Origin of the sequence: Acidovorax sp. CF316, from assembly GCF_000276605.1 — a bacterium.
In the GTDB taxonomy this organism is placed as follows: Bacteria; Pseudomonadota; Gammaproteobacteria; order Burkholderiales; family Burkholderiaceae_C; genus Acidovorax.
Genome location: NZ_AKJX01000261.1, coordinates 1 through 55,895 on the forward strand (window position 1 = coordinate 1; position 55,895 = coordinate 55,895).

Below are 55,895 nucleotides of genomic sequence, written 5' to 3' on the forward strand. Positions count from 1 at the left end.
GGCTGGCCGCCGTTGCGGCGGCGGAAACTTCAGCCGGGCGGTGCTGTACCACCAGCGTGGTACCCAGGGCCACCACACAGGCCCCCAGGGAAGCGATGGCGACCCACATCCATTTCATGGGCGAAGGGGTGGAAGGCACGGTGCGCACATCGGACGGCTGCAGGGGAATAGGGCAGTTCATGGTGTTTCTTTTCTTTCCGCGCGCATGTGCGCCATTCATTGTTTCGATCTTGTGTCGGGGCCGTCACTCAGTGCACAACGCGGCCCATGGACAGACGGTATACAAGCCACGATGCCCGCCTTTGTCTGCTTTGTAAGGGTCGGTAAGAAGTGCTGCAGTAGCGCCGCAAGGTGCACAGCCCCAGGGCACACATTTGCCATTGCTTACAGCGCCAAGCGACACAGGCCCTAGTCAAGGCACAGGCGCCACCTCCGTACCGTCCTGGGGCACGGGATGCGCCGGGGCGCGACGCCTGCGCACCTGCAGCCCCGCCTCGTCCAGGGCCCGCGCGCAACTGGCGGCGAACAGCAGCACCGCCGACGAGAAATAGATCCACATCAGCAGCACCACCAGCGAGCCGGCCGCCCCATACGCGGAAACGACCGCCGCCGTGGAGAGGTACCACGCCAGCAGCTGCTTGCCGATGGTGAACAGGGTGGCGCCCACCACCGCGCCGGCGATGAGGCAGCGCAGCGGCGGCTTGCGCCCGGTGCCGATGCGCATCAGCCCGACGAACAGCGCCACGGCAAAGCCGAAGGCCACCACCTCGTTGACGACCTGCAGGATGGGACCGAGCGGCGCGATGGACAGCCGGGCCCCGGCCCAGCCGGCGAACAGGTTGATCAGCGTGGACATCGTGAGCGACACCAGCAGCAAAAAGCCGATGGCCAGCACATAGGCCAGCCCGCGCAGCCGCAGCGAGGCCATGTGCCACCAGGCGGTGCGCGCGGGGTCGGGCTCCGCGCCCTGCCACAGCCGTGCCAGCGCCGATTGCAGCTCCACGAACACCCCGGTGGCGCCCGAGAGCAGCACGACGAAGCCGATCAGCGAGGCCAGGCGCCCCTCGGACGGCTCCTGGGCGCTGGCCAGGGCCTGGCGCATGACGTCGGCCACGCGCTCGCCCATCACCGACTGCACCTGGTTCAGCAGGCTGCTCTCCAGGTAGCTGCGGTCCAGCCACCAGCCGAGCACGCCCACCAGCAGGAGCAGCAGCGGCGCCAGGCTGAGCATGCCGTAGAAGGACATGGCCGCGCTCATGCGCAGGCCGTCGGCGTCGAGCCACAGCTGCACCGCCCGCCACAGCGGCATCACGGGCTGTACCAGGGGTTGGAGGCGCTCGGTGGCGCGCTGGATGCGGTCGGAGACGGTCATGCACGGAGCATAGGAGGCGGGGTGGCGGATTTCCACCGGCCGGGCACGGAAGCCACTGTAGGCGCTGTCCCACAGGCGGCTGGGCCCATCTGCCACTTGTGGCAGGCTCTTGCCATCTTCTCCAGGAGCCCCCGCCCATGCATGCCCCCAGCCTGACCCGATTGCGCAGCGTCCTGCAGGACCACATCGACCGCGGCATTCTGCCCGGCGCGGTGGCGCTGGTGCACCACCGCGGCCAGACCGTGCTGCACGACGCCCTGGGCGCCCAGGCGCCCGCCGCGGGGGCGCCGGCCATGGCGCCGGATTCGATCTTCCGCATCTACTCCATGACCAAGCCCGTGGTGTCGCTGGCCACGCTGATGCTCATGGAAGAAGGGCGCCTGCCCCTGTCCCACCCAGTGGCGCGCTACCTGCCCACCTTTGCCGGCCAGGGCGTGTTCGACCCGGCGACGGGGGGTACCACCGCCGTGCAGCGCGAGGCCACGGTGCACGACCTGCTGCGCCACACGGCGGGGCTGAGCTACGCCTGGGACACCGGCCCGGTGGCCCAGGCCTACCAAGCGGCACGCATCGGCTCGCGCCGCGACGGCAATGCGGCGCTGGCCAAGGCCATCGGGCCCCTGCCCCTGCTGCACCAGCCCGGCAGCTGCTGGGAATACAGCCGCGCCACCGACGTGCTGGGCGCGCTGCTGGAGGTGGTGGAGGGCGAGACCCTGGGCGCCATCCTGCAGCGCCGGGTCTTCGGCCCGCTGCAGATGCACGACACCGGCTTTCACGTGCCGGCGGAGCAGTTGCACCGCCTGGCCCAGCCCTTCGCGCGCGACCCGGCCACCGGCGCCGAGGTGGCGCTCAACGACGTAGCGCGCCCGGCCGCGTTCGAGTCGGGCGGCGGCGGGCTGGTGTCCACGGCCGGCGACTATGCGCGCTTTGCGCGCCTGCTGCTGGCCGGCGGCACGCTCGACGGCGTGCGCCTGGCCAGCCGCGCCACCGTGGGCTTCATGGCGGCCGACCACCTGGGCGACCGCATCCCGGCGGCCGGGGACATCCTGCCCGAGGGCTATGGCTTTGGCCTGGGCGTGGCGGTGCGCCGCAGCGCGGGCCTCGCGCCCCATGCCGCATCGGTGGGCCAGTACGGCTGGAGCGGCATGGGCGGCACCTTCTTCCTGGTGGACCCGGCGGAAGACCTGGTGGCCATCTTGCTCACCCAGGCGCCCGGCCAGCTGCGCTACCTGTGCGAGCTGTACCCGGCGCTGGTCTACGCGGCGCTGTAGCAACCACAGGGCCCTGCTTTAAACTCGCCCCCAAGGGGCAAGAAAAGAATATGCAGATTCGCTGTGCACTGGTCGGCATGCCCGGCTCGGGCAAATCCACCGTCGGCAGGCAGCTGGCGCACCGCACGGGTGTGCCGTTCATCGACCTGGACCATCGGCTCGAGGAAACGCTGGGCACCAGCATCCGCCAGTTCTTCGAGGAACATGGCGAGGCGCGCTTTCGCGACCTGGAGGCCCAGGAACTCGCCAAGGCCGCTGCCCAGCCGGGGGGCATGGTGCTGTCGACCGGTGGCGGCGCCGTGCTGCGCCGCGAGAACCGCGATGTGCTGCGCGCCATGGGCCCGGTGCTCTACCTGCGCGCCTCGCCCGAAGAGATCTACAAGCGCGTCAAGCACGACCGCACCCGCCCCCTGCTGCAGGGCGGCAACCCCATGGACAAGCTGCGCGCACTCTACGCCCAGCGCGACGGCCTGTACCGGGAAACCGCCCACTACGTGATCGAGACCGGCCGCCCCACGGTGCACATGCTGGTCAACATGATCATGATGCAGCTCGAAATGGCCGCGGGCGCCGACATGGGCGCAGAGCAGACACCGCAGCCATAGGCAAACCGCCTCAGCGCAGGGGTGAAGAATCACTCCAGTGGAAGTGCACGCGCGGCTGGATGTCCGCGATCTCGGTGCGCAGCAGCGCGGCCAGCCGCGCCGCCTCGCGCTGCGTGAGCCGCGCCACGGTGGTCGACAGGCTGATGGCCGCAAAGGCCCGCCCGCCCGCGTCCACCACCGCATGGCCCACGGCGGCGGTATTGGTGTTCAGGCAGCCGCCGCTGCGTGCGTAGCCCAAGCCTTGGGTCTGGGTGAGCAGCGTGCGCAGCGTGGCCTCGTCCAGCCCGCCGTAGCGGCCCAGCGTGGCCGCATTGGCCGCCAGCGCGGCCTCGATGAGCTCCTCGCCCTGCGCCGCCATCAGCGCCAGGCCCGCCGCGCCCACGCCCAGCGGGCGGCGCCCGCCCACGGTCACCGACAGCGGCGGGTCGAGCCTCTGCACGTTGGTATGGGTATAGCAGACGGCCTCGTGGCCGCTGAGCACGAACAGGTAGGCCGCATAGCCCGTGGCATCGGCCAGGCGCTGCAGGTTGGCGCTGAACAGCGGCGCCACATCGTGCCGACCGCGCGCAGCCAGGCCGTGCTCGAACGGGCGGCGGCCCAGCACATAGCCGCGCCCCTCGGGCAGCGCGGCCACCAGGCGCGCGGCCATCATGTCCTGCAGCAGCCGGTGCACGCTGGGATGCGGGATGCCGGACTGGCGCGCGATGTCCGACAGCGACAGCCCGCGCGCGTCGTAGCGCGAGAGCTGGTCGAGGATGCGCAGCACGCGGTCGAGCACCAGGGTGGCCATGTTTGTCCATGCAGTGGAAAGAACGATTGTAGGAAACGGCGGGCCGGCCAAGAATGGCGGCATTCCTATAACCATCCTCGGAGACACCCGGACATGACCGCTTTCGACCGCACCCCTACCACCCGCCGCGCCCTGCTGTGCACCGCTGCCGCCGGCATGCTCGGCCTGGCCGCCGGCCCGGCGGCCGCGCAGGAGGCCGCCTTCCCGGCCAAGCCGATCCGCTTTGTCGTGCCTTATGCCCCCGGCGGCACCACCGACCTGGTGGCGCGCACCGTGGGCGCCCACATGGCGCAGACCCTGGGCCAGCCGGTCATCATCGACAACCGCGCAGGCGCGGGCGGCAACATCGGCATGGACGCGGTGGCCAAGGCCGCGCCCGACGGCTACACCGTGGGCATGGGCGCGATCTCCACGAATGCGCTGAACCCGCACATCTACAAGAAGATGCCCTTCGACCCGCGCAAGGACTTCACGGCCGTGGGACTCTTGGGCAATTCCACCATCGTGCTCGAGGCCGGCCCCGCCCTGCCCGTGAAGACCGTGGCCGAACTGCTGGCCCATGCGAAGAAGAACCCCGGTGTTCCCTACGCCACGGCCGGTGCCGGGACCTCCATGCACCTGACCGGCGTGCTGTTCGCCCAGACCAGCAAGACCGACCTGGTGCACGTGCCCTACAAGGGCAGCGCGCCGCTGATCACCGACCTGATCGGCGGCCAGGTGCCGATCGCCTTCGACAACCTGCCCGCCTCGCTGCCCCACATCCAGGCCGGCAAGCTGCGCGCCCTGGCCGTGGCGGGCGCCCAGCGCTCGCCCGCGCTGCCCGACGTGCCCACCCTGGCCGAAGCCGGCCTGCCCGACGCGGTGGTCGAGCCCTGGTTCGGCGTCTATGGCCCCGCGGGCCTGCCCCCCGCCGTGGCACAGCGCCTGAACAAGGCATTGGCCGATGCGCTGGCCGACCCCGCCGTCAAGGACAAGCTGCTGGCCGCGGGCTTCACCCCGCGCAGCGCCAGCGTGGCCGATTTCGATGCCTTGACCAAGCGCGAGTACGAGCGCCTGGGCAAGGTCGCCCACAGTGCGCGGATGAGCGCCGACTGATCCTTTTCTCCCCTTCTTCTTCCCTCCCTGCGTGACCATGACCACCACCCTCGACGCCACCCACGATCCCCAGCTGCGCAGCTGGGTCGCCTCCGCCAATCTGGCGGGCTGCGATTTCCCGATCCAGAACCTGCCCTTCGGCCGCTTTCGCACCGCGGGCAGCGGTGGACCGCTGCGCATCGGCGTGGCCATCGGTGACCAGATCCTGGACCTGCAGGCTGCGGGCCTGGTCGCGCACAACGACATGAACGCACTGATGGCCGCCACGCCGGCCAAGCGCCAGGCCCTGCGCCAGCAGTTGTCCGAAGGCCTGCGCGAAGGCGCCAGCCAGCAGGCCGCCTGGTCCCAGGCGCTGTCGCCCCAGGGCGAGGCCGAGATGGCCGTGCCCTGCCAGATCGGCGACTACACCGACTTCTACACCAGCGTGCACCACGCCACTACAGTGGGCAAGCAGTTCCGCCCCGACAACCCGCTCTTGCCCAACTACAAGTGGGTGCCCATCGGCTACCACGGCCGCGCCTCGTCCATCGGCATCAGCGGCCAACGCATCAAGCGCCCGCAGGGCCAGACCAAGGCGCCCGATGCCGCCGTGCCCACGCTCGGCCCTTGCAAGCGCCTGGACTACGAACTGGAGCTGGGCTGGTTCATCGGCCAGGGCAATGCCCAGGGCGAGCCCATCGCCATCGGCCAGGCCGAGCAGCACCTGTTCGGCGTGGCGCTGTTCAACGACTGGAGCGCGCGCGACATCCAGGGCTGGGAATACCAGCCGCTGGGCCCCTTCCTGTCGAAGAACTTCGCCAGCACCCTGTCCCCCTGGGTGGTGACCATGGAGGCGCTGGCACCGTTTCGCGCCCCGTTCGAGCGCGACGCGGCGGACCCGCAGCCCCTGCCCTACCTCGACTCGCCGGGCAACCGCGCCCAGGGTGCCTTCACCATTGCGCTGGAGGTGCTGCTGCAGACCGCGCGCATGCGCGAAGCCGGCGAACCCGCCGTGCGCCTGGCGCTGACCAACACCCAGCGCGCCGCCTACTGGACGCCCGCGCAGCTGGTGGCGCACCACACGGTGAACGGCTGCAACCTGCAGCCCGGCGACCTGATGGGGTCGGGCACGCTCTCGGGCCCCGAGGCCAGCGAAGCCGGCTCGCTGCTGGAGTTGGCAGGTGGCGGCAAGCAGCCCGTCACGCTGCCCAATGGCGAGCAACGCAGCTTCCTCGAAGACGGCGACACGCTGGTCCTCAAGGGCTGGTGCGAGCGCGAAGGCGCCGTGCGCATCGGCCTGGGCGAAGTGAGCGGAACCATCGTCGCCTGACGCACCACAGGCAGCCCCTCGAAGAGGGGCTGTTTCTAGAGGTTCGGCGCCAGCAGCCGCGCCAGCACGGCCTCGTCCATGCCGCGGCGCTGGGCCATGTCGTGCAGCTGGTCCTCGCCGATCTTGCCGACGCTGAAGTACGTGCTCTCAGGGTGGCCCAGGTAAAAGCCGCTCACGCTGGCGGCCGGCATCATGGCCAGGCTCTCGGTCAGGGTCATCCCGACCTCCTCGCACTGCAGCACGCGGAACAGCTCGCTCTTGGCGCTGTGGTCGGGGCAGGCGGGGTAGCCGGGCGCCGGACGGATGCCGGCGTACTTCTCGCCGATCATCTCGTCGTTGGTCAGCTGCTCGCCTGCGGCATAGCCCCACAGGTCGGTGCGCACGCGCTGGTGCAGGCACTCGGCAAAGGCCTCGGCCAGGCGGTCGGCCAGGCTCTTGAACATGATGGCCGAGTAGTCGTCGAGCGCGTCGATGAAGGCCTTTTCCTTCTTCTCGATACCGAGGCCCGCCGTCACGGCGAACAGGCCGGCGTAGTCGGCGATGCCGCTGTCCTTGGGTGCGACGAAGTCGGCCAGGCAGCGGCTGGGGCGGGTCACGCCGTCGATGACGTGCTTTTCGGTCTGCTGGCGCATGCCGTACCAGGTCATGGCGACCTCGGTGCGGGTTTCGTCGGTGTAGAACTCGATGTCGTCGTCGTTCACGCTGTTGGCCGGGTACAGGCCCATCACGCCGCTGGCGGTGAGCCAGCGGCCCTCGATGATCTTTTTCAGCATGGCCTGCGCATCGGCGAACACGCGCGTGGCTTCCACGCCCACCACCTCGTCGGTCAGGATCGCGGGGTACGGGCCGGCCAAGTCCCAGGTCTGGAAGAACGGGCCCCAGTCGATGTAGCGCGCCAGCTCGGCCAGGTCGAAGTTCTTGAACACCCGGCGGCCCAGCGCGCGCGGCACGGTGGGTTGGAAAGCCGCCCAGTCCACCGGCGTCTTGTTGGCGCGGACCTTGGCCAGCGACCACAGCGGGGTCTGCTTCTTGTTGGCGTGCTGGGTGCGCACCTTATCGTAGTCGGCGTTGAGCTCCTGCACATAGCTGTGCACGCCGTCGCCCAGCAGGCTCTGGGCCACGCTCACGCTGCGCGAGGCATCGGGCACGTAGACGACAGGGCCTTCGTAGTGCGGCGCGATCTTCACGGCGGTGTGCACGCGGCTGGTGGTGGCGCCGCCGATGAGCAGCGGGATCTTCTTGATGCGGAAGTGGTCGTCCTTCTGCATCTCGCCGGCCACGTACTGCATCTCTTCGAGGCTGGGCGTGATCAGGCCCGACAGGCCCACGATGTCGGCCCCCTCGACCTTGGCGCGCGCCAGGATCTCGTGACAGGGCACCATCACGCCCATGTTCACCACCTCGAAGTTGTTGCACTGGAGCACGACGGTGACGATGTTCTTGCCGATGTCATGCACGTCGCCCTTGACGGTGGCGATGATGATCTTGCCCTTGCTGCGCACGTCGCGCCCGGCCAGTTCGTCCTGGCGCTTTTCTTCCTCGATGTAGGGAATCAGGTGGGCCACGGCGGACTTCATCACGCGCGCACTCTTGACCACCTGGGGCAGGAACATCTTGCCGGCGCCGAACAGGTCGCCCACGACGTTCATGCCGTCCATCAGCGGGCCTTCGATCACGTGCAGCGGCCGCCCGCCCTTGGCGACGATGGCCTGGTAGGCCTCTTCGGTGTCTTCGACGATGAAGTCGGTGATGCCGTGCACCAGCGCATGCGACAGGCGCTCGCCCACGGTGCGCGGGGCCTCGGGCGTGCCGCGCCATTCGAGCTTCTTGCTTTCGTCCTTGGCGCCGCTCTTGGCGGTCTCGGCCACCTCGACCAAACGCTCGCCCGCATCGGGGCGGCGGTTGAGCACCACGTCCTCGACGCGTTCGCGCAGCGTGGGCTCCAGGTCGTCGTAGACGCCGACCATGCCGGCGTTGACGATGCCCATGTCCATGCCGGCCTGGATCGCGTGGTACAGGAACACGGTGTGGATCGCCTCGCGCACCGGGTCGTTGCCGCGGAAGCTGAAGCTCACGTTGGAGACACCGCCCGAGACCTTGGCGCCGGGCAGGTTCTGCTTGATCCAGCGCACGGCCTCGATGAAGTCGACCGCGTAGTTGTTGTGCTCCTCGATGCCGGTGGCCACCGCGAAGATGTTGGGGTCGAAGATGATGTCCTCGGGCGGGAAATCCACCTCGTCGACCAGCACGCGGTAGGCGCGCTCGCAGATCTCGATCTTGCGCTCGAAGGTGTCGGCCTGGCCCTTCTCGTCGAAGGCCATGACCACGGCGGCCGCGCCATAGCGCTTGACCAGGCGCGCCTCGTGCTTGAACTTGTCGATGCCCTCCTTCATGGAGATGGAGTTCACGATGCCCTTGCCCTGGATGCAGCGCAGGCCGGCCTCGATCACCTCCCACTTGGAGCTGTCCACCATGATGGGCACGCGCGCGATGTCGGGCTCGGAGGCGATGAGCTGCAGAAAGCGCACCATGGCCGCCTTGCTGTCGAGCATGGCCTCGTCCATGTTGATGTCGATGACCTGGGCGCCGTTTTCCACCTGCTGGCGCGCCACGGCCAGGGCCTCCTCGTACTGCCCGTTGAGGATCATGCGGGCAAAGGCCTTGGAGCCGGTGACGTTGGTGCGCTCGCCGATGTTGACGAACAGCGTGCCCTCACCAATGGAGACGGGCTCCAGGCCGGACAGCTTCAGGGGGGGCATGGGAAGGGCGGACATCAGGCTCACCTGCAAGTGGGGTCGGTAACAGGTGAGCGTCGTTGCGGGGTGGTCGGCCCCGAGCCTGACGGATGGTTGCCTGGCAATCTGGGTGCCAGGCTTGTCCGCTGCAACGCTCCTCGGGGGAAGCGGCATTTTACCTGCCTAGCGAACGGGCAGGAACTGCAGAAAAGTGCCCCCCACGATCCCCTGCACATAGCTGATGGCCGCGCGGCGGTACTTCTCGGTCACCACCACCGCCACCAGGTCCAGGCGGGCGATGAGCTTGCCGAATTCGCGCTCGAAGCTCAGGTTGCGCCCCTGGGGCCCGATCTCGTCGGCCCACAGCAGCGGCTGGCCCGCGCCATTGCGCCGCTGGGACAGCAGCCACACCGCCGACTCGACGTTGCGCGCGGCGTTGTACAGGTGCTGGGCGTCGAGCGAGTCAAGCAGGAAGAACTCGGTCTTGCCGCCATGCGCGGTGACCAGCATGTCGGCCGTGGCAGCAATGAAGGCCGCCACCCGGTCGCCCGCGAATTCGGGGGCCAGCGCAAAGGCCAGGCCCGCGATATCGCGCCGGCCCTGCAGCGGCGCCCAGGGCTGGCGCTGTTCCACGGCGGCGCGCACCTGCTCCATGGCCTGCTCGCGGCTGGCCGCGCCGCTTTTGCGCCACTCGGCCGGGTTGCGGCGGTAGAGCTTGTCCATCAGCAGGTACAGGCTGGCCAGGTTGTCGCGCATGGCCAGCGTGGCCATGCGGTTCACGTCCGACTGGGCCAGTTCGCCCGCAGTGGTGGGTGCGCCGCGCACCTCACCGCGCGCGGTGGGTGCCGGGGCGGAGCAACCGGCCAGAAAGGCAAGCGACGACAGGGCCAGCAAGGCCAGGGGGATGTGAAGGGATGCGGGTGCCACCATGTGCGCCCCATTATCGGCAACTGCCCGGCGCGCCTTGGTAACCGTGCGTCACCCGCCGTGCGGTATTCCTTCGATGGGGCACTCGGCCGTGCCCACCGTGCTGCGCGTGAGCGCCTGCACGGCGGCGCGCGTGCCGTCGGGGTCGGTCACCCAGCGCTGGTAGAAGCCATAGGGGCAGGCCGCCACGCCCTGGTCACCCTCGCCCGAGTTCAGCACGCCCGTATAGCCGCGGTGCAGCAGCTTGAACAAATGGTTCTCGGACTGACCGTTCCGGCGGAAATCGCGGATCAGGCTGGTGGAGAGGGCCGCGTACTGCACGCCGTATTCCTCCTCCCCGCACTCGCCCAGCGTGCGGCCGTCGAAGCCGATCAGCGCCGAGTGGCCAAAGTAGCTGTACACGCCGTCGAACCCCGCCGCGTTGGCCACCGCCACGTAGGTGTTGTTGGCAAAGGCCATGGCCTTGCTCATCAGGATCTGCTGCTCCTTGGCCGGGTACATGTAGCCCTGGCAGCGCACGATGAGCTCGGCACCCTTCATCGCGCAGTCGCGCCAGATCTCGGGGTAGTTGCCATCGTCGCAGATGATGAGGCTGATCTTGAGGCCCTTGGGGCCCTCGCTCACATAGGTCTGGTCGCCGGGGTACCAGCCCTCGATGGGCGTCCAGGGCATGATCTTGCGGTACTTCTGCACGATCTCGCCCTGGTCGTTCATGAGGATCAAGGTGTTGTAGGGCATCTTGTGCGGATGCTCTTCGTGCCGCTCGCCCGTGAGCGAGAACACGCCCCAGACCTTGGCCTTGCGGCAGGCAGCCGCGAAGATTTCCGTCTCGGGGCCAGGAATGGTGGTGGCGGTATCCATCATCTCCTGGCGGTCGTACATGATGCCGTGGGTGCTGTATTCGGGGAAGACCACGAGGTCCATGCCCGGCAAGCCGGTCTTCATGCCCACCAGCATGTCGGCGATCCTGCGCGCGTTGTCCAGCACGTCGGCCTGGGTGTGCAGGCGCGGCATCTTGTAGTTGACGACCGCGACGCCCACGGTGTCCTTGCTGCTTGAAATATCGCCGTGGATCATGGCGTGGTCTCCTTGGGAATCGTTGATTCGTCAGTGGCTGATCATCCAGGGCCTTTTTGTGGGAAAGGTCTTGGCGCCACTCGGTGCCGTGACCGTCCCGCCGCGCTTGCTGCCACCGCCGCTGCAGCAGCCACACCCCGAGGGGTGGCGCAGCCGGCCGTAGCTGCCGGCATCGCCATCGCGCGAGGACGAGCGCGGGGCGTGCTGCGCGCGCTCGTTGGTGTCGTGCGCGCGGCGCTGCTCGGGGCTCACGCAGGCCAGGTGGGGGGCGTAGGCGAACACGCGCGCCGCTGCGGCCCCGCATTCGGGGCAGGCGCAGGGCTCGTTGCGCAGGGCCACGCTGCGCAGCGCATCGAAGTTGCCGCAGTCGGGGCAGGCGTAGTCGTAGGTGGGCATGGGCGGGCCTTCGTGGCTACTTGTCTTGCGAGATCGGCATGTCGATGCTGCCGTCGAGCATCTTCACCGGGCCGGCGGCCGTGGGGTTGATGTCGAAGTCGAAGATCTCGGTGGGCAGCCACAGCGTGGCGCAGGCATTGGGCACGTCGACCACGCCGCTGATGTGGCCCTGCACCGGGGCAGTGCCCAGGATGGAATAGGCCTGTGCACCGCTATAGCCGAACTTTTTCAGGTACTCGATGGCGTTCAGGCAGGCCTGGCGGTAGGCCACCGTGACATCCAGGTAATGCTGCTTGCCCGATTCGTCGACCGAGATGCCCTCGAAGATCAGGTAGTCCTTGTAGTTGGGGGTGACAGGGCTGGGCTTGAAGATCGGGTTCTTGATGCCGTACTTGGCCATGCCGCCCTTGATCAGGCTGACCTTCATGTGCACCCAGCCCGCCATTTCGATGGCGCCGCAGAAGGTGATCTCGCCGTCGCCCTGGCTGAAGTGCAGGTCACCCACCGAGAGCCCCGCGCCTTCGACGTAGACCGGGAAATACACCTTGGAGCCGCGCGAGAGGTCCTTGATGTCGCAGTTGCCACCGTGTTCGCGTGGCGGCACCGTGCGTGCGCCCTCGGCGGCGGCCTTGGCCTTGGCCTCGCCCTGCAGCTTGCCCATGTGGGCGGTGATTCCGTTGGGCGGGTTGGCCAGGCCGGGCACGCGGTCCGGGTCGGTGGCGATCAGCTCGGCCTCGCGCGCATTCCAGGCATCGAGCATCTTCTGGTCGGGCAGGCAGCCGATCAGGCCGGGGTGGATCAGGCCCGCGAAGTTCACGCCCGGGATGTGGCGGCTGTTGGTGAACATGCCGTGGAAGTCCCAGATGGACTTTTGCGCCAGCGGGTAGTGCTCGGTCAGGAAGCCGCCGCCGTTCTTCTTGGAGAAGAAGCCGTTGAAGCCCCACAGGCTGTCGTCGCGCGCGCCGATGTCGAGCAGGTCCACCACCAGCAGGTCGCCCGGCTCGGCGCCCTTGACGCCCACGGGGCCCGACAGGAAGTGCACAGTGGACAGGTCCACGTCGCGCACGTCGTCGGCGCTGTCGTCATTCTTGATGGCGCCGCCGGTCCAGTCATAGGTCTCGAGCTTGAACTCCGCCCCGGGCTCCACCCACACGGCCATGGGGATGTCCGGGTGCCAGCGGTTGTGCACCTGGGGGTTGTCGTACGGCGACTGCTTGAGGTCCACCTTGATCAGGGTATCGGCCATGGCGTGTTGCTCCTTGGATGGTTGTGGAAGGGGAACGAAAAGAGACGGGAGAGAGGGTCAGACGGACAGGTAGGCCTTGATGTGCTGCTGGTCGGTATCGGCACGCGCGGTCTCGTGTACCAGGCGGCCACCTTCGATGACGAACAGGCGGTCGGCCACGTCCATGGCGAACGAGAGCACCTGCTCGCTGACCACGATGGTGATCTGGCGCAGCTTGCGGATCTCGTTGAGGGCCCGGGCGATGTCCTTGATGATCGAAGGCTGGATGCCCTCGGTGGGTTCGTCGAGCAGCAGCACCTTGGGGTCGGTGACCAGCGCGCGCGCAATCGCCAGCTGCTGCTGCTGCCCGCCCGAAAGGTTGCCGCCCTTGCGCCGGCGCATGTCCCACAGCACGGGGAACAGGGCGTAGATCTCATCGGGGATCTCGCGCGTCTTCGAGTTCTCCAGCCCCGTCTGGATGTTCTCTTCCACCGTGAGCGTGGGGAAGATCATGCGGCCCTGGGGCACGTAGGCAATGCCCTTGGCCACGCGGCGAAAGCTCTCGTCACGCGTCACCTCCTGGCCGGCCACGGTGATGCTGCCACTCTTGACCGGCATCACCCCCATGAGGCTCTTGAACAGCGTGGTCTTGCCCATGCCGTTGCGGCCCATGATGGCCACGGTCTCGTTGGCCCGGCCCTCGAAGGAGATGCCGTGCAGTGCTTCGCTCTGGCCGTAGGCCACGAACAGGTCCTTGACTTCCAACATACGGTGGTGCTCCTGTGCGGGGTGGCTCGGTCAGTGGCCGAGGTAGACGTCGATCACCTTGGGGTCGTTCTGGACCTTGTCCATCGAGCCCTCGGCCAGGATCTTTCCCTGGTGCATGACGGTGACCTTGTGCGCGATGCGCTTGACGAACTCCATGTCGTGCTCGATCACGATCACCGCGCGGTTCTTGCAGATGCGCTGCAGCAGCTCGGCCGTGAGCTCGCGCTCGCGTGCGCTCATGCCGGCAATCGGCTCGTCGAGCATCAGCAGCTCGGGCTCCTGCATCAGCAGCATGCCGATCTCCAGCCACTGCTTCTGGCCGTGCGACAGCAGGCCGGCCTCGGTGTCGAGCTTGTCCCCGAGGCCGATGTCGTCGGCCACGGCCTGCACGCGCTTCTTCACCGCCGGGGTGCAGCGGAACGCGAGTGCGCCGAACACCGAGCGCCCCGAGGGGTAGGAGACCTCCAGGTTCTGGAACACCGAGAGGTTCTCGTAGATCGAGGGCGTCTGGAACTTGCGGCCGATCCCCAGGCGCACACGCTTGTGCTCGGCCATGCGCGTGAGCTCCTCGTTCTTGAACTTGATGCTGCCGCCGGTGGCGCGCGTCTTGCCGCAGATCAGGTCCAGCAGCGTGGTCTTGCCCGCGCCGTTGGGGCCGATGATCACGCGCAGCTCGTTCTTGTCGACGTACAGCGTGAGGGCGTCGATGGCCTTGAAGCCGTCGAACGAGACCGTGAGGTCTTCCACGGCCAGGGCGAAGTCGGTGTTGCTCATGGGGGTGCTCCGGGTGCGGGGTGCGCTCAGGCGCGCTGGCTGCTGGCGCCTTCAGGCAGGCTCGGGGCGGCGGCCGGCGCATCGGTGGGCGGGCGGCTTGGCGGTGCCACCGGCGCCCGCACCGCAGCCTGGCGCAGCGCCTCGCGGCGGCCCTTCCACCAGGGCACGATGTGGCTCTCCCACAGGCCGGCCAGGCCCATGGGGAAGGCCATGGTCACGCCGATGAACAGGGCGGCCATGAGGAACAGCCACAGGTCGGGAAAGCTTTCGGAGAAGTAGGTCTTGCCGGCGTTGACCAGCAAGGTGCCGTACACCGCCCCGACCAGGCTCATGCGCCCACCCACGGCGGCGTAGATCACCATCTCGATGGACGGCACGATGCCCACGAAGCTCGGCGACATGAAGCCCACCTGCAGCGAAAACAGCGCACCGCCGATGCCCGAGAGCGCGGCCGCCAGGCAGAAGGTGAAGACCTTGAAGTTGGCCACGTCGTAGCCCGAGAAGCGCACGCGGTCTTCCTTGTCGCGCATGGCCAGCAGCAGGGTGCCGAGCTTGCTGGTCTGGATGAAGCGGCACAGCACGATGGACAGCACCAGCAGCGCCACGCACACGTAGTACAGGATGTACTTGGCGCTGTCGGTGCGCGTGTCCCAGCCCCACAGGGTCTTGAGGTCGGTCATGCCGTTGACGCCGCCGGTGTAGCCCTGCTGGCCGATGATGAGCACGGTGCAGATCAGCGCCACGGCCTGGGTGATGATGGCGAAGTACACGCCGCCCACGCGGCGCTTGAACATGGCGAAGCTCACGATAAAGGCCAGCAATGTGGGCACCACGATCACCGCGGCCAGCGAGAACGGCAGGCTCTTGAACGGCACCCAGAACGCGGGCAGCTCGGTGATCTGGTTCCAGTCCATGAAGTCGGGGATGCCGGGGGTGGACTGGATCTTGGTGCTGATGGGGTCGGAGGCTTCGAGCTTGAGAAACATGGCCATGGCGTAGCCGCCCAGGCCGAAGAACACACCCTGCCCCAGGCTGAGCACGCCGCCGTAGCCCCAGACCATGACCAGGCCGATGGCCACGAAGGCGTAGGTGAGGTACTTGCCCACCAGGTTCAGGCGAAAGATGTCGAGCGCGAGCGGCAGCACCACGGCCAGCAGCACGGTGAGCAGCACCAGGCTGGCGAGCTGGTAGCGCTGGATCCAGGCTTTGAGGGCATTCATGAAAGGACTCCGGTGAACTCAGGTGGGGGGTCGGCGAACGCTCAGCGGCGCACCTTGGAGGCGAACAGGCCCTGCGGCCGCACCATCAGGATCAGCACGATCAGCGACAGCGTGATCACCTTGGCCATGGAGCCGGCCAGGAAGAACTCGGTGATGGACTGGGTCTGCGCGATGCCGAAGGCCGAGACCACCGTGCCCAGCAGGCTGGCCGCACCGCCGAAGGTGACGACCAGGAAGGCGTCCACGATGTAGAGCGAGCCCGAGGTCGGCCCGGTGGAGCCGATGGTGGTGAAGGCGGCCCCCGCCACACCGGCGATGCCGCAGCCGATGGCGAAGGTCAGGCGGTCGGTCTTTTGCGTATCGATGCCCGTGGCATTGGCCATCACGCGGTTGGCCACCGTTGCACGGACCCGAAGGCCCCAGCGACTGCGGTGCAGCGCCAGCAGCACGCCGCAGGTGACCACCACCGTGAGCCCCAGCACGAACATGCCGTTGATGGGGATATCCAGGCCCTCGACGGGTGCCCACGAGCCCAGCAGCCAGTCGGGCAAGGTGGGGCTGACTTCCTTGGGGCCGATGAAGGTGCGAAAGCACTGCTGCAGCGCCAGGCTGATGCCCCAGGTGGCCAGCAGCGTATCGAGCGGGCGCTTGTACAGGTGGCGTATCAGGCCCCATTCCACCAGCCAGCCGGCGGCGAAGGCAATGCCGAAGGCGGCCACGATGGCCACCGGAAAGTAGTAGGCCACCAGCTGCGGCGCATGCGTCGACGCGAGCGTGGAGCCCAGGTAGATGGTGTAGGCGCCGATGGTCATGAACTCGCCATGCGCCATGTTGATCACGCCCATCTGCCCGAAGATGATGGCCAGCCCTAGGCCCATGAGCAGCAGCACGGCGAACAGGCTCAGGCCCGCAAAGCCCTGCATGAGGCCGATGTTGAGCATTTCTGAGAAGGTCATGGGTGCTGCTCCTGAGCGCAAACGGGTCGGTACGAAGAACGGGGCACGCAAAGGCACGGCCCAAGCCAGGGACGCCGAGCAAGGGCCGCCCCGCAGCGAGGGCGTCGTCCCCCTCCCGCGAAGCGAGAGAGGGGGAAGCGGCGTAGCCGCTCAGGGGGTGGTTACTGATACCCTTTGGGGAAGGGATCGGGCTTGATAAGCTCCGGCGATTCGGCAACGACCTTGAAGCTGGCGTCCGGCATGCCCATGGCGATGCGCGACTTGCTCCACAGGTGGTGGTTGGCGTCGAGCTTGACGTAGCCCTCGGGCGCGGTCTTGAGCTCGATGCCCGGCGATGCGGCCACCACCTTGTCCACGTCGAAGCTCTTGGCCTTCTCGACCGCGGCCTTCCACAGCCAGGGGCCCAGGTAGCCGGCCTGGGTCACGTCGCCGATCACCGCGTCCTTGCCGTACTTGCCCTTGAAGGCGGCGACGAACTTCTTGTTGTTCTCGTTGTCCAGCGACTGGAAGTACTTCATCGACGAGAAGAAGCCCGCGAAGTTCTCGCCACCCACGCCGGTCATCTCGTCCTCGGTGACCGAGAGCGTGACCAGCAGTTGCTTGTCGCCGGTGATGCCGGCGGCCTTGAGCGCCTTGTAGAAGGCCACGTTGGAGCCGCCCACCACGGCCACGAACAGGCAGTCGGGCTTTTGCACCTTGATCTTGTTCATCAGCGAGCCGAAGTTGGTGCTGCCCAATGGGTAGTACTCCTCGCCGACGATCTTGCCCTTCTGGAAGTTCTCGACATGCTTGCGCGCGATCTTCATCGAGGTGCGCGGCCAGATGTAGTCCGAGCCAATCAGGAAGAAGGTCTTGGCCTTCTTCTCGGTCTTGGCCCACTCCAGGCTGTACAGGATCTGCTGCGTGGCCTCCTGGCCGGTGTAGATCACGTTCTTGGACTGCTCCAGGCCTTCGTAGAAGGTGGGGTAGTAGAGCAGGCCGTTCTCTTTTTCAAACACGGGCAGCACGGCCTTGCGCGAGGCGCTGGTCCAGCAGCCGAACACCGCGGCGCAGTGGTCATTGATGAGCAGCTTCTTGGACTTTTCAGCGAAGGTGGGCCAGTCGGAGGCGCCGTCTTCCTTGATCACCTTGATCTTGCGGCCGAGCACACCGCCCATGGCGTTGATCTGGTCGATGGCGAGCTGTTCGGCCTGGATGGAGCCGGTCTCGGAGATGGCCATGGTGCCGGTGGCCGAATGCAGCTGGCCCACGGTGACCTCGGTGTCCGTCACGGCCAGCTTGGTGGTGTTGACAGCGGCCGTGGTCTGGCCAAAGGACCAGGCCGGCAGGCCGGCCATCGAGGCGGCGCCCATGGCCTGCAGCAGGCGGCGGCGGCCGCCGTCCGTGGAGGGAGGAAGGCCCAGGGCATTCGGATCGGTGAGGTGCTTCATGGTGAAAACGCTCCTTGCTACAGACGGGTTGGATCGGGGTGGTGTGCGGCGCCGGCCGGTTGGGTGCCGCGCTGGGTTGAAGATTAGGGAGAACCCTGGTTCACGCCCATACGTCAATTAACGTAGCCCCTGCGTACGCACTGCCTGCCCGGCGTGGCTAGAACGTTTCTTGCATGGGCCGGTGCATGCACTCTTCCACCCCGTCCAGCGCCCCGCAGCCTGCACCGCAGACGATCTTTCGCTTCCGGCGCGAGTACAACGCCTGGGTGGCCGACGAGACCATGGAGGACTACGCGCTGCGCTACACCCCCAAGAGCTTTCGGCGCTGGAGCGAGTTCCGCGTGGCCAACACCGCCTTCGGCTCGCTGTCCTTCCTGGCGCTGGAGGCCATCGGCGGGGCCATCGCGCTCAACTACGGCTTTTCCAACGCCATGTGGGCCATCCTCGCGGTGGGGGTGCTGATCTTCCTGACCGGGCTCCCCATCGCCTACTACGCGGCGCGCTATGGCCTGGACATGGACCTGCTCACGCGCGGCGCGGGCTTCGGCTACCTGGGCTCGACCATCACCTCGCTGATCTACGCGGTGTTCACCTTCATCTTCTTCGCGCTGGAGGCGGCCATCATGGCGCTGGCGCTGCAGATGGTGGTCGACTGGCCGCTGCAGTGGTGCTACGTGCTGTCCTCGCTGGTCATCCTGCCCATGGCCATGCGCGGCATCACGCTGATCTCGCGCCTGCAGGCCTGGACGCAGCCACTGTGGCTGTTCTTGCTGCTGCTGCCCTTCGTGTGGATCGCGCTCACCCAGCCGCAGCTGTACCGCGACTTCGCCGGGCTCTCGGGCCTCAAGAGCGGCAGCAGCCAGTTCAACCTGCTGATGTTCGGCGTGGCGGGCACGGTTATCTTCTCGCTGGTGGTGCAGATCGGCGAGCAGGTGGACTTCCTGCGCTTCCTGCCCGAGCGCACGGCCGCCAACCGCTGGCGCTGGTGGGGCGCGGTGCTGGTGGCCGGCCCGGGCTGGATCGTGATGGGCATGCTGAAGATGGCGGGCGGCGCCTTCCTGGCGTTCGCGGCGCTGCAGTTCGAAGTGGGCACCACGCGCGCGGCCGAGCCCACGCAGATGTTCCTCGCGGGCTTCCACCAGGTCATGCAGGCGCTGGGCCTGCCGGGCCTGGCAGTGGCGGTCACGGTGCTGTTCGTCGTGGTCTCGCAGATCAAGATCAACCTGACCAATGCCTACGCGGGCTCGCTTGCCTGGTCCAACTTCTTCGCGCGCATCACGCGCAGCCACCCCGGGCGCGTGGTCTGGCTGGTGTTCAACGTGGGCATTGCCACGCTGCTCATGACGCTCGGGGTGTTCGGCGCGCTCGAGAAGGTGCTGGCCGTCTACAGCAACGTGGCCATCGCCTGGGTGGGGGCGCTGGTCGCCGACCTGGTGATCAACAAGCCGCTCGGGCTGTCGCCGCCGGGCATCGAGTTCCGGCGCGCGCACCTGTACGACTTCAACCCCGTGGGGCTGGGCTCCATGGTGCTGGCGGCCACGGTGGCCTGTTGCGCCTATGCCGGCATGCTGGGCGAAATGGCGGCCGCGTTCTCGCCCTTCATCGCGCTCGTGCTGTCGATGGCGCTGGCCCCGCTGCTGGCCTGGGCCACCAAGGGGCGCTATTACCTGGCGCGCCAGCCCGACACCACCTGGCAACCCGGAGAGGCCGTGCGCTGCACGGTGTGCGAGAACCAGTTCGAGTCCGAGGACATGGCGCGCTGCCCGGCCTACGGCGCGGCCATCTGCTCGCTGTGCTGCTCGCTCGAATCGCGCTGCCACGACCGCTGCAAGACCGGCTCGCGCGCCACCGACCAGCTGCGCGCCGTGGCCGCACTGCTGCTGCCACGCCACTGGGCAGCCAAGGTCAACTTCCGCATGGGGCAGTACCTGATGGTGATGGTCTCGCTGTGCGCGGTGCTGGTGTTCCTGCTCGGCGTGGTCTACGTGCAGGAAAGCCTGGAAACGCCCGCGCAGTTTTTGCGCATGCCGTTCTTCAAGGTCTTCGCGCTGCTGGCGCTGCTGGCCGCCGTGTGCGCCTGGTGGGTGGTGCTGAGCACCGACAGCCGGCGCATGGCGCAGGACGAGTCGGAGCGCCAGACGCAGCTCTTGCTGCAGGAGATCGAGGCGCACAAGCGCACCGACGCCGAGCTGCAGGCCGCCAAGGACCAGGCCGAGTCGGCCAGCCTGGCCAAGACGCGCTACGTGGCCGGCATGACGCATGAATTGCGCTCGCCCCTCAACAGCATCCTCGGCTACACGCAGATCCTGCTCAAGAACCCACAGACCGAGGGCTGGCTGCGCGAGAGCCTGTCCACCATCCAGCACAGCGGGCAGCACATGCATGCGCTGATCGACGGCTCGCTGGAGCTGGCGCGCATCGAGGCCGGCCGGCTGCGCCTGGACCTGGCGCCCCTGCCCCTGCCCGAGCTGATCCAGAACGTGGAAGGCATGCTGCGCCCGCAGGCCGAGGCCAGGGGCCTGCGCTTCGTGGTGCAGACCGAAGGCACCATGCCGGGCTGGATACGCGCCGATGCCAAGCGCCTGCGCCAGATCCTGATCAACCTGCTGTCCAACGCGGTGCGCTTCACCGAGCGCGGCGAGGTGCGGCTGCGCATGGACTTTCGCCCGCATGTCTCGCGCATCGAGGTCATCGACACCGGCATCGGCATCGAGCCGCAGGACCGCGAGCGCATTTTCCTGCCCTTCGAGCGCGGCAGCGCCGGGCGCCGGGCCAGCGAGGCCGGCACCGGCCTGGGCCTGACCATCACGCACTTGCTTACCCAGCTCATGGGCGGCGAGCTCACGGTGGCCAGCACCCCGGGCCAGGGCAGCACCTTCACCGTGCGCCTGTACCTGCCCGGCATCTCGCCCGACCCGGCGTGGCGCCCGGCCCACATGGCGGCCCTGCGCCCGGTGATCGGCCACATCGCCCCGCGCCGCACGCTGCTGGTGGTGGACGACCAGCCGCTGCAGCGCCAGCTGCTGGCCGGCCTGCTGGTGCCGCTGGGCTTCATCGTGCGCGAGGCGGCGAGCGGGCGCGAGTGCGTGGAGATCGTGCGCCAGACCCCGCCCGACCTGGTGCTGCTCGACATCTCCATGGACGACCTCGATGGCTGGCAGACCGCGGGTCTGCTGCGCACCTTGCTGCCTGCCAGCGCGCTGCCCATCGTCTTCGTCTCGGCCAACCAGTTCGACCACGAGCCCGGGCGCCTGGCGGCCATGCAGGTGCAGGGCTTCGTGGGCAAGCCGGTGATCGAGTCCGAGCTGCTGCGTGCGCTGCAGGCGGCGCTGCAGCTCGAATGGGTGCACGACAACACGCCGCAGCCCCTGCCGCCCTCAGCGGGCCAGGCCGCGGGCCCGGTACCCGCTCCCGCCAGCCTGCCCCAGGACCTGCGCGACGGCCTGACGCGCCTGGCGCGCCAGGGCCAGGCCGGTGCCGTGCGCGAGCTGCTGCGCCAGGCACGTGCCCAGCTGCCGGCCCACGCTGCGGCATTGGCCGTGCTGCAGGCCTGTGCCGACCGTTTCGACTTCGAGGCCCTGGCCCGCCACCTTCGCGAACCCGACCATGAACAGTCCCTTTGATCCCACCGCGCCGGTCAGCCCCGGCGTGCCCGGCCAGCGCGTCATCCTGGTGGTGGACGACGCCCTGGACACCCTGCGCATGCTCTGCGACGCGCTCGCCGCCGAGGGCTACGCCGTGCTGGCCGCGCGCGACGCCGAAGAGGCGCTGCAGCGCTTCGACATGGTGGTGCCCGACGGCGTGCTGCTCGACGCGGTGATGCCGGGCATCGACGGCTTCGCGCTGTGCCGCCAGCTCAAGGCCACGCCGCCGTGGTCGCACGTGCCCATCGTGTTCATGACCGGGCTGTCGGACACGGCGCAGATCCTGCAGGGCTTTGCCAGCGGTGGCGTGGACTACGTGGTCAAGCCGCTGCGCATCCCCGAGGTGCTGGCGCGCCTGGCGACCCATGTGCGCAATGCCCAGGCCACGCGCCTGGCGCGCGAGGCAGTGGACGTGGCCGGCCTGGGCGTGGTGGTACTCGATGGCCAGGGCCGCATGGCCTGGCGCTCACCCCAGGCCACGCGCTGGCTGGAAGACGCCTTCGCCCATGCCGAGGCCCCCACCGAGGTGGCCGCCGCCTGGCTGGTGCAGGCCCAGCGCGATGGCGAACAGACCCTGGCCCTGGCCGACGGCCGCCAGCTGCTGGCCCGGCACATGGGCGCCAGCGGCCTGGCCGAATCGATGCTGCTGCTCAGCCACGCCCGGCCCGAGGCCGCAGCGCCGCGCCACCTTCAGCAGGTGGCGCTGACCCCGCGCGAGACCGAGGTGCTCTCGTGGCTCACCAAGGGCAAGACCAACCGCGACATCGCCGACATCCTGGGCATGAGCCCGCGCACGGTGAACAAGCACCTGGAGCACATCTTCGAGAAGCTGGGGGTGGAGACCCGCACGGCAGCAGCCGCCATCGCGGGGCAGTTGCTGCAGGGTTGAGATGAAGCACCTCCTGGCCGCGCCAGTTTCACCCCCTGCGGTCAGGCACCGCTGGTTTCAAGGCTGGGCGATGCCTTGCGCACTGGCCGGCAGGCCGAACACATGGTCGAACACCCAGTTGAAGACAAAGGTGTAGCACAGGAAGAAGACGATCATGCCGATGTCCATCACCAGCGCCTGCCACAGGCTGATGTGGAACCACCAGGCAAAGATCGGCACCAGGGTGACCACCAGGCCCATCTCGAAGCTGATGGCATGCACCACCCGGCGCCTGGTGCTGCGCCCGCGCACTTCCTGGCGCGACTCCCAGCGCTCGAAGGCCCAGTTGAACAGCAGGTTCCAGGCCACGGCGATGAGGGCCGCAACGGCAGCAATCACGCCCGCATGCGCGGCGCCCTGGCCGGTGAGGAAGGCCAGCCCCGCCGTGGCCGCAAAGATGGCGATGAGTTCGTACAGCGTGACGTAAACGACCCGGCGCTTGACGCCCTGCAGGCCGGCGGCAGCCTGCGGCGCTGCCAGGGAGGTGGTGGTGTTCTGCGTTTCCATGGCCCGAACTTTATGTGCTTGCGACTGATATAAAAAGTTAGCTTGTATCAGTTTTTCTGATAGATTAGGACCTTTTCACCCTGACTTCGGGGTCGCGAAATCAGGGTGAAAAGGCCCTAAGCCATGGCTTTTTCCTCGGACAACATCCAGGTCTTCCTGTCCGTGCTGGACCAGGGCTCCTTCTCGGCGGCGGCGCGCAGCCTCTCGCGCGTGCCCTCGGCCGTGAGCATGGCGATTGCCCACCTGGAGGCGGAGCTGGACATGCCGCTCTTCGACCGCAGCGGCCGCGAGCCCCGGGCCACGGCGGCCGCGCGGGCGCTGGAGCCCCAGGCGCGGCTACTGGCCGGGCAGTTGCAGCAGCTCAACGCCCAGGCGCTGTCGCTGACCCAGGGCCTGGAAGAGCGGCTCACGGTGGCGATTGCGCCCGAGCTGCTGGCCTCGCGCTGGACGGAGCCCATCGCCGCCCTGGCGCGCGAGTACCCGCTGCTGCAGGTGGAGGTGCTGGCTGCGCCCCAGGTCGATGCGCTGGAGCTGCTGCACACCGGGCGCGCGCAGCTGGCGCTGGTGTTCGAGCGGCCCAGCATCGACGGGCGCGAAGGCTTCCAGGAGGTGGGCAGCGAGACCCTGGTGGCGGTGATGGCGCCTGACCACCCGGTGCTCCAGGCAGCGCGCGCGGCCGCCGAGGCCCGGGGCGAAGCCGGCGCCCGGGCCCAGCTGCGCGAGGAGCACCTCACGACCACGCGGCAGATCGTGGTGGCCAGCCGCGACCTGGCGCAGATCGACCGGCGCTTCGTCTTTGCGCGCCACCACTGGCGCACCGACAACCACCTGGCCGCCCTGGGCCTGATCGAGGCCGGCCTGGGATGGGGCTGGCAGCCGCGCGCGCTGGTGCAGCCGCGCATCGACGCGGGCACGCTGTTGGAGATGCCCTTCGAGAACCTGAGCAACGGCACGGCGCTGTGGGTGGACGTGGTCTGGTCCAAGGAGCGCCCCTTGGGCCTGGGTGCACGCCGCTTCGTGGAGCTGATGGCGCACGATGCGCTGCGGGCCGGGCATGCACCGGAACAGACCTGCTCGGCACCCGCCTCAGAACACGCGTGACTCGCCGTCCTGCGGGATCCACAGCCGGTGCTGCAGGCCTGCCTGTGCGGCCATCGCTGCCAGATCCGCCCGCGTCGTGGGGCAATGGTCGAGTGCCTCCAGGTGGTTGGCCACCACCAGGCCGGGCGCCAGTGCACAGGCCTCGATCATGTCGCCCCCGTCCATGAGGATCTCGCCCCCCAGGTCGAAACGCGCGCCGCCGGCCGGCAGCACGGCCACGTCGGGCCGCAGCCGGGTGAGGCAGTCGCGCACCTCGGGGGTGAGCACCGTGTCGCCGGCAATGTAGACACTGGGCTCGCCCGGCATCTCGATCAGGTAGCCATGGCCATGCTCCATGAGCCGGCCGACCCAGCCGCGCCCATGCAGGCAGGCGATGGGCGTGATGTGCCCACCGCCCAGGAAGGGCTGCCGGCCGGGACCGGTCAGCGGCTGCACCACCAGGCCACGTGCGGCGAGGTAGTCCGCATCGCGGGGCATGCAGGCGACGGGCGTGCTGCGCCCGCGCAGGAACTGCTTGCCCGCCCGGTCCAGGTGATCGAAGTGGCCGCGCTGGCAATGGGTGATGAGGGCATGCGTCACGCGGCCCAGCACGGCATCGGCCCCTTGAGGTAGCTCCACGATGGGGTTGCGGCGGCGCGTGCCGCCCAGGTAGCGCAGCGTGGGCAGGCCGCCCTGTGGCGAGAGCATGGGGTCGACCAGCAGGACCACGGGCGTGCCCTGAGCCGTGAATTCCAGCACGATGGTGGCGTTGCGCAATTGGGTGATCTTCATGGGAGAGGTGTTGTGGCAATGGATGAAGACCTATTGTTCAAAGGCGTGCGTCTGGTGAAAATGGCCGGAATGGACGATTCATTGCCAATTCATGCCAACCCCGGGTGCTGATTCCCCCTCCCCCTCGCGCCCTTTGCGCCTGGCCCTGCTGCTCTATGAGGGCTGTATGCCTGCGGGCCTGTTTGCCACCGCCGACATGGCGCGCGCGGCCAACCTGCGTGCGGGCAGGCCGCTGTTCGACGTGCTGTGGGTGGGGCTGGACCTGCAGCCGGTTGCCACCTGGCAGGGGCCGGCACTGGCGCCCACCGAGACCCTGGTCCAGGCACAGGCCGATGCCGTGCTGGTGCCAGGCCTGTGGCTGTCGTCACCCGACGAAGTACGGGCCCAGCTGCGCCCCCTGCAACCCCTGGTGCGGGCGCTGCGTGCCCTGCCCGGCCGCACGCAGCTGTGGAGCTACTGTGCCGGCGTGGTGCTGCTGGCGGCCAGCGGTCGGCTCGATGGCCATGCGGCCACGGCCACCTGGTGGCTGCGGGCGGCACTGGAGCAGGAGTTTTCGGCCGTGCACTGGCGCCTGGACGAGCCCCTGGTGGCCCACGCGGCCGCCACCACGGCCGCCGGCGCCAGCGGCTACCTGCCGTTGATGCTGCACGCGCTGGCGGCACGGCTGCCACCCCAGGCGGTGCAGGACCTGCAGGAGGTGCTGATGCTGCCCCGCCCGCGCACCACCCACCCGGTGTTTGCCGGGCTCGACCTGATGGCCCAGGCAGAGCCCGCCCTGCGCAGCGCCATGCTCTGGGTGCAGCGCAGCCCGGCCCAGGGCCTGTGCCTGGCCGACCTGGCGGCGGCCATGCACCTGTCCACCCGCACCCTTGCGCGGCGGGTGCGCGCACACACAGGCCTGTCTGCGGCACACTGGATGCGCCGCATCAAGTTGCGGCAGGCCGGTGATGCCCTGTGCCAGACCCGCTACCCGCTCAAGCGCATCGCCCAGGACCTGGGCTTTGCCAGCGAAGCAGGCCTGCACCGGGCCTTCACCCATGCCACCGGCCAGACGCCCATGGCCTACCGCATGGCCCATGGCAGCCACTGACGGCCCCTTCGATAGTCCTATTCACCGGAGATGCACACCATGAACCCCTTCCAGAGCAGCAGCAAGGCCTTTGGCGAGCGCTGGTCGGCCTGGCAGCCCAAGGCGGACGGCAAGAAAGGCAAGGCTTCCGCCCTGGCCAACTGGGACCCGGGTGCCAAGCCGTTCTCGCTGGGCAGCAAGGCCGAGGACAAGGCGGCCGTGGAGGCCCTGGCGCTGGAACTCGACGCGCTGCAGAACCTGTTCTATGCCGACAAGCGCTACAAGCTGTTGGTGGTACTGCAAGGGACCGACACCTCGGGCAAGGACGGCACCATCCGCGGCGTGTTCGGCCGCATGAGCGCCCTGGGCGTGCGCACCGTGGGCTGGAAAGCCCCCACCGAGACCGAGCGTGCGCACGACTACCTCTGGCGCATCCACCAGCAGGTGCCGCAGGACGGCGAGATCACGGTGTTCAACCGCAGCCAGTACGAGGACGTGCTGGTGCCCGTGGTCAATGGCTGGATCACGCCCGCGCAGCAACAGCAGCGCCTGGCCCACATCAACGACTTCGAGCGCATGCTCAGCGAGACGGGCACCATCGTGCTCAAGTTCCTGCTGCACATCAGCCCCGAGGAGCAACGCCTGCGCTTGCAGGAGCGCCTGGACGACCCGGCCAAGCACTGGAAGTTCAGCATGGGCGACATCGAGGTGCGCAAGCAGTGGAAGGACTACCGCCTGGCCTACGACACCCTGCTCGCCGCCACGCACACGCCCTGGGCGCCCTGGACCATCGTGCCGGCCGACTCCAAGACGCACCGCAACCTGATGATCGCCACCGTGCTGCGCCAGGTGCTGCAGAACCTGGAACTGCGCTACCCGCCGGGGGATCCGCAGCTGGCAGGCTTCAAGGTCGAGTGAGCGTTCAGCGCCCTGGCCGACTCCTGGCCTGCAGGGCCGCAACCACCGCGGCATCGGTGCTGTCCGGCGCCCGGGCCTGGCGCTGCAGCAGATAGTCCAGTGCCGAGGCGCCTTCGGGCCAGGGCAGGTTGGTCTCCAGCCAGGCCCCGCGCACCCAGATCCGGGTGCCACCCGAGCCTGGGTGGCCGGCGACACGCCGGCAGGGCGCATGCGGATCGGCGCCATGCCCTAGCAGCAGCTCCACCAGGGGCAGGCACAGGCCGCGCAGTTCGCTGCCCCGTGCGCACAGCATGCAGGCCACGGCCCCCAGCAAGCTGCCTTCATAGCGCACCCGGGGCGTAGCAAAGGCTTCGCCCCTGGCCGCCAGGTTGTCGGCGCTGAACACGACGGGGGTGTTGGCGTTGAGCCCGCGCTCCAGCAGGCGGCGAAAGATGCCGAGGACAGCGTCCACGCGCTGCCCGTCCAGAGCGATGGGCTCCTCACCCTCGGCTGCACCCTGCTCGTACCAGTGCCACCCGAGCAGCGCGCCCAGCACCTCCTCCTGGACCGCTTCCGGCGTCAGCCAGCCAGCGATGCCGGCGCCCGCATCCAGCAGTTCCAGGGCGAGGCGCACATCCCGCGCCGCCCCCTGAAAATTGCGCAGCAGCATGCGCACCGCCGGATAGTCGTCACGCCAGACCGAGGTGTCGAGGTCGACGCCCGCAGCCGCCAGCTGCGCCGGGGTTTCGGCATCGCGGTAGCCACAGCGCATGCGGTCCAGACGGGCCACGTCGCTCATCTGCAGGGGTGGCACCGAGCAGGCGCCCCGGGCCTCCAGCACCGCCAGGACTTCCGCGCTGTCCTGGAAGAACTCGACGCTGTGGAACAACAGGCTGCCGACCTCCTGCGCAGACTCCTCCTCGTACAACCTGGCATTCACGTCCACGCCTTCCTGGGCGAGCAGCCACTTGAGCAGTTTGGGGTGTGCGCACACGGCCTGCACCACGGCCACGGAGCGCGACAGTGCCACCAGGTCTGCGCCTGGCAGCGCCAGCAGCGCGACCAGCATGGCTTCGCGCCTGCAGCCGCCATGCTGGGCGATCTGGCTGGCCCCTCGGTGGCCCAGGGCAGGCAGGGGGCCAGGTCCACACGGGCATCGAACATGGCGCGCACGGACTTTTCCATGCCCCCGCGCAGGGCGTGCATGAACAGGGGCATGCCCTGGGCCGCGGCGTCCGCAGAGGCCCCGGCCTTGATCTCCTTGGCGAGCGCGCCATCCTTGCTCTCGAGCACCAGCTCGTACAAGCGGTCGCCTTCGGACAGGGCGGGCTTGGGAAAGGCCTTGACAGTGATGCGCTTGCCCGCGTGGTGGTGCGTGGTGTCCGACTCGCCCACCTGGCTGTTGAAGACCTGCACACGCAGGTACTCGGCACCCGCGGCATGCAGGGCGAGGATCTGCGCCTTCTCCAGTGCATCGTGCGCCGAGGCGTCTATGCTGCAGCGCAAGGTCGTGCCCAGCAGCGACGCACTGAGCACCGAGGGCTGGTCCCAATCGGCAAAGATGCCGCCCAGGAGTTCGGGCCAGGCACTGCAGGGGGTGCCGATAGCGGCCAGCAGCTTGCCGTGCAGGGTGGAAAGCGCGTCGGCATCGGAGCCGATGCAGGTGAAGGTGTACGTGCTGGCGGACATGGAACGTGAGGCGTTGGAGATGCCCTCGAGGGTAGCAAGCCAGGGGCGCTGCGCGCCGGTTCCAGACACCGATCGGGCCAATTGGCAGGTTATGCATCAAATGCATAATCCTGTAACACTCCGGCCTTGGACAGGGACAACAGGCAGGCATAAGCTCCGTGGCTTGAACTTATCCCACAAGGAAATTCACATGTCGCAATCTTCCGGCGCTCCGGCCACCAGCTCCAAGTTGGGCGCCGTCCATACCCTGCCGTCCTACCTCCAAGCAGACAACCTCGGCCCCTGGGGCGTCTACCTGCAGCAGGTGGACCGTGTCACGCCCTACCTGGGCCACCTGGCCCGCTGGGTCGAGACGCTCAAGCGCCCCAAGCGCGCGCTGATCGTGGACGTACCGATCGAGCTGGACAACGGCACCATCGCCCACTTCGAGGGCTACCGCGTGCAGCACAACACCTCGCGCGGCCCGGGCAAGGGCGGCGTGCGCTTCCACCAGGACGTGACGCTGTCGGAAGTGATGGCCCTGTCGGCCTGGATGTCGATCAAGAACGCCGCGGTGAACGTGCCCTACGGCGGTGCCAAGGGCGGCATCCGCGTGGACCCCAAGAAGCTCTCCCTCGGTGAACTTGAGCGCCTGACGCGCCGCTACACCAGCGAGATCGGCATCATCATCGGCCCCTCCAAGGACATCCCTGCGCCGGACGTGAACACCAACGGCCAGATCATGGCCTGGATGATGGACACCTACTCGATGAACACCGGCGCCACCGCCACCGGCGTGGTCACCGGCAAGCCCGTGGACCTGGGCGGCTCGCTCGGCCGCGTGGAGGCCACCGGCCGCGGTGTCTTCACCGTGGGCGTGGAAGCCGCCAAGCTCACCGGCCTGTCGCTCGACGGTGCCCGCGTGGCGGTGCAGGGCTTCGGCAACGTCGGCGGCATCGCCGGCAAACTGTTTGCCGAGGCCGGCGCCAAGGTCGTGGCCGTGCAGGACCACACCGGCACCATCTTCAACGGCAAGGGCCTCGATGTACCGGCCCTGCTGGCCCACGTGAAGGCGCGTGGCGGCGTGGGTGGCTTTGCCGGCGCCGACACCATGGCAGCCGACGAGTTCTGGGGCGTGGACTGCGAGATCCTGATCCCGGCCGCGCTGGAAGGCCAGATCACCGAGCACAATGCCGGCCAGATCAAGGCCAAGCTGGTGATCGAGGGCGCCAACGGCCCCACCACCCCCGAGGCCGACGACATCCTGCACGACAAGGGCGTGCTGGTGCTGCCCGACGTGATCGCCAACGCCGGCGGCGTGACGGTGAGCTACTTCGAATGGGTGCAGGACTTCTCCAGCTTCTTCTGGAGCGAGGACGAGATCAACGCCCGCCTGGTGCGCATCATGCAGGATGCCTTTGCCGGCGTCTGGCAGATTGCCCAGGAGCACAAGGTGAGCCTGCGCACCGCCACCTTCATCGTGGCCTGCCAGCGCATCCTGCACGCCCGCGAAATGCGCGGCCTGTATCCCTGATATTTCTTTTTTTGCAAGAACCGCGGCCGCCTATCCGGCGGCCCCCGGTCCGACCCAGCCGCCAGCACCGCACCCGGTGCTGGCGGCTTTTTTCCGGGAGGTGCCTGTTGCGTCCGGGCGACGCCGCACACCCGCGTTCATGCCTGTTGTCGGCACGATGCGACCGCTGGGCGGCTGCTGAAACAGGCAGATACGCACGCCAACAAATGGAAATGATTGCCCCGCAGGCCGCGTGGGAGACTGCCTTTTCATCTCGGCAATCCCAGGAGACAACGGTGGCCCTTCCCTCCCTGCGCAGCGTCATGGCGCGCTTCATGCTGAGCCGCCTGCGCACCGCCCGCTCGGTGGCCCGCCTGGCCTACCGACTGCATGGCAGCAAGCGCGCCCTCATCGACCGGCGCGGCACCCTCACCTACCAACAGCTGCACGACCGCGTGCTGCGCCTGCACGGCTGGATGCAGGCGCAGGGCGTCCAGCAGGGCGACATCGTCTTCACCTGGTTGCCTGAGACCGGCGAGCAGTACGAGACGCGCCTGGCCACGTTCGAGAACGGCACCATCTTCGCGAGCTTCCACAAGCACCTGTCGGCCCAGGCCGCGCTCGATACCCTGCTGCGCGTGAAACCCGCCGTGTTCATCCACGACCCGGCGCTGAGCGAGCCCATCCTGGCCACCGTGCGCGAGCGCATGCCCGGCCTGCACATCCTGGCCCTGGGCAAGCCCTACGAGGACGCGCTGGCCCAGGCCACGCCCACGCGCGGCACGGCCAGGGTGCACGAGGACGAGGTGTTCGCGCTGCACATGACCTCGGGCACCACCGGGCTGCCCAAGGCCATCGGCTACACCCACCGCAAGTACCTGGACAGCGTGCGCTTCATTGCCCAGTCGATCAACTTCACCCCCCCGGCCAGCGGCCAGGACATCAACATGCTGGGCCTGCCGCTCACCGGGCCGGGCTCGGGCCTGGTGCTGCCCACGCTGCTCTCGGGCGCGGTGCTGGTGATGCCCGAGAACTTCCGCTCGGCCACGCTGGCCGGGCTGATCGAGCGCCACAAGGTCTCGCGCGCCTTCCTCTCGCCGTCGGCCATCATCGACCTGCTGGACGACCCGGAGCTGCCGCGCTACCGCCTGGCCTCGCTGACCCATGTGCCCTATGGCTCGGAAATGATGCCCGCGCCCAAGATCGCCGAAGCCATCCGCCGCTTCGGCCCCATCTTCCAGCAGGGCTACGGCTGCCTGGAGGCTCTGCCGCCCATCACCTGGCTGCTGCCGCACGAGCATGTGGACGCCAGCGGCGCGCCACTGGGCCTGGACATCCTGTCGTCGGTGGGGCGCGTGATGCCCGGCGTGGACGTGGTGATCCGCGATGACGACTTCCATCCGCTGCCCCTGGGCTCCACGGGCCTCATCACGGTACAGACCCCGGTGCAATTCGAGCGCTACTGGCACGACCCCGAGAAAACGGCCGAGACGCTTCGCAACGGCTGGGTGGTGATGGGTGACACGGGCTATTTCGACAAGGCAGGCTACCTGCACGTGCTGGGCCGCAATGCCGACCGCGTGCGCAAGGACGGCCAGTTGCTCAACCCGCGCGAGGTGGAAGAAGTCACGCACCAGCACCCCGCCGTCAAGGAATGCTGCCTGGTGCAGCACGGCGAGCAGGCCGTGCTGGTGGTCAGCCTGCGCCAGAGCTGGCGCACCGAGCACAACTGGCGTGCGCTGGAGCACGACATCACCGAGTACCTGGCCGAGAACCTGACCGCGGCACTGCAGCCCGACCGCGTGCGCATCGTGCCCGAGATCCCGCGCAGCTTCCTCAACAAGATGTTGCGCCGCGAGGTGCGTGCCATGCTCGACGCCGAAGAGCCCGTGGCCGAACCGGCGCACGCGCTGTGAGCGGGCCGACCGCCGCGCAGGCCGCCACCACCGCCGACACCAGGCTGCCGCTGGGCACCAAGCTCGGCTACGCCGTGGGCAACGTGGGCCTGCAGATGCTGATCGCCGCCATGGGCTTCCTGCTCATGATCTTCTACACCGACGTGGCCCTGGTGCCGCCGGCCGTGGCCGGCGCCGCGCTGCTGGTGGGCAAGGTGTGGGACACCATCAACGACCCGCTGTTCGGCTGGGTGACGGACCGCACGCGCTCGCGCTGGGGCCGCCACCGCGTGTACCTCATCTACGGCGCGATTCCGCTGGCCGTGGTGTCGGCCGCGGTATGGATGGTGCCCCCGGGCCTGTCGCCCGTGGCGGCGTTCCTGTGGATTGCCATCACCTACACACTGTTCGACACGCTGATGACGCTGGTGCAGCTGCCCTACCAGGCCATGGCCGCCAACCTCACGCGCGACTACGACGAGCGCACCAGCCTCACGGCCTTTGCCTCGCTCGGTGCCCTGATCGGCTTCTTCGCGGGCAGCGTGCTCATGCCAGTGCTGGTGCGTGCCGCGCCCGATGCGCGCACGGGCTACGCGCTGGCCGGTGCCTGCTTCGGCCTGGCCGCCGGCATGGCGGTGGCCGTGGTGGCCTGGCGCGTGCGCGAGCCCGTGGCCGACGAGGCACCCGCCCCCGCCGACCCCTCGCCTGCCTGGGATTCGGTGCGCCGTACCTTGCTGGGCACGCTGCGCAACCGGCCCTTCCTGCTGCTGGTGAGCGCGGCCGGCCTGGTGCGCCTGGGCCTGACCCTGGTGCAGGGCGCGCTGGCCTATTTCGTCATCTACCAGCTGCAGGGCACTCAGGGCGACCTGCCGCGGCTCATGGCCATCCTGCTCGGGGTGGTGGCGGTCTCGCTGTTCGTCTGGAAGCGCGTGGTGGACCGCTGGGAGAAGAACCGGGCCTACATGCTGGGCCTGGTGTTCAGTGCCGCGGGCCTGGTGGTGCTGTACTGGATCGGGCCGGGCCAGCAGGGGGCGGTGGCCGCCGTGCTGGCGCTGATCGGCATCGGCATGGGCGCGCACTGGATCGTGCCCTTCGCGATGGTGCCTGACACCATCGACCACGGCCACATGCTCGCGGGCGAGCGCACCACCGGCATGTACTACGGCCTGTTCGGTCTGGTGGACAAGATCGCGCGCACGCTGGCCACGGTGATCGTTGCGGCCGTGCTGGACATCACGCACTACGTACCCAACGTGGCCCAGTCGCCCGAGGCGCTGGGCGGCATACGGCTCATGACCGGCCCGCTGCCCGCACTGTGCCTGGCGCTGGCGATTCCGCTGCTGCTGGTCTACCCCATCACGCGCGCGCGGCACGGCGAGATCCGCCGCAGCGTGGGCGACGTGCGCGACAGCCAGTTCACGGGCTGAGCTGGGGCCCTGCGGGCAGCGCTGGAACCACCGGGTCCACCCAGCGCAAGGCCAGGCAGAACGGCTGCGCACAAGGCGTGCGCCCCGCATAAGGGCAGCCAGCCACCTCGCACAGCGGCCGTTCGCGCTCACGCTCCTCATCGACCGGCAGATGGCCACTGGCCTGCAGCACCGCCATCTGCGTCCAGGGGTCCAGGCGCTGGCCTGGCGCGAGCAGCATCTCTCGGCCATAGACCGAAGCCGGCACCTGCGCCTGGAAGTCCAGCACCAGGAGCGCACTGGTGCGCGCCGTGGCCGCGGCTTCAGGCCCCTGCAGCACCAGCGCGAACACCCCCGACTGCAGCGCCTGCGCATTGCCGGAAAACGGCACCTGCAACGGCGCCGGCGCGCCCAGCCCCGCCGCGGCGAGAGGTGTCGACTGCGACGCCATCCAGGGCACCGGCACGCGCAGGGTCAGCGCAAAGCTGCGTGGCCCCTCGGGCGTCTGCACCGTGCCCTGGCGCACCAGCCAGGTCTGCAGCGGCGGCTGCCCGGGCTCGGCATCGCCTTTCTCCAGTGCATGCGCCAGGCCCACGGGCCAGGGCTGGGCCGCAACCACGCGCTGGGGAATGCCACTGCCCTCGGTGAGCTGCGCCACCAGGGCGCCCACCATGCGCAGCGCCGGGGCGTCCAGCCCCTCGGCCGGCCAGGCCGCAGACAGCGGTGCTGCCGCGGACGCAGCAGGTGCTGGCACCGGCGCCCCCGGTGCCAGCGCCGCAGGCAGCAGGTTGCGCACCGCAGCGCCCGCCGGGCTGGCCGCCGCCGCATGGCCCCGCGGATCGAAGCCCGCGCCCAGGGGGCCACGCGCCTGCGGCGAAATGCTGGCCTTGTCGGCCACTGCCGGCGCCGGGGGCGCTGCCCCGGGCACGGGTGCGGCAGGGGCCGCGGGTGCTGCGGGATCGCCCAGCGGAAACGGCGCACGCGCCGGGGCCGCCTTGTCGGTCCCGAGCAGCGCGGCCTGGCGCTGCAGCGCCGCCTCGGCCAGGAACTGGGCCACGGGCGGCAGGGCGCCAGGGCGAGAGGGGTCGATGGGTGCAGCCATGCGGGCGGTGGGGTGAAGGCCCGATTCTGGAGCGATTCGACCCCGCTGAACAGCGGCACCCGATCACCGGCCCACCCGGCCTGCGTCAGAATCCGGCCTGCCCACGCCACCATGCCCACTCCACCCTCGCCGCCTTCGCTGCCGCCCCATCCCTGGGTGGCCCCTGCCCTGCTCGCCGCCGTGGCCGGTTTCCTGCTGCTCAGCGCCGCGCTGTTCGCGCCCAGCTGGGAGCGCGCCTTCCGCTCCGACGCCTCGCCGGCCGCCTGGCTGTCGAGCGCGCTGCTGCTCACCCTGTCCGTCACCGCGCTGCGGCTGACCGCCGAGCGCGCCCTGCCCCGGCTGCTGGGCATCTGGCTGGTGCTGGCCTTCGGCGCGCTGGCGCTGGACGAGCAGTTCATGCTGCACGAGCTGTGGAAGTTCCGCTGCATCGAATGGACCGCGGCCTGCCAGTCGACCTGGGTGCGCGAGGCGCCCCTGCTGGCTGTGGGCGGGGTCGGCGTGGCCACGCTGGCCTGGCTGCACCGCGCGCTCAGCCACCGCAGCACGCAGGCACTGGTGTGGGCCGGCCTGCTGGTCGGCCTGTGGGCGATTGCCGTCGACCAGTGGCCCGGCGTGCCGCCAGCATTGGAAACCTTCGAGGAGGTCTTCGAGGTGCTGGCCGAGGCCCTGGTGCTGGCGGCATTGCTGCGCCAGCCGGCTCCACCACCTTAGTTCAGGTGCACTCCTGGTCGATCCAGCGGCCAGCGCGGAACCACTGGCCGCCGACGTTGAGGTACCAGTGGTGCGCAAAGAGGGGGTGGCCCGACATCTCGCCCTTGAAGGGCACCTCGAAGCGCAAGATGTCGGCAATGCCGTCGCGGTCGAGGTCGATCTCGTAGGCCACCACGGCCGTCTGGATGCGCACCGGCTTGGGAACTTCGGGAGGCTCGGCAGGGATGGTCCAGCCCAGGGGCTGGCGCTGGGACTTCACCGCCGCGGCGCTGGCGGGCAGCTCGGTCGTGGTGACCAGGCGGGTGAGCACCTGCGCCGTTTCCGGCAGGCGTGCATAGCGCTTGACGGGGACGACCTCGTCCCCCTCGGCCCCTGGATCCTCGAACGCCGGACCGGTGTAGTTGCCGCCGCAGTAGAAGTCCGCATTGTCGATCTGCCAGCTGCGCTTGCGCAGGGCCTGCGCGCCCACCAGGCCCTGCTGCGTGATGGCATAGATGGTGAGCGGCGGATCGAAGACCAGGTCGGCCGCCCCCACATCCCAGAAGCCGGTGACGAACTCGATCTCCGGCCCGCTGTGGCGGTTGTAGCGGCCCATGGGCGCCGCCGTGGGCACCACGGCAATGCGGCTGCCGGCCACGGCGGCCAGGCCGTCGGCCTCGGTGTCGTGCAGCAGCGCCACCTCGCCATGGCGCTTGAAGCGCGAGGACGCAATGGGCTGCAGGGCCAGGCGCAGGCCTGGCAGCTTGAGATCGGCGACAGGGTCCGGCACCGGCTTGCCGCGCGCGATCTCGTGGGCCGTGTCGGGCAGCACGCCGGCGCGCAGCAGGCGCTTGGCAGCATCGAACTCGGGTCGGGCGGGGTAGCGCACCTCGGCCCCTTCGGCGTGGCTCTTGCGCAAGGCCGGCAGTTGCAGGGCCGCGGGCCGGGGCAAGGCATTGCCATAGGCACGCAGGCGGTTGGACGACGGCGCCACCCAGAAGGCCCGGGCCGGGTCCTTCGCGGCCTGCGGCAGCGTCAACGGTTGCGCCGCCAGCAGGTTGCAGGCCATGTGCGACTGGAAGGGGATGAAGCGGATCACCTCGCCCTTGCCATCGGGGTTGAGCCGGCTGTCCCCGGTGTAGAACACCTCGCACCAGCCGTCCTGCTCGGCCAGCAGGCGCACCACGGTGTTGGCCGGCAACTGGGCCTCGACGCGGGCATCGGGCCGGGGCCGCTCGCGCAGGTTGACCCAGGAGCCCTGCACATGGCGCACCGGAGGCTCGGGCCCCAGCTGCGCGCCCGCGCCCGGCGCCCACAGAGCCGCTCCCGCAAGTGCGGCGGCCAGGGAGATCAATCCTGCCCGCCGCGGCATCACGCCACCAGCTCCGGCGCGGCCGCTGGCTGTTCCACCACACGCGCCAGCAGTGCCCCCGCATAGCGCGCGGGCAGCGGGATCCACACGCGCACCGGGTTGCCCTGGGCCACGGCCACGGGCTGGCCGTGCACGTCGTGCATGCGCTCGAGCCGCAGCTGGATGTTGCCGCTGGGGTGCACCACCTCCAGCAGGTCGCCCACGGCGAAGTGGTTCTTGGTTTCCACCTGCACCCAGTCGCCCGCCAGGCCCACGGCCTCCTGGCCGTCGGCGCCCAGCACCTCGCCCGCGAACTGGCTGCGCTGCGTGGCCGAGTGGCCGCTGATGTAGTTCTGGTAGTCCTGGCTGGGGCGGCGCTCGAGCAGGCCGCCGGTATAGCCGCGGTTGGACAGGCCTTCGAGCTCCAGCAGCAGCTCGGGGTTGAACGGCCGGCCGGCCACGGCGTCGTCGATGGCGCGGCGGTAGACCTGGGCGGTGCGGGCCACGTAGTACAGGCTCTTGGTGCGGCCCTCGATCTTGAGCGAGTCGACGCCGATCTGCGCCAGCCGCGCCACATGCTCCACGGCACGCAGGTCCTTGCTGTTGAGGATGTAGGTGCCGTGCTCGTCCTCCATGATGGGCATGAGCTGGCCGGGCCGGCCGATGTCCTCGAGCAGGTAGACCTGGTCGGCCGCCGGGTGGCGCACGCCGTCGCCGCAGGTGGAAAACGACTGCTCGGCCTCCTGCTGCGCGGCGGCGAAGTCGAAACCGGCCTCCATCTTCTGCGCCACGGCCTCGCCGGTGGTCGGGTCGACCTCGGCGCCATGCGTGGCATAGCCCCAGCGGCAGGCATTGGTGCAGGTGCCCTGGTTCGGGTCGCGGCGGTTGAAGTAGCCGCTGAGCAGGCAGCGGCCCGAGTAGGCGATGCACAGCGCGCCGTGCACGAACACCTCGAGTTCCATGTCCGGGCACTCCTGGCGGATCTGCGCGATCTCGTCCAGGCTCAGCTCGCGCGAGAGGATGATGCGCGCAACGCCCATCTTCTGCCAGAACTTCACGGCCGCCCAGTTGGTGGTGTTGGCCTGCACCGAGAGGTGCACGGGCACCTCGGGCCACTTTTCCTTGACCATCATGATCAGGCCGGCGTCGGCCATGATCAGGGCGTCGGGCTTCAAATCGATCACGGGCTCGATGTCGCGCAGGTAGGTGCGGATCTTGTCGTTGTGCGCGATCAGGTTGCTGGTCACGAAGAACTTCTTGCCGCGCGCATGCGCCTCCTCGATGCCCTGGCGGATCTGCTCCAGGCGGAACTCGTTGTTGCGCGCGCGCAGCGAGTAGCGCGGCTGGCCGGCGTACACGGCGTCGGCGCCGAAGTCATAGGCCGCGCGCATCTTGTCGAGCGAGCCGGCGGGCAACAGCAGTTCAGGGGCTTTGAGGGCGGTCATCGGGGGCCATCCAGTCGGGTTGTGGGTTGTTCAGCGCGGCACCGGCATGGCAATGGCCTGCGGGAATTCCTCGCCATCGAAGGCCTTGTCGCCATCGGCATCGGCCACGCCATTGGCCACCAGGCCCTGGAAGTCGAACTGGCGCGGGTCCATGAAGTGCGAAGGCACCAGGTTGCGCAGCGCCACGGCCATGTTCTCGATGCGGCCCGGGTACAGCTGCTGCCAGTCGCGCAGCATCTGCCCGATCTGCTTGCGCTGCAGGTTCTCCTGGCTGCCGCACAGGGTGCAGGGGATGATGGGAAAGTTGCGCAGCGCCGCCCAGCGCGTGAGGTCGTCCTCGGCCACATAGGCCAGCGGGCGGATGACGAGGTGGTCGCCACGGTCGCTCTGCACCTTGGGCGGCATGCCCTTGAGCTTGCCGCCGAAGAACATGTTCAGGAAGAAGGTCTGCAGCATGTCGTCGCGGTGGTGGCCCAGCGCGATCTTGGTGCAGCCCAGTTCGTCGGCCACGCGGTACAGGATGCCCCGGCGCAGGCGGCTGCACAGGCTGCACATCGTTTTTCCCTCGGGCACATGCTGCTTGACCACGCTGTAGGTGTCGCGCGTCTCGATGTGGAAGGGCACGCCCAGCCCCGCCAGGTAGTCGGGCAGCACCTGGGCCGGAAAACCCGGCTGCTTCTGGTCGAGGTTGACGGCGATCAGCTCGAAGCGGTTGCCATTGCGCTGCTGCAGCATGCGCAGCACGTCGAGCATGCCGTAGCTGTCCTTGCCGCCCGAGACACAGACCATGACCTTGTCGCCATCGGCGATCAGCCCGAAGTCGGCAATCGCCTGGCTGACCTGGCGCACCAGGCGCTTTTCGAGCTTGAGGGCCTCGCGGTCCGTACTGCCCGCCATGGGGGCGGGTGGTGCGGCAACGGGGGGCGAGGTGGGGGCGTCGGTCAGCATGGCGGGCAGGAGGATTCACGGCCGCAGCAGATGCTGCGGTCCAAAATTGCGATGGTATGCATAGCACCTGGCGATGGCAAAGCCATCGCCAGGATCGATTTTCGTACAGATGGGCCCACCGGCCCCGGGATTCAGGCCTCGGCCGGGTAGAACATCTTGCGCGCAGGCACGGTTTCCACCGCGCGCGCGATTGCGCCGATGTGGTCGGGCGTGGTGCCGCAGCAGCCGCCCACGATGTTCACCAGCCCTTCGGCCGCGAACTCGTGCACCAGCCGGCTGGTCACCTCGGGGGTCTCGTCAAAGCCGGTGTCGCTCATGGGGTTGGGCAGGCCGGCGTTGGGGTAGCAGCTGATGAAGGTGTCGCCGGCGACGCGGTTGAGCTCCTGGATGTAGGGGCGCATCAGCGTGGCGCCCAGGGCGCAGTTCAGGCCGATGGCCAGGGGGCGCGCATGGCGCACGCTGTTCCAGAAGGCCGTCACGGTCTGGCCCGAGAGGATGCGGCCCGAGGCGTCGGTCACCGTGCCGCTGATGATCAGCGGCAGGCGCTGGCCGCTGTTCTCGAAATACTCGTCGATGGCGAACAGCGCGGCCTTGGCGTTCAGGGTGTCGAAGATGGTCTCGACCAGCAGCACGTCGGAGCCGCCTTCGACCAGCGCCTCGGTCTGCTCGTAGTAGGCGGCACGCAGCTGCTCGAAGTCGATGTTGCGCGCACCGGGGTCGTTCACGTCGGGGCTGATGCTGGCCGTCTTGGGCGTGGGGCCCAGGGCGCCGGCCACGTAGCGCGGCTTGTCGGGCGTGCTGTACTTGTCGCAGGCGGCGCGGGCCAGCTGGGCGGACTTCAGGTTCATCTCGCGCGCCAGATCGGCCATGTGGTAGTCCTCCTGCGCGATGGTGGTCGCACCGAAGGTGTTGGTCTCGATCAGGTCGGCGCCCGCGGCCAGGTAGCGCTCGTGGATGTCGCTGATCACGTCGGGCCGGGTCAGGCTTAGCAACTCGTTGTTGCCCTTGACGTCGTAGGCAAAGTCCTTGAAGCGCTCGCCCGCGTTGCCGGGGCCGGTGTAGCCCTCGCCCCGGTACTGCGCCTCGCCCAGCTTGAAGCGCTGGATCATGGTGCCCATGGCGCCGTCGAGGATGGCGATGCGTTGGGCGAGGATGTCGGGCAGTTCCCGGGCGCGGGTGTATTGGAGGGCTTGCATCCCGCTATTGTAGAAAGCGCGGCTTTTCCCCTGCTGGCCCGGGCCGGTTACCCCTGTTGGCCAGCGGCCGCCACGTCCAGGAAGCCGCGCAGCGCCGGGCTCACCGCGTCCCGGTGCCAGGCCAGCACCCCCACCGTGGGGTGGTGCAGGCCGGCAATGGGCACAAAGCGCACGCCCTGGGCCCCGGCCCGCGCCATGGCGGCCGGCACCAGGGCCACGCCCATGCCCAGGGCGACCAGCGCCACCACCGTGAGCCACTGGCGCGCCGCATGGCGTGTGTGGGGGTGGATGCCGGCGCGGTGGAACAGGGCGATCACGTTGTCGTGGTTGGCGGGCGCCACGTCGCGCGAGAACATCACGAAGGTCTCGGCGGCCAGCGCCTGCAGGTCCAGCGTGGGGTGCTGCGCCATCGGGTGGTCCTCGGGCAGGCAGCAGACGAAGTGGTCCTCGGCCAGCGGCAGGCTGGCCAGCGGCTCGGGCACCACGCTGCTGTTGATGAAGCCGGCGTGCAGCTGGCGGTGCAGCAGCGCCTCGAGCTGCTCGCCGGTGGACATCTCGCGCAGCTGCACCTCGATGCCCGGCGCCTGCGCGCCGAAGGCGCGCACGATGGCCGGCATGTCGCGGTAGACCATGGAGCCGGTGAAGCCGATGTCCAGGCGCCCGCGCAGCCCCGCCGCCACGGCGCGCGCCGTTTCGCCCGCGCGCGCCACACGGTCGAGCACCACGCGCACCTCGGCCAGGTAGGCATGGCCCGCGGGCGTGAGCGCCACGTGCTTGCTGCTGCGCTCGAACAGCTTCACGCCCAGCTCGTCCTCCAGCGCCTTGATGCCCGAACTGAGCGGCGGCTGGGTGATGGCCAGGCGCTCGGCCGCACGGCCGAAGTGCAGCTCTTCGGCCAGCACGGCAAAGTAGCGCAGCAGGTACAGCTTCATGCGCCCATCATGCCAGCGCATGCGCGCCTCAATACGACTTGGGCAGCCCGAGCACCTTCTCGGCAATGAAGCACAGGATGAGCTGCGGACTCACGGGCGCCAGGCGCGGTATCCACGATTCGCGCAGGTAGCGCTCCACGTGGTACTCCTTGGCGTAGCCCATGCCGCCATGGGTGAAGATGGCGCGCTCGCAGGCGTGGTAGCAGGCCTCGGCCGCCAGGTACTTGGCGCTGTTGGCCTCGGCCGCGCAGGGCAGGTGCTGGTCGTAGAGCCAGGCGGCTTTCTGCACCATGAGGTGCGCGGCCTCGAGCTCCATCCACGACAGCGCCAGCGGGTGCTGCACGCCCTGGTTCTGGCCGATGGGGCGGCCGAACACCTCGCGCTCGTTGGCATAGCCGGCGGCACGGGCCAGCGCCGCGCGGCCCAGGCCCACGGCCTCGCTGGCGATCAGGATGCGCTCGGGGTTCAGGCCGTGCAGGATGTAGCTGAACCCCTTTCCTTCTTCGCCCACCCGGTCTTCCACGGGGATGCGCAGGCCATCGATGAAGACCTGGTTGGAGTCCACGCACTTGCGCCCGAGCTTGTCGATCTCGCGCACCTCGACCGTGCTGCGGTCCAGGTCGGTGTAGAACAGGCTCAGGCCCTCGGTGCCCGTGCATTCCTCCACCGGCGTGGTGCGCGCCAGCAGCAGGATCTTGTTGGCCACCTGGGCGGTGCTGATCCAGACCTTCTGGCCGTGCACCACGTAGTGGTCACCCTGGCGCACGGCCCGCGTCGTGAGCTTGAGCGTATTCAGCCCGGTGTTGGGCTCGGTCACGCCGAAGCAGGCCCGGTCGCGGCCCGCGATCAGCGGCGGCAGCCAGCGGGCCTTCTGTTGCTCGGTGCCGAAGACCACCACCGGGTGCAGGCCGAAGATGTTCATGTGCACCGCAGACGCGCCCGACAGCCCCGCGCCGGTGGCAGAGATGGTGTGCATCATCAGCGCCGCTTCGCTGATGCCCAGGCCTGCGCCGCCGTATTCCTCGGGCATGGCGATGCCGAGCCAGCCGGCATCGGCCAGGGCGCGGTGGAAATCCTCGGGAAAGCCGCCGTCGCGGTCCTTGTGCAGCCAGTAGTCGGCGTCGAAAGGGGCGCAGACGCGCTCGATGGCATCGCGGATCTGTTCGTGTTCGGGGGAGAGGGCGAAGTTCATGCGGACGCAGCGGTGGCTGAAGAAGCAGCAGGGAAGCGGACCACCCGCTCGGGCGATTCGAGGTAAGGGGGGCTGTAGATGACGAGCAACTTCACCGGTGCCTCGCTGGTCACGGTGAAAACATGCGCCACATCGGCCGGGAAGAAGCACATGTCGCCCGGCAGCATGTCAAACACCTCGCCCGCCACTTCGGCCCGGGCCGTGCCCTCCAGCAGGTAGCAGGCCTGCTCGATGCCCGGGTGGGCATGGGGCAGCGCGCCGCCGCCCGCGTGCAGGGTGCCCAGCAGCACCTCCATCTGGCGGGCGCCCACGGTCTCGGGGCCGATCAGGCGCTGGTTGTGCGTGTGCTGGTGGTTGGCCGGCTGGTAAGCGGGCACCCCGGCGCTGCGCACCAGGTAGCGGGGTGGGGTGGCAGGGGTGGTCATGCAGTGTCTCCGGCGGGCAGGTGGCAGGCGCCCTGGGCCAGCAGGGCATCGATGTCGGTGGGGGCATAGCCAGCCTCGGCCAGCAAGGCACGCGTGTGTTCGCCCAGGCGCGGGGCGGGTGCCAGTTGCCGTGCCGGCGGCGTGCCGGACCAGCGCGTGGGGTGGGCCATGGTGTGCAGCGGGCCTTCGGTCGGGTGCAGGCTGTCGTGCAGGAAGCCGGTGGCGCGCAGCTGCGCATTGGCCAGCAGGTCGGCCGGGGAGTTCATGGGCATGTGGGGCACGTCGGCCGCGTCGAGCAGGGCGCGCCATTCGGAGGTGCTGCGCCCGCGCAGGATGCGCGCCACCTCGGCGTACACGGCGTCGATGTGCGCGGCGCGCGCCCCGTGCGTGGCAAAGCGCGGGTCCAGGCCCAGACCCTCGGTCTCGCCGATGGCGGCGAAGAAGCTGCGCCAGTGCTTGTCGTTGTAGATCAGCACGCAGAGCATGCCGTCGGCCGTGGCATAGGGCTTGCGGTGCGCGGTGAGCAGCCGCGCATAGCCCGCATCGCCACGCGGCGGCTCGAAGCTGAGCCCCGCCATGTGGTCGCCCAGGACGAACTGGGCCATGGCCTCGAACATCGGCACCACGATGGCCTGGCCCTGGCCGGTCTTCTCGCGCGCATAGAGCGCGGCCGTCACGGCGTACACCGCGTGCAGCCCGGTCACGCGGTCCGACAGGGTGGTGGGCGCATAGGCAGGCTCGGGCGCGCCGTACTGCTGCATCAGCCAGGGGATGCCCGTGGCGCCCTGGATCAGGTCGTCGTAGGCGGGGCGCGCGGCGTCGGGCCCCTCCTGGTCGAAGCCGCAGCAGCTCACGTGGATGAGCCGCGGATTGCGCGCGGCCACCGCGGCGGCGTCCAGCCCCAGCCGCGCCAGTGCCTGGGGCCGCACGTTGCTGATCAGCACGTCGCAACCCTCGGCCAGGCGCAGCGCGGCCTCGCGCCCCGCGGGGTGCTTGAGGTCGAGCACGATGCTGCGCTTGCCGCCATTGGCGTGCAGGAAGATGTGGCCCATGCCCGGGTTGGCCATGGGGCCCACGTGGCGCATGTTGTCGCCCTCGGGCGTCTCCACCTTGATGACCTCGGCACCCAGTTGCGCCAGGATCTGCGTGGCGAACGGGCCCATGATGACGCTGGTGAGGTCGAGCACGCGCACGCCGGCGAGCGGGCCTGCCGTCCCGGGGGGCCTGGTATCCTGCATGGAAGGGGTTCCTCTCGGTCGGTTCATTCGGGCTTGATGCCCGCCTGGCGGATCAGGGTGCGCCAGTGGTTGAGCTGCTCGGCCACGTAGCTGGCGAACTCCTCGGGGGTCTTGCTCGGCCAGACCTGGAAGCCGATCAGCGCCAGCCTGTCCTGCGTGTCCTTGTCGGCCAGCACGGCCTGCAGCTCGGTGTTCAGGCGGTTCACCACGGCCGGCGGCATGCCGGCCGGGCCGAAGATGCCGTTCCAGGAGGTCAGGTCGAAGCCCTTGGCCGTCTGGCCGATGGGCGGCACGCCCGGCAGCAGGGGCGAGGGCTGGGCCGTGGTGATGCCCAGGGTGCGCACCTTGTCGCTCTTGAGCATGCTCATGCCCGAGCCCAGGTCGGCCACGTAGACCTGCACCTGCCCGCCCACCAGGTCGGTCATGGCCTGCGGGCTCGACTTGTAAGGCACGCTCAGCAGGTCGATGCCGGCGATGTGCTTGATGCTTTCCATCGCCACCAGCGAGGTGCTGTTGGGCGTGGCGTAGCTGAGCTTGCCGGGGTTGGCGCGGGCGTAGGCGATCAGTTCACCCAGGGTTTTGGCCGGCACCGAGGGGTGCACGGCCAGTGCGAACGGCAGCTCGCCCACGCGCGCCACGGGCGTGAAGTCCTTGATCGGGTCGTACTTGAGGGCCGAGTAGAGCGCCGGGTTGGCCGAATGCGAGGTGTTGGTGGTCATGAACAGCGTGTAGCCGTCGGGCCTGGCCTTGGCGGCGATCTGCGCGGCCACCTGGGCATTGGCGCCGGGCTTGTTGTCCACCAATACCGGTTGCTTGAGCCGCTCGGCGAGCTTCTGGCTGACGGTGCGGGCCACCGAATCGGTGCCGCTGCCGGCCGCGAACGGCACCACCAGGGTGATGGGCGCGCTGGGGTACACGGCTTGTTGCGCCCCTGCCGACAGGCTGGCCGCCGCCACGGCGCAGGCCGTGAGCACGGCCCGGAAGATGTGATGCATGTCTTTGTCTCCTGGATGGGTGTACGGACACCCCTTGTGCCGGGGCTGGACCGCATCTTGTCCGGGGCAGCCATTTGCGTCCAATTGGATAATCGGACCGATCCATTCGCATTGCGAATCGTTGGCTGCGGCACCGGGTTGGCCCGAACCGGGCGCCTGCACAGCGCACAATAGGCGCCTTTGCCCGCCGCCGCAGATGCGCGCGCCGGCGCCGTTGAACACCCACCCGACCAGGCTGCCGCCCTTTTGCCATGCGCTGCGGCAGCTATCAAAAGGAGAGTCATTGAGTCCGTCACCCGCCCATACCGTCCTGCACGACGTCTTTGGCTACGAGCAGTTCCGGGGCCCGCAGCAGGACATCGTCGAGCATGTGATCGGCGGCAGCGATGCGCTGGTGCTGATGCCCACGGGCGGCGGCAAGTCGCTGTGCTACCAGGTGCCGGCCATCGTGCGCCAACAGCAGGGGCGCGGGGTGACCATCGTCATCTCGCCCCTGATCGCGCTGATGCACGACCAGGTGGGCGCCCTGCACGAGGCGGGGGTGGACGCGGCCTTCCTGAACTCCACGCTGAGCTTCGACGAGGCGCAGGACGTCGAATTCCGCCTGCAGACCGGCGCCATCACGCTGCTCTACGCGGCACCGGAGCGGCTGAACACGCCGCGCTTCCTGGGCCTGCTCGACAGCCTGTACAACGAAGGGCACCTGTCGCTCTTCGCGATCGACGAAGCCCATTGCGTGAGCCAGTGGGGCCACGACTTCCGGCCCGAGTACCGCGCCCTCACGGTGCTGCACGAGCGCTATGCCGGCGTGCCGCGCATCGCCCTCACGGCCACGGCCGACGACCTCACGCGCGCCGACATCATCGAGCGCCTGCAACTCGAGGACGCGCGGCTGTTCATCAGCAGCTTCGACCGCCCCAACATCCGCTACACCATCGTCGAGAAGAAGGACGCCACCACCCAATTGCTGCGCTTCATCGAGCGCGAGCATGCGGGCGAGGCCGGTGTGGTGTACTGCCAGTCGCGCAAGCGCGTGGAGGAGCTGGCCTCCACCCTGAGCGACGCGGGCCTGACCGCCCTGCCCTACCACGCGGGCCTCGATACCAAGGTGCGCCAGAAGAACCAGGACCGCTTCCTGCGCGAAGAAGGCATCGTGATGGTGGCCACCATCGCCTTCGGCATGGGCATCGACAAGCCCGATGTGCGCTTCGTGGCGCACGTGGACATGCCCAAGAACATCGAGGGCTACTACCAGGAGACCGGCCGGGCCGGCCGCGACGGCCTGAACGCCGACGCCTGGATGGCCTACGGCCTGAACGACGTGGTGAACCAGCGCCGCATGATCGACGAGAGCCCCGCGGGCGAGGAGTTCAAGCAGGCGCTGCGCGGCAAGCTCGACGCGCTGCTGGCCCTGGCCGAGGCCACCGACTGCCGCCGCGTTCGCCTGCTGGCCTATTTCGGCGAGGAGTCCACGCCCTGCGGCAACTGCGACAACTGCCTCACACCCCCGGCCATCTGGGATGCGACCGACGCGGCGCGCAAGCTGCTGTCCACCATCTACCGGGTGCAGCAGGTCAGCCGCATCGGCTTCGGCGCGGGCCACATCATGGACATCCTGCGCGGCAAGCAGACCGAGAAGGTGGCGCAGTTCGGGCACGACAAGATCTCCACCTTCGGCATCGGGGCCGACCTGTCCGAGCCCCAGCTGCGTGGTGTTTTGCGCCAGCTGATCGCCACCGGCGCCCTGGGCCTGCAGAAGGTGATGCTCGACAGCGGCCACAGCTTCGACACCCTGTGCCTGACCGAGGGCTCGCGCGCCGTGCTCAAGGGCGAGGTGCCGGTGCAGCTGCGCGAATCGGTGTCGGCCGCGCCGGCCAAGCGCACCCGCAAGGGCAGCGCGCCGCCAGCCGCCGCCGCCAACCTGGGGCCCGATGCGCAGGTGCGCTTCATCAACCTCAAGGCCTGGCGTGCCGAGGTGGCCAAGGAGCACAACCTGCCGGCCTACGTGATCTTCCACGACGCCACGCTGGCCGCCATCGCCGAGCGCAACCCGGCCACACAGGAGGACCTGCAGGGCATCAGCGGCATGGGCGCGAAAAAGCTCGAGGCCTACGGCAGCGAGGTGCTGCGCGTCTGCGCGCAGTAGCCTGCGCCGCTCAGCGGCCAGGCTTCTTGCCCGGCAGCAGGGTCGCGGTGATGGCCCGGCCGATCTGCTCGAAGGCCTTGCCAGCCTCGCCGTGCTCGTCCAGGTCTTCGGCGCAGGTGGCCACCACGATGGCGGCGCGGCCGCCGTCCTGCGGGTTGACCACGCCCATGTGGCAGGCGCGGTGCAGCTGGGTGCCCGTCTTGTGGATGAAGCGCTCGCTGCGCGGCAGGCCGGCTTCGAGCCGGTAGGCATCGTAGGTAGCGTACTTGAGGTCGGTGAACAGGCGCTGCTGGTGCGCGGGCGAGAGCAGCTTGCCGGTGACCAGCTTCTCCAGCATACCGCCATAGGAGGTGAGCGGTGCGGAATTGAGGCCGCGTGCGTAGTAGCGCCGGTAGGCCTCGTCCATGGTCTTCACGCGGAAATCCGCCTTGTCCACCTCGATGGTGCGGGCCAGCGCGTCCACGCGCTGCGGCCCCATGGGCGCGGCCGCCAGGCGCACCAGGTCCATGTTGCTCATGGTGAGCGCGTCGGGGTGCAGTTCGGCATACACGTCGTAGCGCACCTGCGCGAAATTGGTGATGCGCTCGAAGCCCTTGCCCCCCAGCAGCTCGCGCGCATGGCGGTTGAGCGCCTCGTCGCCGATGCTGCGCATCAGCATGTTGGCGGCTGTGTTGTCGCTCTCCATCAGCATGCGCTTGAGCAGTGCATCCACCCGGTAGCGGGTGCCGGCCTTGTTCCAGACCACGTTGCCCGAGCCATCGACCTTGTCCGTGTCCTGCAGCGTGACCTGCTCGGCCAGGCTGTGCCGGCCCTGCTCGATCTCCTGCAGCACCGCGATGGCCACCGGCAGCTTGGCCGAGGAGCCCAGGTACCAGGGCCGCTCGGCCTGGTAGGACAGCACTTCGCCGTTGTCCAGCCGCTTCACATAAACGCCGAGCCGGCCGGGCGTGGCGGCGTCGATGCGTTCGATCTGCTGGCGCAGCGCGTCGCTCCAGGCGGCGCCCTGCGCAGCCAGGCTAGCGCTCGCCAGGATCAGCGCGGTGCACCACGCGCGCCACGGGGGGACACTCTGGGTCATGGGTTCGTCCGTCGGTCAGCAATCCAGACTGGCACAGGGCCGCCCCCACGTCGCGCAGGGCACGGTCTGAACGCGCGCTGGACAGCTCTCCACGCGTGCAGGCGACCACGATAACGCGCCGGTCCCGGCCGAGACGTGGGACAGTGACCAATCCGGAGTCGCAGGTGCGCGCCCTTTGCGTGCCCGTTTTGTGCGCAAAGCGCGCCGCCTTGGGCAGGCCGGCCTGCACGCGGTAGACCCCCGTCTGCACCCGCTCCATCACCGCCAGCAGGTAGCGCGTGTGCTCGGGATTGACGATCTTGCCGTGGACCAGCAGCTCCAGCAGGTCGGCATAGGCATCGAGCCGGCCCGAGTTCAGCCCGCCCGCATAGTAGGCCTCGAAGGCCTCGCCCACGCTGGGCAGCAGGAAGGACGAGGCCGGCACGTGCAGCAGGCGCGCGAGCACCTGCATGCGCTCTGCATCGCTGCGTTGCTGCTTGATCACCAGGAAGTCGTGGCCCGACAGGTGCGAGGCCTGCGGCGTGAGCTGGCCGTAGGCGTGCCGGCGCACGTCGGCCAGGCTGGTGATGCGCTCGAAGCCGCGCGGCACGAGCTGCTCGACCAGGGCATTCACCGCGCGGATGCCGACCAGCCCGATCAGCATGTCGCTGGCCGTGTTGTCGCTGTAGATGACCATCTGCTCAAGCAGGTAGCGCACGCTCAGCGCCGTGCCCACGGCCTTGGAATTGGTCTGGCCCGCGCCGTCCACGTAGTCCGAGGCGCGCACGCGCAGTTTCGTGTCCAGCGTGAATTCGCCGCGCTCCACCGCCTGCAGCACCGCCAGCGCGACCGGCACCTTGACGGTGGAGGCCAGGTACCAGCGCTCCATGCCACGGTGCGATACGGCGATGCCGGTCTCCAGGTCGCGCACGTAAACGCCGATGCCGGCCGTGTTCTGCGCCGCCACCTGGACCAGTTCGGCCTGCAGCAACTCGGGCCAGGCGGGGCGCGGTGACGGGGCGCCCTGGGCCTGCGCAGGGCCTGCGGCCAGCGCCGCAGCGGACAGGGTCAACGAAAGGATGAAAGCCTGCAGACGGGCGATGGCGGGCACCTCCGCAAAACTGCAACGGTACACCGCCCCCCCGTGGGGCCGGTAACACTGTGTGATCCCGAAGGTTACCGCGCCCGCACGCTCATGGCTCCTGCAGCAACGGCGAGCGCAGGATGATCTGCGCGGTGGCAAACAGGTGGGTGTCGATGGCCGCAAAGGCCCGCGCCTTGTCGCGCGCCAGCGCCGCTTCCATGATGTGGCGGTGCTCGCTGCGCACATCACGCACGTCGGTGCTCAGCGGCACCGACAGCCGGCGGTAGCGCTCGCTCTGGCGATAAAGCATGTCGCGCATGCGCAGCAGCCACTGGTTGGGGCAGGCACTGACCAGGGCCTCGTGGAATTCGCCATGGGCATCGTTCCAGGCGGTGGTGGAGCGCGCCTCGGCCTCGGAGGGCAGGGACTGCAGGCGTTCCATGCGGTGGGCCGCCGCAACGATGCGCGTCTCCCACTCCACATCGCCATGGTCCATGGCCTGGCCCAGGCACAGCGATTCCATTTCCACCCGGGCACGGGTCAGGTCCAGCAGCTCGTCCTTGCTCACCGGGCTCACGCGGTAGCCGCGGTGCGACTCGCCCACCACCATGCCCTCGGCCCCCAGGCGCGACAACGCCTCGCGCACGGCGCCCAGGCTCAGCTCCAGCCGCTCTTCGACGGCCTTGATGTTCAGCTTGGCGCCCGGCGGCAGGCGCCCGTCGAGGATTTCGGCACGGATCAGGTCGCACGCCGTCTCGGCCTGGGTGCGCTTGGGGAGGGTGGTCAGCATGTCAGTCCAGATTTTATCCGGGAATCTACCAACACACAAATAATAGATTATTCGATCAAATATATATCCGTGCGGTCCGGACTCCGTCCTTTGATCGCCCACCAGGAGACTTGATGAAATTGCTTCGCTTCCAGTCGGCCGGCCACAGCGGCTGGGCTGTTTACCAACCGGCCACCGGCGCATGGCATGGCACGACCCAAGGTGCGGCCGGCTACCCCGGCGACGTGGACGACCTGCTGCGCCAGGGACGTGCGGCGCTGGACGCCGCTGCCGCTGCCATGGCCCGCCAGGACGCCGTGGACCTGGCCGCCGTGCAGTTGCTGGCACCCGTGGCCCGGCCAGCCAAGATCATCTGCGTGGGCCTGAACTACCGCGACCACACGGCCGAGAGCGGCTTCGTGCAGCCCGCCTACCCGACCCTGTTCGCGCGCTTCAACTCCAGCGTGATCGCGCACGGCGCACCGCTGCTGCACTCGCCGCTGTCGGATTCGCTCGATTTCGAGGGCGAGCTGGTCGCGGTGATCGGCACCGGCGGCAGCCGCATCACGCGGGACAACGCACTCTCCCACGTGCTGGGCTACTCGGTCTTCAACGACGCCAGCGTGCGCGAATACCAGTTCAAGACGCCGCAGTGGACCATGGGCAAGAACTTCGACGGCACCGGCGCCTTCGGCCCCTGCCTGGTGACCGCCGACGAGCTGCCGCCGGGTGCGCGCGGCCTGCGGCTGGAAACCCGGTTGAACGGCCAGACCGTGCAGTCGGCCAATACCGACGACATGGTGTTCGACATCGAGTCGCTGATCGTCACCATCAGCGAGGCCATCACGCTGGAGGCAGGCGACCTGATCGTGGCGGGCACCCCGGCCGGCATCGGCCATGCGCGCGAGCCGCGCCTGTACATGAAGCCCGGCGACACCTGCGAGGTGGAGATCGAGCGCATCGGCCTGCTGCGCAACCCCGTGCATGCCGCAACCGCCACGGCGCCCCGCCCCTTCGAGCCCGCCACCGCATAACGCCCACCCCCAGGAGACTGCCATGCCATTGAACCGATTGCTGCGCGCCACCCTCATCGGCACGCTCACCGCCCTGGTCGCCCTCGGCGTCCAGGCCCAGGACGCCAAGCCCCGCACGGCCCGCTTCGGCCATGGCTTGGCCGACAACCACCCGGCCGGCCTGGCGGCCAAGCAGTTCGCCGCCGACATGGACAAGGCCACCGGCGGCAAGATGAAGATCACCGTGATCGCCAACCAGGCCCTGGGGCCCGACCCGCAGATGCTGGGCGCCCTGCAGGGCGGCGTGCAGGAGTTCTACACCGGCAGCGCGCTGGCGCTGCTCGGCCAGGTCAAGGAACTGGGCTTCCAGGACGTGCCCTTCCTGTTCAACACCGAGGCCGAGGCCCACGCAGTGTTCGACGGCCCCGTGGGCCAGCAGCTCAACACCAAGCTCGCCGCCGTGGGCATCCACGTGCTGGGCTGGTGGGAGAACGGCTTTCGCCACATCACCAACTCGCGCCGGCCGGTGAACAAGATCGATGACCTCAAGGGTCTGAAGCTGCGCACCCAGCCCAACCCGCTCACGCTCGACGCCTTCAAGGCCATCGGCGCGAACGCCTCGCCGCTGCCCTGGTCAGAGCTCTTCGTGGCGCTGGAGACCAAGGCCTTCGACGGCCAGGAAAACCCCATCGTGCTGATGTACACGCAGCGCTTCTATGAAGTGCAGAAGTACATGACGCTCTCGGGCCATGTCTACTCGCCGCTGATCTTTGCCGTGTCCAAGAAGTACTGGGACAGCCTCTCGGCCGACGAGAAGCAGATGATGACCACCGCCGCCAAGAGCGCCACCACCTACCAGCGCAAGACCACGGCCGCCGAGGCCGGTGCGGCCCTGCAGGGCATGAAGGACAAGGGCATGCAGGTGACACAGTTCTCCGAGGCCGACCTGCAGGCCATCCGCGACCGGGTACCGCCAGCCATCGCGCCGCACCTGGAGAAGATCGGCCCGGAGTTCATGGCCCTGGTGCGCAGCGAGATCGCCAAGGCGCGCGCCGCGACCAAGCCGCAGTGAGCGACATGGCTGCCCACCCTGCCCTGCCGCCCGCCTTCCTCGATGCCCTGGGCCAGCTGCTCGGCCCGCGCCTGTCCACCAGCCTGGCGGTGCGCGAGCACCACGGGCGCGACGAGTCGATCTTTGCCGCCATGCCGCCCGATGCCGTGGCCCATGCGCGCACGCGCGACGAGGTGCTGGCCATCGTGCGCCTGTGCCGCGACCACCGCGTGCCGCTGGTGCCCTATGGTGCGGGTTCGTCGCTCGAAGGGCATACCCTGGCCACGCGCGGCGGGCTCACGCTGAACCTGCAGCAGATGGACCGGGTGCTCGCCATCCATCCCGAGGACCAGACCGCCACGGTGCAGCCGGGCGTGACACGCAAGGCGCTCAACGCCGAGTTGCGCGATACGGGCCTGTTCTTTCCCATCGATCCGGGGGCCGACGCCACCATCGGCGGCATGTGCGCCACGCGCGCCAGCGGCACCAATGCCGTGCGCTACGGCACCATGCGCGAGAACGTGCTCAACCTCACCGTGGTGACAGCCGATGGCGAGGTGGTCAAGACCGGCCAGCGCGCGCGCAAGTCGGCTGCGGGCTACGACCTCACGCGCCTGTTCGTGGGCTCCGAGGGCACGCTGGGCGTGGTGGTGGAGGCCACGGTGCGCCTGTACCCGCTGCCCGAGAGCGTGATGGCGGCCGTGTGCGCCTTCCCCGACATCGATGCCGCCGTGCAGGTGGTGGTGCAGACCATCCAGCTCGGTGTGCCGATCGCGCGCTGCGAGTTCGTCGACGCCACGGCCATCCGCGCGCTCAACGGCCATAGCCGCACCGGCCTGCCCGAGCAGCCCCACCTGTTCTTCGAGTTCCACGGCAGCGCAGCCGGCGTGCAGGAACAGGTGGACACCGTGCAGGCCCTGGCCATGGACGGCGGCGGCGCGCAGTTCCAGTGGGCCAGCAGCCCCGAGGAACGCACGCGCCTGTGGGAAGCCCGGCACAACGTCTACTTCGCGGCGCTGCAGCTGCGCCCAGGCTGCCGCTCGGTGGTCACCGATGTCTGCGTGCCGATCTCGCGCCTGGCCGAATGCGTGGGCCAGACCGCGCAGGACCTGCAGCGGTCGGGCATGCTCGCGCCCATCGTCGGCCATGTGGGCGACGGCAACTTCCACGTGCAGATGCTGGTGGATGCGAACGACCACGCCGAGGTGGAGCAGGCCGAAGCGCTCAACGCACGCCTGGTGCGGCGCGCCCTCGCCATGGACGGCACCTGCACCGGCGAGCATGGCGTGGGCCTGCACAAGCAGGGCTTCCTGCTTGACGAACTCGGCGCCGCCCCGGTGGCGCTGATGCGCCAGATCAAGCACGCCATGGACCCGCACAACCTCATGAACCCCGGCAAGGTCTTCGCGTTTTGACGCGACCTGTCCACCCTTTCCGCCCACTTTCCATGAAGCAACTCATCCACTGGTATTTCAAGGCGCTGGAGGGGGTCGTCGTGCTGTGCCTGGCCGCCATGTGCGTCATGGTCTTCGGCAACGTGGTGCTGCGCCACCTGTTCGACTCGGGCATCAACATCTCCGAGGAGCTCTCGCGCTTCATGTTCATCTGGCTGATCTTCCTGGGCGCGATCCTCGCCATGCGCGAGGGCGGCCACCTGGGCATGGACATGGTGGTGCACCGCCTCTCGGGCAAGGCGCTGTTCGCGGCCGTGCTGCTGGCCCAGTGCATCACGCTGGCCTGCTGCGCGGTGCAGCTGTGGGGCCTGCTGCGCCAGCACGCGCTCAACATGGCCAACACCGGCCTGGTGACCGGCATCTCGCTGGGCGTGGTGTATTCGGTGGCCTACCTGTGCGCGGTGTCCATCGGGGTGATGACGGTGGTCAACATCGCGCGGCTGCTGAGCGGGCGGGTAAGCCCCGCGTCGCTGGTTGCCGTGAGCGAAGAAGGGGCCTAACACCATGGTCGTCGCCGTCTTCGTGCTCTCGCTGCTGGCCGCCATGGCCCTGGGCGTGCCCATCGCCTTCTCGCTGATCGCCTGCGGCATGGCGATGATGTTCTACATGGACCTGTTCGATGCGCAGATCATCGCGCAGAACATGCTCTCCGGGGCCGACAGCTTTCCGCTGATGGCGATTCCCTTCTTCGTGCTCGCGGGCGAGCTCATGAATGCCGGCGGCATTTCGCGGCGCATCGTCGACGTGGCCGGTGCCTGGGTCGGGCACTTCAAGGGCGGGCTGGGCTATGTGGCCATCTTCGCCTGCGTGGTCATGGCCTCGCTGTCGGGCTCGGCCATCGCCGACACGGCCGCCGTCGCTGCGCTGCTGATCCCGATGATGCGCAAGGCCGGCTATGACATCCCGCGCGCGTCGGGGCTGATCGCCTCGGGCGGCATCATCGCGCCGGTGCTGCCGCCGTCCATCGGCTTCGTGATGCTCGGGGTGGTGGGCAACATCTCCATCACGCAGCTGTTCATCGCCGGCATCGTGCCGGGCCTGATGATGGCGCTGGCGCTGGTGTTCACCTGGATCTACCAGTCCCACCGCGACGACATGCCGCGCGGCGAGCGCATGCCCCTGCGCCAGCGGATCTCGGCCACCGTGGCGGGCTTCTGGGCGCTGCTGCTGCCGCTGCTGATCGTGGGCGGGCTCAAGGCGGGCTACTTCACCCCCACCGAGGCCGCTGTGGTGGCCGTGTTCTACGCGCTCTTCATCGGCTTCGCGGTGTACCGCGAGCTGCGCTGGTCGCAGCTCTACGGCCTGTTGCTCGCCAGCGCCAAAACCTCGGCCGTGGTGATGTTCCTGGTGGCGGCGGCCCAGGTCTCGGCCTGGCTCATCGCCGCCGCCAACATCCCGATGGTGGTGGCCGACATGCTGCAGCCCCTGGTGGGCAGCCCGGTGCTGCTGATGCTGGTGATCATGGCGCTGATCTTCGCCGTGGGCACGGCGCTCGACTTCGCGCCCACCATCCTGATCCTGGTGCCGGTGCTGATGCCGGTGGTGCGCATGGCAGGCATCGACCCGGTGTACTTCGGCGTGCTGTTCATCATGAACAACGCCATCGGCCTGATCACCCCGCCGGTGGGCACGGTGCTCAACGTCGTCTGTGGGGTCGCGCGCGAGCGCATGGAGCCGGTGATCCGCGCCGTCATGCCCTACCTGCTGGCGCAGACAGCGGTGCTGCTGCTGCTCACCCTGTTCCCGCAGCTGGTGATGGTGCCGCTGCGCTTCTTCACCCGTTAGGGGGCGGTGCCGCCGGGGCGGCGTGCCAACGGAACAAAAGGCCCCCGGTCAGCGCACAAGGGGGCCTTGCGGCGCCACAATGGCACCCATGCTGACCCTCCAAGACATCCACGCCGCCGCCGCCCGCGTCCAGGGCCATGTGCTCGACACGCCCTGCGTCGAGTCCAAGACGCTCTCGCAGATCGTGGGCGCGCAGGTCTTCCTCAAGTTCGAGAACCTGCAGTTCACCGCTTCCTTCAAGGAGCGCGGGGCTTGCAACAAGCTGGTGCAACTGAGCGCCGAGGAGCAGGCGCGCGGCGTGATCGCCATGAGCGCCGGCAACCATGCCCAGGGCGTGGCCTACCATGCGCAGCGCCTGGGCCTGCGCGCGGTGATCGTGATGCCGCGCTTCACCCCGGGGGTGAAGGTGCAGCGCACGCGCGGCTTCGGGGCCGAGGTGGTGCTGCATGGCGACACACTCGAAGAGGCACGCGCGCACGCCTACCAGTTGGCCGGCGAGCGCCGCCTTACCTTCGTGCACCCCTACGACGACGAAGCCGTGGCCGCGGGCCAGGGCACACTGGGGCTGGAGATGCTACAGGCGGTACCCGACCTCGACACGCTGGTCATCGCGGTAGGCGGCGGCGGCCTGATCTCGGGCGTGGCCACGGCGGCCAAGGCGATCCGCCCGGGC

The 55,895-nt window shown here is 68.9% G+C and carries 48 protein-coding genes, 1 pseudogene and 1 riboswitch (1 of these 50 running past the window's edge); of the genes and pseudogenes, 20 read left to right on the forward strand and 29 right to left on the reverse strand.

The window, feature by feature from the left end:
* Window positions 1-181: pseudogene (locus PMI14_RS35150) on the reverse strand (hypothetical protein); the annotation flags it as partial.
* Between the two features lie 231 nt (window positions 182-412).
* Window positions 413-1,372 (reverse strand): YihY/virulence factor BrkB family protein, encoded by a 960-nt coding sequence (locus PMI14_RS29015; RefSeq protein ID WP_052024535.1) that lies wholly within the window; start codon window positions 1,370-1,372, stop codon window positions 413-415.
* Between the two features lie 137 nt (window positions 1,373-1,509).
* Between PMI14_RS29015 and PMI14_RS29020 the strand changes: the two genes are divergently transcribed.
* The gene (locus PMI14_RS29020) at window positions 1,510-2,643 is read left to right on the forward strand and encodes a serine hydrolase (RefSeq protein ID WP_007860396.1); all 1,134 of its coding nucleotides are present in this window, start codon (window positions 1,510-1,512) and stop codon (window positions 2,641-2,643) included.
* Window positions 2,644-2,693: 50 nt separating this feature from the next.
* Complete coding sequence (locus PMI14_RS29025; protein WP_007860398.1) at window positions 2,694-3,248, forward strand: shikimate kinase; 555 nt, start codon at window positions 2,694-2,696, stop codon at window positions 3,246-3,248.
* A gap of 10 nt (window positions 3,249-3,258) precedes the next feature.
* Here PMI14_RS29025 and PMI14_RS29030 read toward each other — a convergent pair whose 3' ends face one another.
* On the reverse strand, window positions 3,259-4,038 hold the full coding sequence (locus PMI14_RS29030; RefSeq protein ID WP_007860403.1) for an IclR family transcriptional regulator: 780 nt from the start codon (window positions 4,036-4,038) through the stop codon (window positions 3,259-3,261).
* Between the two features lie 93 nt (window positions 4,039-4,131).
* Between PMI14_RS29030 and PMI14_RS29035 the strand changes: the two genes are divergently transcribed.
* The gene (locus PMI14_RS29035) at window positions 4,132-5,133 is read left to right on the forward strand and encodes a tripartite tricarboxylate transporter substrate binding protein (RefSeq protein WP_007860406.1); all 1,002 of its coding nucleotides are present in this window, start codon (window positions 4,132-4,134) and stop codon (window positions 5,131-5,133) included.
* A gap of 37 nt (window positions 5,134-5,170) precedes the next feature.
* Complete coding sequence (fahA, locus tag PMI14_RS29040; RefSeq protein ID WP_007860409.1) at window positions 5,171-6,442, forward strand: fumarylacetoacetase; 1,272 nt, start codon at window positions 5,171-5,173, stop codon at window positions 6,440-6,442.
* Between the two features lie 35 nt (window positions 6,443-6,477).
* Here fahA and metH read toward each other — a convergent pair whose 3' ends face one another.
* From metH to urtA, 10 genes are all read right to left on the reverse strand, one after another.
* Complete coding sequence (gene metH, locus PMI14_RS29045) at window positions 6,478-9,216, reverse strand: methionine synthase (RefSeq protein WP_081497425.1); 2,739 nt, start codon at window positions 9,214-9,216, stop codon at window positions 6,478-6,480.
* A 26-nt stretch (window positions 9,217-9,242) separates the two neighbouring features.
* A riboswitch (S-adenosyl-L-homocysteine riboswitch) is annotated at window positions 9,243-9,343 on the reverse strand.
* A gap of 17 nt (window positions 9,344-9,360) precedes the next feature.
* Window positions 9,361-10,107, reverse strand: a complete 747-nt coding sequence (locus tag PMI14_RS29050; protein ID WP_007860413.1) for a hypothetical protein — start codon at window positions 10,105-10,107, stop codon at window positions 9,361-9,363.
* A gap of 48 nt (window positions 10,108-10,155) precedes the next feature.
* A complete protein-coding gene (locus PMI14_RS29055) occupies window positions 10,156-11,181 on the reverse strand; it encodes an aliphatic amidase (protein ID WP_007860416.1) in 1,026 nt (341 codons plus the stop codon).
* A gap of 30 nt (window positions 11,182-11,211) precedes the next feature.
* Window positions 11,212-11,577 carry a zinc ribbon domain-containing protein gene (locus tag PMI14_RS29060; RefSeq protein WP_007860417.1) on the reverse strand — a complete coding sequence of 122 codons (366 nt, stop codon included), beginning with the start codon at window positions 11,575-11,577 and terminating at the stop codon, window positions 11,212-11,214.
* A gap of 16 nt (window positions 11,578-11,593) precedes the next feature.
* The gene (gene fmdA / locus PMI14_RS29065) at window positions 11,594-12,823 is read right to left on the reverse strand and encodes a formamidase (RefSeq protein WP_007860420.1); all 1,230 of its coding nucleotides are present in this window, start codon (window positions 12,821-12,823) and stop codon (window positions 11,594-11,596) included.
* 57 nt (window positions 12,824-12,880) lie between these two features.
* Window positions 12,881-13,570, reverse strand: coding sequence for an urea ABC transporter ATP-binding subunit UrtE (gene urtE, locus PMI14_RS29070; protein WP_007860422.1), 690 nt, complete (start codon window positions 13,568-13,570; stop codon window positions 12,881-12,883).
* A gap of 30 nt (window positions 13,571-13,600) precedes the next feature.
* Window positions 13,601-14,344: an urea ABC transporter ATP-binding protein UrtD gene (urtD, locus tag PMI14_RS29075; protein ID WP_007860424.1), complete on the reverse strand. Its 744-nt coding sequence runs from the start codon at window positions 14,342-14,344 to the stop codon at window positions 13,601-13,603.
* Between the two features lie 26 nt (window positions 14,345-14,370).
* Complete coding sequence (urtC, locus tag PMI14_RS29080; protein ID WP_007860426.1) at window positions 14,371-15,564, reverse strand: urea ABC transporter permease subunit UrtC; 1,194 nt, start codon at window positions 15,562-15,564, stop codon at window positions 14,371-14,373.
* 41 nt (window positions 15,565-15,605) lie between these two features.
* Window positions 15,606-16,520, reverse strand: coding sequence for an urea ABC transporter permease subunit UrtB (gene urtB, locus PMI14_RS29085; RefSeq protein WP_007860428.1), 915 nt, complete (start codon window positions 16,518-16,520; stop codon window positions 15,606-15,608).
* A 161-nt stretch (window positions 16,521-16,681) separates the two neighbouring features.
* Window positions 16,682-17,950, reverse strand: coding sequence for an urea ABC transporter substrate-binding protein (urtA, locus tag PMI14_RS29090; protein WP_007860429.1), 1,269 nt, complete (start codon window positions 17,948-17,950; stop codon window positions 16,682-16,684).
* 185 nt (window positions 17,951-18,135) lie between these two features.
* Here urtA and PMI14_RS29095 point away from each other — a divergent pair, with 185 nt between their 5' ends.
* Both PMI14_RS29095 and PMI14_RS29100 read left to right on the forward strand, forming a co-directional pair.
* On the forward strand, window positions 18,136-21,573 hold the full coding sequence (locus PMI14_RS29095; RefSeq protein WP_007860431.1) for an ATP-binding protein: 3,438 nt from the start codon (window positions 18,136-18,138) through the stop codon (window positions 21,571-21,573).
* Window positions 21,557-22,483 carry a response regulator gene (locus PMI14_RS29100; RefSeq protein WP_007860445.1) on the forward strand — a complete coding sequence of 309 codons (927 nt, stop codon included), beginning with the start codon at window positions 21,557-21,559 and terminating at the stop codon, window positions 22,481-22,483. Before PMI14_RS29095 ends, PMI14_RS29100 begins: the two co-directional genes overlap by 17 nt.
* Before the next feature lie 57 nt (window positions 22,484-22,540).
* Here the strand turns inward: PMI14_RS29100 and PMI14_RS29105 are convergent, their stop codons facing one another.
* Window positions 22,541-23,029 (reverse strand): PACE efflux transporter, encoded by a 489-nt coding sequence (locus tag PMI14_RS29105; RefSeq protein WP_007860447.1) that lies wholly within the window; start codon window positions 23,027-23,029, stop codon window positions 22,541-22,543.
* Between the two features lie 123 nt (window positions 23,030-23,152).
* Between PMI14_RS29105 and PMI14_RS29110 the strand changes: the two genes are divergently transcribed.
* A complete protein-coding gene (locus tag PMI14_RS29110) occupies window positions 23,153-24,130 on the forward strand; it encodes a LysR family transcriptional regulator (RefSeq protein ID WP_007860449.1) in 978 nt (325 codons plus the stop codon).
* Here PMI14_RS29110 and PMI14_RS29115 read toward each other — a convergent pair.
* Window positions 24,116-24,901, reverse strand: a complete 786-nt coding sequence (locus tag PMI14_RS29115) for an MBL fold metallo-hydrolase (protein WP_007860451.1) — start codon at window positions 24,899-24,901, stop codon at window positions 24,116-24,118. The genes PMI14_RS29110 and PMI14_RS29115 overlap by 15 nt on opposite strands.
* Window positions 24,902-25,067: 166 nt before the next feature.
* On the opposite strand from PMI14_RS29115, the gene PMI14_RS29120 reads away from it, so the two are divergent.
* Both PMI14_RS29120 and PMI14_RS29125 read left to right on the forward strand, forming a co-directional pair.
* Window positions 25,068-25,991: a GlxA family transcriptional regulator gene (locus tag PMI14_RS29120; protein WP_238541925.1), complete on the forward strand. Its 924-nt coding sequence runs from the start codon at window positions 25,068-25,070 to the stop codon at window positions 25,989-25,991.
* A 30-nt stretch (window positions 25,992-26,021) separates the two neighbouring features.
* Entirely contained in the window at window positions 26,022-26,888 is an 867-nt protein-coding gene (locus PMI14_RS29125; protein WP_035206279.1) for a phosphate--nucleotide phosphotransferase, read from the forward strand.
* Between the two features lie 4 nt (window positions 26,889-26,892).
* Here PMI14_RS29125 and PMI14_RS33825 read toward each other — a convergent pair whose 3' ends face one another.
* Complete coding sequence (locus tag PMI14_RS33825; protein ID WP_052024536.1) at window positions 26,893-27,936, reverse strand: hypothetical protein; 1,044 nt, start codon at window positions 27,934-27,936, stop codon at window positions 26,893-26,895.
* A gap of 810 nt (window positions 27,937-28,746) precedes the next feature.
* On the opposite strand from PMI14_RS33825, the gene PMI14_RS29135 reads away from it, so the two are divergent.
* The 3 genes from PMI14_RS29135 to PMI14_RS29145 all read left to right on the forward strand — a co-directional run bounded on the left by PMI14_RS29135 (window position 28,747) and on the right by PMI14_RS29145 (window position 33,370).
* Window positions 28,747-30,069, forward strand: a complete 1,323-nt coding sequence (locus PMI14_RS29135; protein ID WP_007860465.1) for a Glu/Leu/Phe/Val dehydrogenase — start codon at window positions 28,747-28,749, stop codon at window positions 30,067-30,069.
* Between the two features lie 275 nt (window positions 30,070-30,344).
* Window positions 30,345-31,964 (forward strand): class I adenylate-forming enzyme family protein, encoded by a 1,620-nt coding sequence (locus tag PMI14_RS29140; RefSeq protein ID WP_007860467.1) that lies wholly within the window; start codon window positions 30,345-30,347, stop codon window positions 31,962-31,964.
* A complete protein-coding gene (locus PMI14_RS29145; protein WP_007860469.1) occupies window positions 31,961-33,370 on the forward strand; it encodes an MFS transporter in 1,410 nt (469 codons plus the stop codon). Before PMI14_RS29140 ends, PMI14_RS29145 begins: the two co-directional genes overlap by 4 nt.
* On the opposite strand, the gene PMI14_RS29150 is transcribed toward PMI14_RS29145, so the two are convergent.
* A complete protein-coding gene (locus PMI14_RS29150; protein WP_007860471.1) occupies window positions 33,360-34,451 on the reverse strand; it encodes a hypothetical protein in 1,092 nt (363 codons plus the stop codon). The two genes, PMI14_RS29145 and PMI14_RS29150, sit on opposite strands and share 11 nt — an antisense overlap.
* A gap of 111 nt (window positions 34,452-34,562) precedes the next feature.
* Between PMI14_RS29150 and PMI14_RS29155 the strand changes: the two genes are divergently transcribed.
* The gene (locus tag PMI14_RS29155; RefSeq protein WP_007860472.1) at window positions 34,563-35,162 is read left to right on the forward strand and encodes a hypothetical protein; all 600 of its coding nucleotides are present in this window, start codon (window positions 34,563-34,565) and stop codon (window positions 35,160-35,162) included.
* Between the two features lies 1 nt (window position 35,163).
* On the opposite strand, the gene PMI14_RS29160 is transcribed toward PMI14_RS29155, so the two are convergent.
* From PMI14_RS29160 to PMI14_RS29200, 9 genes are all read right to left on the reverse strand, one after another.
* Window positions 35,164-36,495, reverse strand: a complete 1,332-nt coding sequence (locus tag PMI14_RS29160; protein ID WP_238541926.1) for an SH3 domain-containing protein — start codon at window positions 36,493-36,495, stop codon at window positions 35,164-35,166.
* A 17-nt stretch (window positions 36,496-36,512) separates the two neighbouring features.
* Complete coding sequence (gene yegQ / locus PMI14_RS29165; protein WP_007860474.1) at window positions 36,513-37,937, reverse strand: tRNA 5-hydroxyuridine modification protein YegQ; 1,425 nt, start codon at window positions 37,935-37,937, stop codon at window positions 36,513-36,515.
* Window positions 37,938-37,967: 30 nt separating this feature from the next.
* Complete coding sequence (gene ttcA / locus PMI14_RS29170) at window positions 37,968-38,834, reverse strand: tRNA 2-thiocytidine(32) synthetase TtcA (RefSeq protein ID WP_052024537.1); 867 nt, start codon at window positions 38,832-38,834, stop codon at window positions 37,968-37,970.
* Between the two features lie 182 nt (window positions 38,835-39,016).
* On the reverse strand, window positions 39,017-40,081 hold the full coding sequence (locus tag PMI14_RS29175) for a homocysteine S-methyltransferase family protein (protein WP_007860476.1): 1,065 nt from the start codon (window positions 40,079-40,081) through the stop codon (window positions 39,017-39,019).
* 47 nt (window positions 40,082-40,128) lie between these two features.
* Window positions 40,129-41,013, reverse strand: coding sequence for a LysR substrate-binding domain-containing protein (locus PMI14_RS29180; protein WP_035206280.1), 885 nt, complete (start codon window positions 41,011-41,013; stop codon window positions 40,129-40,131).
* Window positions 41,014-41,041: 28 nt separating this feature from the next.
* Window positions 41,042-42,205 (reverse strand): acyl-CoA dehydrogenase family protein, encoded by a 1,164-nt coding sequence (locus tag PMI14_RS29185; protein WP_007860478.1) that lies wholly within the window; start codon window positions 42,203-42,205, stop codon window positions 41,042-41,044.
* Window positions 42,202-42,630 carry a cupin domain-containing protein gene (locus PMI14_RS29190; protein WP_007860479.1) on the reverse strand — a complete coding sequence of 143 codons (429 nt, stop codon included), beginning with the start codon at window positions 42,628-42,630 and terminating at the stop codon, window positions 42,202-42,204. Before PMI14_RS29190 ends, PMI14_RS29185 begins: the two co-directional genes overlap by 4 nt.
* Entirely contained in the window at window positions 42,627-43,868 is a 1,242-nt protein-coding gene (locus PMI14_RS29195) for a CaiB/BaiF CoA-transferase family protein (RefSeq protein ID WP_007860480.1), read from the reverse strand. The genes PMI14_RS29190 and PMI14_RS29195 overlap by 4 nt, the downstream gene beginning before the upstream one ends.
* Window positions 43,869-43,891: 23 nt before the next feature.
* Entirely contained in the window at window positions 43,892-44,863 is a 972-nt protein-coding gene (locus tag PMI14_RS29200) for a tripartite tricarboxylate transporter substrate binding protein (RefSeq protein WP_007860481.1), read from the reverse strand.
* 283 nt (window positions 44,864-45,146) lie between these two features.
* On the opposite strand from PMI14_RS29200, the gene recQ reads away from it, so the two are divergent.
* A complete protein-coding gene (recQ, locus tag PMI14_RS29205) occupies window positions 45,147-47,009 on the forward strand; it encodes a DNA helicase RecQ (protein ID WP_007860482.1) in 1,863 nt (620 codons plus the stop codon).
* Between the two features lie 10 nt (window positions 47,010-47,019).
* Here recQ and PMI14_RS29210 read toward each other — a convergent pair whose 3' ends face one another.
* The 3 genes from PMI14_RS29210 to PMI14_RS29220 form a co-directional block, all read right to left on the reverse strand.
* Window positions 47,020-48,087 (reverse strand): serine hydrolase, encoded by a 1,068-nt coding sequence (locus PMI14_RS29210; protein ID WP_007860483.1) that lies wholly within the window; start codon window positions 48,085-48,087, stop codon window positions 47,020-47,022.
* On the reverse strand, window positions 48,026-49,177 hold the full coding sequence (locus PMI14_RS29215) for a serine hydrolase (protein ID WP_238541927.1): 1,152 nt from the start codon (window positions 49,175-49,177) through the stop codon (window positions 48,026-48,028). Before PMI14_RS29215 ends, PMI14_RS29210 begins: the two co-directional genes overlap by 62 nt.
* An 82-nt stretch (window positions 49,178-49,259) precedes the next feature.
* Window positions 49,260-49,940 carry a GntR family transcriptional regulator gene (locus tag PMI14_RS29220; RefSeq protein WP_007860485.1) on the reverse strand — a complete coding sequence of 227 codons (681 nt, stop codon included), beginning with the start codon at window positions 49,938-49,940 and terminating at the stop codon, window positions 49,260-49,262.
* A gap of 113 nt (window positions 49,941-50,053) precedes the next feature.
* Here PMI14_RS29220 and PMI14_RS29225 point away from each other — a divergent pair, with 113 nt between their 5' ends.
* From PMI14_RS29225 to PMI14_RS29250, 6 genes are all read left to right on the forward strand, one after another.
* Entirely contained in the window at window positions 50,054-50,953 is a 900-nt protein-coding gene (locus tag PMI14_RS29225; RefSeq protein ID WP_007860486.1) for a fumarylacetoacetate hydrolase family protein, read from the forward strand.
* A 22-nt stretch (window positions 50,954-50,975) separates the two neighbouring features.
* On the forward strand, window positions 50,976-52,004 hold the full coding sequence (locus PMI14_RS29230) for a TRAP transporter substrate-binding protein (protein ID WP_007860487.1): 1,029 nt from the start codon (window positions 50,976-50,978) through the stop codon (window positions 52,002-52,004).
* 5 nt (window positions 52,005-52,009) lie between these two features.
* Window positions 52,010-53,398 carry an FAD-binding oxidoreductase gene (locus tag PMI14_RS29235; RefSeq protein WP_007860488.1) on the forward strand — a complete coding sequence of 463 codons (1,389 nt, stop codon included), beginning with the start codon at window positions 52,010-52,012 and terminating at the stop codon, window positions 53,396-53,398.
* Between the two features lie 32 nt (window positions 53,399-53,430).
* Entirely contained in the window at window positions 53,431-53,937 is a 507-nt protein-coding gene (locus tag PMI14_RS29240; protein ID WP_007860489.1) for a TRAP transporter small permease, read from the forward strand.
* A 4-nt stretch (window positions 53,938-53,941) separates the two neighbouring features.
* Entirely contained in the window at window positions 53,942-55,222 is a 1,281-nt protein-coding gene (locus PMI14_RS29245; RefSeq protein ID WP_007860490.1) for a TRAP transporter large permease subunit, read from the forward strand.
* 88 nt (window positions 55,223-55,310) lie between these two features.
* Window positions 55,311-55,895 carry the 5' portion of a threonine ammonia-lyase gene (locus PMI14_RS29250; protein ID WP_007860491.1) on the forward strand. Its footprint extends 615 nt past the window's final position, so only the first 585 of its 1,200 coding nucleotides appear in the window; its start codon is at window positions 55,311-55,313; its stop codon lies off the right edge, out of view.

What these genes read in the sequence shown, in the direction of transcription:
- PMI14_RS29015 (WP_052024535.1), bottom strand. Translation starts at nt 1,372, where the DNA reads ATGACCGTCTCCGACCGCATCCAGCGCGCCACCGAGCGCCTCCAACCC.
- PMI14_RS29020 (WP_007860396.1), top strand. Translation starts at nt 1,510, where the DNA reads ATGCATGCCCCCAGCCTGACCCGATTGCGCAGCGTCCTGCAGGACCAC.
- PMI14_RS29025 (WP_007860398.1), top strand. Translation starts at nt 2,694, where the DNA reads ATGCAGATTCGCTGTGCACTGGTCGGCATGCCCGGCTCGGGCAAATCC.
- PMI14_RS29030 (WP_007860403.1), bottom strand. Translation starts at nt 4,038, where the DNA reads ATGGCCACCCTGGTGCTCGACCGCGTGCTGCGCATCCTCGACCAGCTC.
- PMI14_RS29035 (WP_007860406.1), top strand. Translation starts at nt 4,132, where the DNA reads ATGACCGCTTTCGACCGCACCCCTACCACCCGCCGCGCCCTGCTGTGC.
- fahA (WP_007860409.1), top strand. Translation starts at nt 5,171, where the DNA reads ATGACCACCACCCTCGACGCCACCCACGATCCCCAGCTGCGCAGCTGG.
- metH (WP_081497425.1), bottom strand. Translation starts at nt 9,216, where the DNA reads ATGTCCGCCCTTCCCATGCCCCCCCTGAAGCTGTCCGGCCTGGAGCCC.
- PMI14_RS29050 (WP_007860413.1), bottom strand. Translation starts at nt 10,107, where the DNA reads ATGGTGGCACCCGCATCCCTTCACATCCCCCTGGCCTTGCTGGCCCTG.
- PMI14_RS29055 (WP_007860416.1), bottom strand. Translation starts at nt 11,181, where the DNA reads ATGATCCACGGCGATATTTCAAGCAGCAAGGACACCGTGGGCGTCGCG.
- PMI14_RS29060 (WP_007860417.1), bottom strand. Translation starts at nt 11,577, where the DNA reads ATGCCCACCTACGACTACGCCTGCCCCGACTGCGGCAACTTCGATGCG.
- fmdA (WP_007860420.1), bottom strand. Translation starts at nt 12,823, where the DNA reads ATGGCCGATACCCTGATCAAGGTGGACCTCAAGCAGTCGCCGTACGAC.
- urtE (WP_007860422.1), bottom strand. Translation starts at nt 13,570, where the DNA reads ATGTTGGAAGTCAAGGACCTGTTCGTGGCCTACGGCCAGAGCGAAGCA.
- urtD (WP_007860424.1), bottom strand. Translation starts at nt 14,344, where the DNA reads ATGAGCAACACCGACTTCGCCCTGGCCGTGGAAGACCTCACGGTCTCG.
- urtC (WP_007860426.1), bottom strand. Translation starts at nt 15,564, where the DNA reads ATGAATGCCCTCAAAGCCTGGATCCAGCGCTACCAGCTCGCCAGCCTG.
- urtB (WP_007860428.1), bottom strand. Translation starts at nt 16,520, where the DNA reads ATGACCTTCTCAGAAATGCTCAACATCGGCCTCATGCAGGGCTTTGCG.
- urtA (WP_007860429.1), bottom strand. Translation starts at nt 17,950, where the DNA reads ATGAAGCACCTCACCGATCCGAATGCCCTGGGCCTTCCTCCCTCCACG.
- PMI14_RS29095 (WP_007860431.1), top strand. Translation starts at nt 18,136, where the DNA reads ATGCACTCTTCCACCCCGTCCAGCGCCCCGCAGCCTGCACCGCAGACG.
- PMI14_RS29100 (WP_007860445.1), top strand. Translation starts at nt 21,557, where the DNA reads ATGAACAGTCCCTTTGATCCCACCGCGCCGGTCAGCCCCGGCGTGCCC.
- PMI14_RS29105 (WP_007860447.1), bottom strand. Translation starts at nt 23,029, where the DNA reads ATGGAAACGCAGAACACCACCACCTCCCTGGCAGCGCCGCAGGCTGCC.
- PMI14_RS29110 (WP_007860449.1), top strand. Translation starts at nt 23,153, where the DNA reads ATGGCTTTTTCCTCGGACAACATCCAGGTCTTCCTGTCCGTGCTGGAC.
- PMI14_RS29115 (WP_007860451.1), bottom strand. Translation starts at nt 24,901, where the DNA reads ATGAAGATCACCCAATTGCGCAACGCCACCATCGTGCTGGAATTCACG.
- PMI14_RS29120 (WP_238541925.1), top strand. Translation starts at nt 25,068, where the DNA reads ATGCCTGCGGGCCTGTTTGCCACCGCCGACATGGCGCGCGCGGCCAAC.
- PMI14_RS29125 (WP_035206279.1), top strand. Translation starts at nt 26,022, where the DNA reads ATGCACACCATGAACCCCTTCCAGAGCAGCAGCAAGGCCTTTGGCGAG.
- PMI14_RS33825 (WP_052024536.1), bottom strand. Translation starts at nt 27,936, where the DNA reads ATGCTGGTCGCGCTGCTGGCGCTGCCAGGCGCAGACCTGGTGGCACTG.
- PMI14_RS29135 (WP_007860465.1), top strand. Translation starts at nt 28,747, where the DNA reads ATGTCGCAATCTTCCGGCGCTCCGGCCACCAGCTCCAAGTTGGGCGCC.
- PMI14_RS29150 (WP_007860471.1), bottom strand. Translation starts at nt 34,451, where the DNA reads ATGGCTGCACCCATCGACCCCTCTCGCCCTGGCGCCCTGCCGCCCGTG.
- PMI14_RS29155 (WP_007860472.1), top strand. Translation starts at nt 34,563, where the DNA reads ATGCCCACTCCACCCTCGCCGCCTTCGCTGCCGCCCCATCCCTGGGTG.
- yegQ (WP_007860474.1), bottom strand. Translation starts at nt 37,937, where the DNA reads ATGACCGCCCTCAAAGCCCCTGAACTGCTGTTGCCCGCCGGCTCGCTC.
- ttcA (WP_052024537.1), bottom strand. Translation starts at nt 38,834, where the DNA reads ATGGCGGGCAGTACGGACCGCGAGGCCCTCAAGCTCGAAAAGCGCCTG.
- PMI14_RS29175 (WP_007860476.1), bottom strand. Translation starts at nt 40,081, where the DNA reads ATGCAAGCCCTCCAATACACCCGCGCCCGGGAACTGCCCGACATCCTC.
- PMI14_RS29180 (WP_035206280.1), bottom strand. Translation starts at nt 41,013, where the DNA reads ATGAAGCTGTACCTGCTGCGCTACTTTGCCGTGCTGGCCGAAGAGCTG.
- PMI14_RS29185 (WP_007860478.1), bottom strand. Translation starts at nt 42,205, where the DNA reads ATGAACTTCGCCCTCTCCCCCGAACACGAACAGATCCGCGATGCCATC.
- PMI14_RS29190 (WP_007860479.1), bottom strand. Translation starts at nt 42,630, where the DNA reads ATGACCACCCCTGCCACCCCACCCCGCTACCTGGTGCGCAGCGCCGGG.
- PMI14_RS29195 (WP_007860480.1), bottom strand. Translation starts at nt 43,868, where the DNA reads ATGCAGGATACCAGGCCCCCCGGGACGGCAGGCCCGCTCGCCGGCGTG.
- PMI14_RS29200 (WP_007860481.1), bottom strand. Translation starts at nt 44,863, where the DNA reads ATGCATCACATCTTCCGGGCCGTGCTCACGGCCTGCGCCGTGGCGGCG.
- PMI14_RS29210 (WP_007860483.1), bottom strand. Translation starts at nt 48,087, where the DNA reads ATGACCCAGAGTGTCCCCCCGTGGCGCGCGTGGTGCACCGCGCTGATC.
- PMI14_RS29220 (WP_007860485.1), bottom strand. Translation starts at nt 49,940, where the DNA reads ATGCTGACCACCCTCCCCAAGCGCACCCAGGCCGAGACGGCGTGCGAC.
- PMI14_RS29225 (WP_007860486.1), top strand. Translation starts at nt 50,054, where the DNA reads ATGAAATTGCTTCGCTTCCAGTCGGCCGGCCACAGCGGCTGGGCTGTT.
- PMI14_RS29230 (WP_007860487.1), top strand. Translation starts at nt 50,976, where the DNA reads ATGCCATTGAACCGATTGCTGCGCGCCACCCTCATCGGCACGCTCACC.
- PMI14_RS29235 (WP_007860488.1), top strand. Translation starts at nt 52,010, where the DNA reads ATGGCTGCCCACCCTGCCCTGCCGCCCGCCTTCCTCGATGCCCTGGGC.
- PMI14_RS29240 (WP_007860489.1), top strand. Translation starts at nt 53,431, where the DNA reads ATGAAGCAACTCATCCACTGGTATTTCAAGGCGCTGGAGGGGGTCGTC.
- PMI14_RS29245 (WP_007860490.1), top strand. Translation starts at nt 53,942, where the DNA reads ATGGTCGTCGCCGTCTTCGTGCTCTCGCTGCTGGCCGCCATGGCCCTG.